Origin of the sequence: Amycolatopsis ultiminotia (assembly GCF_039536925.1) — a bacterium.
GTDB lineage: Bacteria > Actinomycetota > Actinomycetes > Mycobacteriales > Pseudonocardiaceae > Amycolatopsis > Amycolatopsis ultiminotia.
Genome location: NZ_BAAAZN010000022.1, coordinates 1 through 56,752, shown reverse-complemented (window position 1 = coordinate 56,752; position 56,752 = coordinate 1). Strand labels below are relative to the sequence as shown.

Genomic DNA, 56,752 nt, shown 5'->3' with positions numbered 1-56,752 from the left:
CCGCGCAGGTAGTACAGCACCGCAGGCACCGGGAAACCGGACTCCAGGTAGAAGTCGACCGACGCCTCGGGGTCCTTGCGCTTGGACAGCTTCCGTTTGCTGCCACTCTCCTGCTTCATCAGCGGTGCGACGTGCGCGTACTGGATCGGCTCGAACCCGAGCGCGTCGAACAGCTGCTGGTGCACCGGCACCGACGAGATCCACTCGTCGCCGCGGATGACCAGGTTCACGCGCATCAGGTGATCGTCGACCGCGTGCGCGAAGTGGTACGTGGGCAACCGTGGGCTCTGCTCGGAGCTCTTGAGGATCACCACGTCGTTGCGATTCGCTTCGGCCTCGATGGTGCCGCGGATTGCGTCGGTGAAGCGTACGCGCGCGCCGGTGTCGTCAGGCGCGCGGAAGCGGACCACCCACGGGTCGCCGGCGTCGAGCTTCGCCTGTACGTCGGCCGCGTCGGCGTCGCGCCAGATGGCCCACGAGCCGTAGTAGCCGGTGGGCAGCTTCGTGGCCTGCTGGCGCGCGGTGATCGACGCCAGCTCCTCCTTCGTGGCGAAGTCGATGTACGCACGGCCTTCGCGCAGCAGGTGCCGTACGTAGGTGAAGTAGATCTGCTCGCGCTCCGATTGCCGGTACGGCCCGTAGTCACCGCCACGCGCCGCGTCCTCGTCGGCGACAAGGCCGAAGTAGGCGAAGCCGCGTTCGAACTGGTCCAGTGCGCCCTCGACCTCACGGGACTGGTCGGTGTCCTCCACGCGCACCAGGTAGCTACCCCCGGAGCGGCGCGCGACGTCCTGGTCGATGGTGGCCGTGTAGATCCCGCCGATGTGCACGAAGCCGGTGGGCGACGGGCCGAACCGGGTCACCTTCGCACCGTCGGGCAGCTGCCGGGCCGGGTAGCGCTGCTCCCAGTGCTCCGGCTCGGGCAGATCCGCGGGGAACAGGGCGTCGATGACCGCACGGTCCAGCATCGGGGGTCGGGTCTCCCAGGTCGTCGGGGGTGTTTCCGGGTCGCTTCGAGTATCGCCGACCGCCGTTCCCGGTGGTCGTCCAGGTCCGGGGGTGGCGCAACGACCGTTTACGATATATCGTGAACGTGTCGCAACCGTTCGAGAAAGGATTCCGATCATGAGAAACCGACGACACCCCATCCCCGGCGGCCACGAGCACGGTGCGCACGGCAGGTCCGCGTTCGGCCCGTGGGGCCGCGATTTCGGGGAGTTCGCATTCGGTCCGGGTGGCCGCGGCCGGCGTGGCCACGGTCCGGGCGGACGCCGCGGACCCGGTCCGCGGCGTGGCAGGCGCGGCGACGTGCGCGCGGCGATCCTCACCCTGCTGGCGGAACAGCCGCGGCACGGCTACGAGATCATCCGCGAGATCGGCGAGCGCAGCGGCGGATTGTGGAAGCCGAGCCCCGGCTCGATCTACCCGACCCTGCAGATGCTGGCCGACGAAGGCCTGGTGGTGAGCCAGGACGAAAACGGCAAGAAGCTGTTCGAGCTCACCGAAGAAGGCCGCGCGGCCGCGGAGCAGCAGACCGGCACCCCGCCGTGGGAGCACTTCGCCGACGACGAGGACCCGGCCGAGGCCGAGCTGCGCAAGTCGGCGGCCACGCTCGCCGCGGCCGTGGTGCAGGTGATGCGGGCGGGCAGCACCGCTCAGCAGGCCCGTGCGGTGGACGTGCTCAACGAGACCCGCCGCTCGCTCTACTCGATCCTCGGCGAGGTCGAAGACGAGCCCGGTGAATCGGGCGAGGCCGCCGAGTGACCCGGCAGGACGAGGCCGGTGGGCTTGCCGCGGCTGTGCACGCGGTAGCCCACCGGCACCGTCACCTCGCCCGGTCCCGGGTTCAGCCGGCGCACGTCGGCGATCGCCTGCTGCGCCACCTTTGCGCTGAACTCGATCCGCAGCACTGATTCCGCGGCCGTGATGTCCGCGAACCGCCAGCGCGTGGTGACCCGGCGGCAGCCGAACCCGTGCGCGGCGAAAAACCGTTCCACCGCAGGTGGGTCGTAATGCGGCAGATCCGTGCGCATCCACCTGCCGTAAGGCTCGCTGGTCACGTCGAGGTCGACGATCAGGATCGACCCGCCGGGCCGCAGCACCCGTTCCGCCTCGCGCAATCCCGGTTCACAGCCGGGGCCGAAGAAGTAGGCCGTGCGCGCGTGCACCAGGTCGACGCTCGCGTCGTCCGCCGGCAGCCGCTGCGCCCGCCCCTTCCGGACCCGCACGTTCGCCAGATCCTGCACCCGCCGCTGCGCATCCCGCGCGAGCGGCGGGTGCGGTTCGACGCCGAGCACGGAGCGGGCGTCGCGGGCGAAGTACGGCAAGTGGTACCCGTCGCCGCAGCCGATGTCGAGGACGTCGGCCGCGGTCCAGTTATGCTCCGCGCGCAGCACCCGCCAGATCTCGCCGTCCACGTCCTGCGCGCGGTTCTCCACCTCGTAGGCCTGCTGGTGGTACCAGATGTTGGGGCTCGGCACCACCTCCGCGGCGGGCGGGATCCGGGAAAACCAGCGCACGTGTTCGACTCCCTGATCACGGGCCGGCTGCGGTTCGGCCGGATCCTCCCGCTCAGAGCGTAGAACCCGGCCGTACCGCATAGACTTTCCCCTCATCGGGGAGGAGGCCGGATGTCCATCGGTTCGCACACGATCCCGGCAGGTCTACCGTGCTGGGTGGAACTGGCCAGCCACGACGACGCCGCGGCCCAGCGTTTCTACTCCGGTCTTTTCGGCTGGCAGTACGAGATCCGCCGCGATCCGGCGACACCGACCGGGCGGTACGGCATCGCGTCCCTCGACGGCCTGCCCACCAGTGGTCTGTACCAGGCGGGGGCACGCAGCGTGCCCGGCTGGACACTGCACATCTCCGTGCCCTACACCGCAACCGCGGCGGAATGGGTCGAGCACCTCAACGGCGAGGTGACCCTCGGACCGGTCGCGATCCCGGACCGCGGCAGCATCCTGCACGCGACCGACGCGTGCGGGGCGCCGATCGTGTTCTGGGAGACCCCGCCCGACTGGCGGTTCGCCACCGGCATGCCGGGCGCGTTCAGCGGCGCCGACCTCAACACCCACGACGGCGTGGCCGCGGATCACTTCTACACCAAGCTGTTCAACTACTCGAGCCAGCAGGTCGGCGACGGGGACAGCGTCGACTACGCGGAATACCTCATCGACCACGAGCCGGTGCTCTACCGGTACGTGATGGGACCGGAATACGAACGCGACACTCCGCCGCACTGGCTGGTGTACTTCGAGGTCGCCCCTGCCCGTGGCGCGGACGCGACCGCCGGGCAGGCGCTGATGCTGGGCGGCTCCGTGGTGATCGAGCCTTACGACACCCCGTTCGGCCGCACCGCGCTCCTCGCCGATCCGGACGGCTCGGTGTTCGGGGTGATCGACCACTCTCGGGTGCTCCAGGGCGTCGGCCGCGCCGAGGTCGACGACCCGTACGACGACTGAGCTCCGCTCCGGCCGGCGCAGGCCGGGTTCAGGCCGGGACGAACGCGGACAGCAGCAGCCAGGACACCACGGCCGAGGGCAGCAGCGAATCGAGGCGGTCCATGATGCCGCCGTGCCCCGGCAGCAGCGTACCCATGTCCTTGATGCCGAGGTCGCGTTTGATCAGCGATTCGACGAGGTCGCCCAGCGTCGCGGTGAGCACGATGGCGGCACCGAAGAGCACGCCCTGCCACGCGTGGCCGTGCAGCATCAGGCTGAGGGTGAGCGCACCCGCGACGATGCCCGCGATCATCGATCCGGCGAAGCCCTCCCAGGACTTCTTGGGGCTGATCGTGGGGGCCATCGGGTGCTTGCCGCCGAGCGAGCCCGCGATGTAGCCGCCGGTGTCGGAGGCGACCACGGCGATGAGGAAGGTGAGCACCCGCCCGACGCCGTCCGCCGGCGGCACCAGCATCGCCGCGAACGCACCGAACAACGGCAGGTAGGCAGCGGCGAACACGGACGAGGAGATGTCGCGCAGGTACCCCTTCGCCCCGCCGGGCAGCCGCCACAGCAGGCAGGCCAGCACGGTGAGCACGAACGCGGTGAGCGCACCCTCCCGCCCGAACGGCCAGGCCAGCCAGATCATCGCCTGCCCGCCGACCAGCACCGGGATCATCGCAACCTTGCTGTGCGCAACCCGGCGCAGCACCCCGGCGAACTCGAAAGTACCGACCGCGATCGCGATCGCGATAATCCCGATGAAAAGGAACCGGACGGTGAGCAGGGAAACGATGATCGCCGCCCCCAGCACCAGCCCCACGCCGATCGCCGCAGGCAAATCCCGCCCGGCCCGCGAGGCCTTCTCCGGCTCGGACTGCGAAGCTTCCTCCCCCGAACCGGCCAACGACCCCGCCTCACCCGGCTCGGACCGCGAAGCGCCCTCCGCCGAACCGGCCAACGACCCCGCCTCACCCGGCTCGGACCGCGAAGCGCCCTCCGCCGAACCCGGCAGCGAAGCATCCTTCTCCGGCTCGGACCGAGAAGCCCTGTTCTTCGGCTCAGACCGCGAGGCGTCCGCCGCCGAGCCCGGCAGCGAAGACGCCGTTTCCGCTCCCGGCTGCGCGGCGGAGTCCGGTGCTTCCGAGGCGGAATGCCCCGGACCGGGCTCCGGCGCCGGTTCGGGGTCCGGTCCCGGCTCGGATGCCGGGCCCGGTGGCGGGGTGGCCTCCACCCGCTCCTCGCGTTCCTCGCTCACCTGGCTCATCAGACCTCGAGCAGCTCGGATTCCTTGTGCTTCACGAGCTCGTCGACCTGGTGCACGTAGGTGTCGGTGAGGTTCTGCAGTTCCTTCTCCGCGCGCGCGACCTCGTCCTCACCGGCCTCGCCGTCCTTGGCGATCCGGTCCAGCTCTTCCTTGGCCTTGCGGCGCACGCCGCGGATCGACACCCGGGCGTCCTCGCCCTTGCCCTTGGCGACCTTCACCATCTCCTTGCGCCGCTCCTCGGTGAGCTGCGGGATGACGATGCGGATCACGTTGCCGTCGTTGCTCGGGTTCACCCCGAGGTCGGATTCGCGGATCGCCTTCTCGATGGCGTTGAGCTGGCTCTGGTCGTAAGGCTTGATCAGCGCCATCCGCGCCTCCGGCACGTTGACGCTGGCCAGCTGGTTCAGCGGGGTCGGCGCGCCGTAGTACTCGACGACGATGCGCGAGAACATCGAGGGGTTCGCCCGCCCGGTGCGCACCGACGTGAGGTCCTCCTTGGCGACGGACACCGCTTTTTCCATCTTCTCCTCGGCGTCGAGGAGGGTCTCGTCGATCACGGCTACTCCCGGTGTTGTGATTGTCGAACCTGTGCAGATCCCAGCAGGCCTACGCCGGCCGCCCGTCGGCGGGGGTGCTGACCAGCGTGCCGATCCTCTCACCGCGCACCGCACGGGCAATGTTCCCCTCGGTGAGCAGATTGAACACGATGATCGGCATGTTGTTGTCCATGCAGAGGCTGAACGCGGTGGCGTCGGCGACCTTGAGGTCGCGCTCGAGCACCTCGCGGTGGCTGATCTCGTGGAACATCTTCGCGTCCGGTTCGGTCTTCGGGTCTGCGGTGTAGACGCCGTCCACGGCCTTGGCCATCAGCACGACCTCACAACCCAGTTCCAGTGCGCGCTGCGCGGCGGCGGTGTCGGTGGAGAAGTACGGCATGCCCACCCCGGCGCCGAAGATGACCACGCGGCCCTTCTCCAGGTGCCGCTCGGCGCGGCGCGGGATGTAGGGCTCGGCGACCTGGCCCATCGTGATGGCGGTCTGCACCCGGGTCGGCAGGCCCTCCTTCTCCAGGAAGTCCTGCAGGGCAAGGCAATTCATCACGGTGCCGAGCATCGCCATGTAGTCCGCGCGGTCGCGGTCCATCCCGCGCTGGGACAGCTCCGCGCCGCGGAAATAGTTGCCGCCGCCGATCACCACCGCCACCTGGACGCCGGTGCGCGCGACCGCCGCGATCTGCTGCGCCACCGAGTGCACGACGTCGGGATCGACCCCGATCGAACCGCCACCGAACATTTCGCCGCCCAGTTTCAGCAGCACCCGGCGATATCCGCCGTCGACCCGGTCACCCATCTGTGTCGCCTCCTGCCCCTCGGTAGACCCGACTGTGCCCCGTCCCCGGATCACGGAGACGGGGCACAGTGCCAGAATCTAGTCCCAGTGCCTCGCTCAGGCCTGGCCGACCTCGAACCGGGCGAACCGGGTGAGCGTCACGCCTGCCTCGTCGAGCAGGGCCTTGACGGTCTTCTTGTTGTCCTTGACCGAGGGCTGCTCGAGCAGCACGTTGTCCTTGTAGTACGCGTTGACCTTGCCCTCGATGATCTTGGTCAGCGCCTGCTCGGGCTTGCCTTCCTCGCGGGCGGTCTGCTCGGCGATGCGACGCTCGTTCTCGATCGTCTCGGCGGGCACCTCCTCGCGGGTCAGGTACTTCGCGCGCAGCGCGGCGACCTGCATGGCGGCACCGCGCGCGGCGTCGACGTCGTCCCCGGTGAACTCCACGAGCACACCCACGGCCGGCGGCAGGTCCGAACCGCGGCGGTGCAGGTAGGTGGCGGTCTGACCGTCGAACGACACCACGCGGCGCAGCTCGAGCTTCTCGCCGATGCGGGCGGACAGCTCCTGCACGGTCTCGTTGACCGGCTTGCCGTCCAGGTCCGCGGCCTTCAGCGCCTCGACGTCGTTGGTCTTGACCGTCTTGGCTACCCCGACGATCTTCGCCGCGAGCTGCTGGAAGTCGTCGTTCTTGGCGACGAAGTCGGTCTCCGAGTCGAGCTCGATCAGCACGCCGCCCTCGCCGGTGACGAGCCCTTCGGCGGTGGCCCGCTCGGCGCGCTTGCCGACGTCCTTGGCACCCTTGATGCGCAGGAACTCGACGGCCTTCTCGTAGTCGCCGTCGTTCTCCTCGAGGGCCTTCTTGCAGTCCATCATGCCGGCGCCGGTCATCTCGCGCAGGCGCTTCACGTCAGCGGCGGTGTAGTTCGCCATCGTGTTGAATCCGTCCGTTTCAGGTACGTGTGCTTCTTGAGCTGCGCCCGGGCGGCCCTGCGCGGACCACCCGGGCGCGGTGGATCAGGAGTTGGCCGGAGCCTGCTCGCCGGCCGCGTCCGCGGTGGCGGCCTCCGCCGGAGCCGCTTCGGCAGGAGCCGCGTCCGCGGTCGCCGCAGCCGGGGTGGTTGCGTCCGCGGTGGCGGCAGCCGCCTCGGTCGCGTCGGCGGACGCGGTGTCCGAGCCCGCGAGGAGCTCCTTCTCCCACTCGGCCAGCGGCTCGGCCGAGGCGCCGGTCTCCGGCTTGGCGTCCGCCGCGGCGCCGTTGCGGCTGGAGCGGGACATCAGGCCCGCCGCCGCGGCCTCGGCGACCACCTTGGTGAGCAGCGCGGCCGAGCGGATCGCGTCGTCGTTGCCCGGGATCGGGTAGTCGACCTCGTCCGGGTCGCAGTTGGTGTCGAGGATCGCCACGACCGGGATGTTGAGCTTGCGAGCCTCGCCGACGGCGATGTGCTCCTTCTTGGTGTCGACGATCCACACCGCGCTCGGCACCTTGGCCATGTCGCGGATACCGCCGAGGGTCTTCTCCAGCTTGTCCTTCTCACGGGTCAGCGTGAGGATCTCGCGCTTGGTGAGGCCGGCGAAACCGCCGGTCTGCTCCTGCGCCTCGAGCTCCTTCAGGCGGAGAAGACGCTTGTGCACGGTCTGGAAGTTGGTCAGCATGCCGCCGAGCCAGCGCTGGTTGACGTAGGGCATGCCCACGCGCGCGGCCTCGTTGGCGATCGCTTCCTGCGCCTGCTTCTTCGTGCCGACGAACATGATGGTGCCGCCGTGCGCAACGGTTTCCTTGATGAACTCGAACGCACGGTCGATGTAGGTCAGCGTCTGCTGCAGGTCGATGATGTAGATGCCATTGCGCTCGGTGAAGATGTAGCGCTTCATCTTCGGGTTCCACCGACGGGTCTGGTGTCCGAAGTGCACGCCGCTGTCGAGCAGCTGCTTCATGGTGACGACGGCCATTGCCGGAATCACACCTTCTCTGTTCTCACGCGCGCCCGCGGCGGTCGGCCACGGATGCGCTGTCCGGTTCGTCGCTCGCGGCCGGGTGACCGCTCGCCCTGGTGCCGTGCCGGAGCCCGGACCCGACGGGTTTCGGTGCGAAACCCCAGGGACCGCCGGACACCGCGCGCCCCTCCGTCCGGGTCCCGCCGCGAAGCGGACCGTCCGTGAGCGCACACACGTGCACGCGAAGTCAGCCCACAGAGTGGACTGCGGAATTGATTCTACCCCCTGCCACCAGCCCCACCCCCACCGGCGGCGGCTGACCCTCCCAGGGTTGTCCACAACCACGCCAGCCTGTGGACAACCCCACCCCAACCGCCCGTCCCGGACGGCCCGGTCCCCGAGCATGAACCTCGTGACCAGACCACACCCGATCCCGCTCCTCCCCCACCGCAACCCCGAAGCCATCCCCCAGCAGGCACGGACGCACACCCCCACCCACCCAACGCCACAACACAGCACAACAGCACCCGGAATCCGCGACACCGGGACCGCCGAACCCACCAAGGCCGAACCCACCAAGGCCGAGACCTCCGATGCCACGGTCACCGATGCCACGCCCACCGACGTCACGCCCGCCAGCACCAGGCCCGCCTACGCCACATCCGCCACCACATCCGCCGCCATGCCCGCCCACGCCGGCGCCATGCCCTCCAGCATTACGGCCACCGGCCCCGCCACATCCATTAACGCCAGTTGCACCAGCCCCGCGTCGACCAGCGCCGTAACCGCCGGCCCTATATCCATGAGCGCCACACCCACCAGTCCTGCGTTCACCAGCCCCACGTCCATCACCGCCCCCTGCACCGGCCCTGCGTCCACCAGCCGCACATCCGCCGACCCCACCTCCACCAGCCCGCCATCCACCATCGCCGCCGATGCTGCCGCCACCTCCGCCGATGCCAGGGATACTGCCGCCACCTCCGACGGCACCACCGCCGCCAAGACCGCCACCATTCCCTCTGCGTCCACCCGCGATACCGCCGTTAACGCCGCACCCAGGCCGCACCACCCCGACGACTCGGCACTGGTTCGCCGCAATCACCCGACACCGCACCAACCCGAGCGCCCGGCAGCGCACCACCCCGACAACCCGATGCCACACCACGCCGCCGACCTGACGCCCCTCCACGCCGCCGACCCGACGCCACACCACGCCGACAACCCGACGCCACACCACCCCGCCAACGTGACGCCCCTCCACCCCGACAACCCGACGCCACACCACGCCGACAACCCGACGCCACGCCACCCCACCGACCCGACGTCCCACCACGCCAAGGACCCAACGCACCTGCACGCCGATCGCCCGGCGCCGCGCCACACTGATCCCTCTGCAGCACACCACCCCGGCCACCCAGCACCGCACCAACCCGACCACGCGGGAGTGACCCGCCCCGGCAACGCGGCGCCAGTTCCGGCCGGTGGTTCAGGTTCCTTCCCTCCCGACGTCGCCGCCCGGTCCTCACCCCGGACCGAGGGCACCGAACGGCTCCGACCCTGCGCCGCAACGACGACGGACCACCATCCCGTCGTCCTGGCCACCACCGAGTTGATCAGCAGGCTGGCCGCCGAATCGCGAACTGCCCTCCTGGAAGTTCCCGGCGACGCTCGAGTCGGCACGGTTCTGCTCGCGAAGCCCGCCTGCCATCCGCTCGACGGCACCGGCCCCATTCGCCCTGACCAACGTGTTGGCCCCGCCGACCCCAATCACCCCATCGGCAGCGCCGACCGCATCGGCCCCATCAAGCCCGACGGACCTGCCAACCGGGTTGCCGCCACCAACTTCGTTGGCAACACCAACCGGGTTGCCGCCACCGACTCCGTTGGCAACACCAACCGGGTTGCCGCCACCGACTCCGTTGGCAACACCAACCGGGTTGGCACCACTGACCCCGGCAACCACACTGACCCCGACGACCATGCCGCCGGACCGCCTCGCGGCGGTCGCCATCGGCGGCAGCCGAGCCGACCGTCCCGGTTCGGCTTCGCACCGTCCGGCCGGTCACCCGGCAGCCCGGCGCTCGCTGCCCGCAGGAGAAGGATCAGCCGCTTCGCACACATGTTGTTCGCCTTCCTGTGCTTAGCCGTACGGACCGCTCGCCGCCTTACCTTCGCCATCGCTGCGACGAAGTGGTTTTCCCTTGCTGCCGAAAGGATCCGCCGGCGAAGCCGAGTGGCCGGACGGATCGCGATGCGGGCCTCGCGCTCCGGGGATTTCAGGTGGGACGAACCGCCGCGGCGGTTGGCAGGATCGGGCGGTGCCATGCCGTTGTTCGACCCACGTGGCCGCGTACGGCGCATCTGGCTGGTCGGAACGGCTGCGGTAGTCCTGATCGTCTGGTCGGCCATCGTGCTGAATACACGTGCCGACGCCAGTGAACCGCCGGGGACGCCGCCCGCCTCCTCAGCTCCCGTGGCACAAGCCGGGAGGTTCGCCTGGCCGTTGACCCCTCGTCCCAAGGTGACCCGGAACTTCGAGCCACCCGAGACGCCCTACGGGCCGGGCCACCGTGGCGTCGACCTCGAAGCCTCGCCGGGCCAGCAGGTACTCGCCGCGGACATGGGAGTGGTGGTGTTCGCCGGGCAGGTCGCCGGCCGCGGCGTGATCGCGTTGGACCACGACGGCGGTCTCCACACGACGTACCTTCCGGTCACCCCGACGGTTACCGTCGGCGACCAAGTCTACCGCAGCCAGCCGCTGGGGACGGTCGTACCCGGACATCCCGGCTGCCCGGTGCCGGCCTGCCTGCACTGGGGCGCCCGGCGCGGTGCGGAGTACGTCGATCCGCTGGCGTTGGTCGGCACCCCGAGCCGGGTGCGGCTCAAACCGTGGGCAGAAGGACCGTGAACATGCACGAGACCGACCACCACCTGCACCGCAGAAACACCCGAAAGGGGGAACCTCAACCAGCCCCGGACGAAAGCCCGGACGCAGAAGAGCGACGCCACAACCAGTGACCAGACTATTCAGCCAGCCGAAGCTGCCACGCTGCCCGCGCCACCCAACCGCCAGGCCGCCCGCACACTGACCGTCGGACCGCACACACCATCGCTCGAGGTACCGGCCGCACACGCCCCCGAGCACTGCCCGCACACGTCCCCGAGCATCGGACCGCACGCCCGATCGCCCCCGCCATCGGACAGCACGCATCGCCCCGGTCACCAAACTGCACACACCACCACCGCCGACCGCCGATCAGCACGCACCACCCACCACCCCGGACCGCCGATCGCCACGCACCACCATCCCCGGACCGCCGATCGCCACGCACGGCCGCCCCCTGGACCGCCGATCTGCACGCACCACGCTCCGCGTACAAGACCCACTGGCCAGGCGATCGAACGCCGCACGGCGACGCTGGCCATCAGCACGCACCCACCAGCACGCACCCACCAGCCATCGAACGCCACACAGCGGCAGCGCCCATCGGACCGCACGCTTCTTGTACGCGGAGCGTGCACCAGCGCGCCAACCGCCGGTCGGCACGCAATACCGTCCTGTCATCGAACGCCACGCCACGGCCCGGCACCGGTCATCGAGCCCGTGCTCCACAGCCCCAGTTGCCAGACCGCGCGCGAACGCCTCAGCTGTCGAACCGTGCGATCGCCCCAGCCGTCGGGCGGCGCGCACCGAGCGGTCATCGGACCGCGCACATCGCCCGAGTGCTCCGCACACGTGTCCCTGACATCGGGAGGCGCAGCGTCGGCCCGGTCGTCGGGCTGTTCCGGCCGTTCAGCTATTGGGCTGCTCCATCAGTTCAGCTGTTGGGCTGCTCCATCAGTTTGGCGCGCAGCCGCATCACCGCGCGGGTGTGCAGCTGGCTCACCCTCGACTCCGTGACGCCGAGGACCTTGCCGATCTCGGCGAGTGTGAGGCTTTCGAAGTAGTAGAGGCTCACCACGATCTTGTCGCGATCGGTCAGCTGGGCGATGGCCTCCGCGAGCTGCCGCCGGTTGTCCTGGTCGACGAGGACGGCGACCGGGTCGACAGCGCCGTCGTCGGGCAGCGTGTCCACCAGTGAACCGGCGTCCTTGCCCGCGGCGACGAGGTCCTCGAGCGCCACGACGCTGGTGAGGCGCAGCTGGCCGTAGAAGTCCCGCAGCTCGCCGAGGCCCACGCCCAGCTCGCCGGCGAGTTCGGCGTCGGTGGGCGTGCGATGCAGACGCGCGCCGAGCCGTTCCAGCGCCCGCGCGGTCTCCTTGGCCTTGCTTCGCACCGCGCGCGGAACCCAGTCCTGGGATCGCAGATCGTCGAGGATCGCGCCGCGGATGCGTTGCATCGCGTACGTCTCGAACCGCAGCCCGCGATCCGGGTCGAACTTCTCGATGGCGTCGACCAGCCCGAAGATGCCCGACTGCACCAGGTCGCCCACGTCGACGTGGGTGGGCAGGCCGGTGCCGACCCGTCCGGCGACGTACTTCACGAGCGGCGCGTAGTGCAGCACCAGCCGATCGCGCGACGCCTGGTCCGGCTGGTCGGCGAACTGCTGCCACAGCGCCTGGATCCCCGCATCGACGTCATGACCGGGACGCCCGTCCCCGTTGACGGCGTCCGGCGTGCCGGGGACTACCGCCCCGGTTTCCGTGACCTGCGGTGTAGCGGTCATTGCACGGTCGTTCTCGACATGCGGATCAGTGTGGTCTCCGTGCTCGTGCGGATGCGCGTGCGCCGTCAGCTCTGCCCTGGTTCCCCCGGCCGGGCCACCACCGGCCTCGTCAGGCCCGGGGATGTGCTCGGTCATGGATCGCCTTCAACCGATCGACGGTCACGTGAGTGTAGAGCTGAGTCGTGGCAAGCGTAGCGTGACCGAGCAGTTCCTGAACGCTCCTGAGATCGGCACCTCCTTCGAGCAGATGAGTTGCGGCGGAGTGCCGCAACCCGTGCGGTCCCATGTCGAGCGCACCGGGCACAGCCGCCACCGCTTCGTGCACCACCCGGCGTGCCGCACGAGGATCGAGCCGCTTGCCTCGAACGCCCAGGAAGAGCGCCGGACCGGACCGTTCCCCGGCCAGCGCGGGCCGCCCCTCCGCCAGCCACTCCGACAGCGCCGCAGCGGCCGGGACGCCGAACGGAACCGTTCGCTCCTTGTCCCCCTTGCCGACGACCGAAACCACCCGGCGTGGAAAATCCACCGAGCCGACATCCAGGCCGCACAGTTCCGACACTCGGATGCCCGTCGCGTACAGTAGCTCGATCAGCGCACGGTCACGCAGTGCAACCGGATCCCGTTCGACTGCTCCTTTCGCGGAGGCAGCCATCAGCGCACCAGCCTGGTCGGCACGCAGCACCCCCGGCAACGTCCGGTGCGCCCGGGGCGCGGCCAGCCGGCCTCCTGGATCCGCCTTCAGCTGCCCGGTGCGATGTGCCCAGGCGGTGAACGTGCGTGCTGCCGCGGCGCGACGGGCCAAGGTGGTCCGGCCCGCGCCCTCGGTGCGTTGCCCGGCAAGCCACGCACGCAGCTGCGTGATGTCGAGGTCGTCAAGGCTCCGCGGCGGAGCGTCGCCCTCCTCCGCGGTCAGGAACGCCAGCAAGGAAACGATGTCGCCGACGTAGGCGCGGACAGTGTGCGGCGACAGCCCTCGCTCCAGCGACAGATGCCGTTCGTAATCGGTCACGACGGCTTGCGCCGCCTTCGGCAACGCATCCCGGAGAGCCCGAAGATCGGGGCGTGGCGGGCGTTTTCGGTGCCCGCCGGGACGCGCCGGAGCTCCGGTGCGCGCGGTCGCAGACGACATGGCGATTACGCTGCGCGAACCACCGCCGTTGGTCAAGCATCGCCACGCCGGTCATCGGGCGGCCGTTCGGACGATCCGGCGCCATCCGGTGTCACCCCGGACTGCGAAGCCGTCGATTTCCAGCTCCGGCAGCAACGCGCGGACCCTCGTGACGGGCACCCCGGCATCCTCCGCGACCTCCTCCGGAGTGCGACCGGCACGTGGCACCAGCGCCTCGTAGACCCGCAGCGCCTCCGGCCCGAGATGGTCGGTGGGACGACGTGGCGTTTCCGATTCGGCTTCCGCGATACCGAAACGGCCGACCGTCTCCAGAACCTCGTCGGCAGTGGTCACGAGGGTGGCTTTGCAGTCCCGGATGAGTGCGTGGCAGCCGGCCGAGTTGCCGGAATGCGCTGGACCGGGCAACGCCATCACGGCTTTGCCGAGCGCGCCCGCGGTGGTGGCTGTGTTGCGTGCTCCGCTGCGTACGCCTGCCTCCACCACCACCGTGCCGTCGGTGAGACCCGCGATGAGGCGGTTGCGCACGAGGAACCTGTGCCGGGCCGGTGGAGTGCCCGGCGCGTACTCGCTGACCACCGCGCCGCCGCTGTCGACGATCCGCTTGAGCAGGTCAGCGTGGCCGGAAGGGTAGGCGAGGTCGACCGCACAACCGAGCAACGCGACGGTGGCCCCGTCACCACTCAGCGCACCACGATGTGCGGCGGCGTCGATCCCCATCGCGGCGCCGGAGAACACCGGCACCTGGCGGACCGCGAGCGCATGGGCGAACTCGAGTGCGTTGTGCAGCCCGTAGTCCGTGGCCAGCCTGGCTCCGACAATGGCGACGGCCCGGTCGGCCGTCTCCGCGAGATTCGCGGGGCCGCGAACCCACAGCGCGAGTGGTGCGGCGACGTTCTGCACTCCGCGGCCAGTCGCGACTGCCAACGACAACAGCGGCCAGGCGGGCCATTCGTGGTCCTCCGGGGTGACGAGCCGCGCGCCGGATTTGTCTGCTTGCTCGAGATCCCGCTCCGCGGCCACCGTTTCCCGTCTGGCCGCGGTCTCCCGGCGGACGCGCTCGGGACACTCGGCTGCCCGGACCCGCCGCGCGGCTTCGATCGGCCCGTGCTCCCCCACGAACGCCAGCAGGGCCGGGGCGGGCGGCTCGGCCACGCGGAGCAGGTACGCGCGGGCGAGACGTTCGGCATCCGTGGCCGCGGTCTGGTCCTGGACGGCGGCGGTCATGCCGCGTCTCTTCGCAGGCCGGATTCCACAGGCGGCAGGACCACCAGATGCCGGTGCGGGGCGAGGCGGTCCCGAACCCGAGCGGGATCGTGTTCGGGCCGGAGGTCGTGGTTCTCGACGGGGTGCAGGTGGCGCCCTGCGGCGGGCAATGCGGCCGTCGGTTTGCGGGGGCGGCGATGCGTTGACCGGGTTGCACCGGCGACGCCGGGTTGACGGGCTGGGTTGGTCATCGAGTACTCCGTTTCCTCAGTTCGCGTTCTGCGGGTTCGGTGGATGGCGGTGAGGCCGGTTCGGCGCCGGCTGATCCGTGCGGCAGGTCTCCCGAACGACCCGGTCACTGCGGCAGGCGGCGCGGTGGAGACCCGAGCGCGCTGGTGCGCGGCCGAGCTGGCCGGTCGGGTCGTGGAAGGACGGTTGCTCGGGCACATCGTGACCAGCGCAGTAGCCAGCTCGGCCAGGGGCGATCACGGCGGCACGCGACTGCGCGGACGGTCCGGCAGCGGCGTCGCGAGACGGTGCGGACCATCCAGCAGCGGTGCACGACAGCACGGACCATCCGGCAACGGCAGTGTGAGACAACCCGAACCACCCAGCAGCGGTGCACGACAGCACGGACCATCCGGCAACGGCAGTGTGAGACAACCCGAACCACCCAGCAGCGGTGCACGACAGCACGGACCATCCGGCAACGGCAGTGTGAGACAGCGCGAACTGTCCGGCAGCGCTGCGAAAGAGCGCGGCAGTGACGCCGTGAGGAGGTGCAAATTGCCCAGTGGTAACGGCACGACACAACGCAGGCCATCCGGGCGCGGCAGTGCGACAAAGCGCAGGCCATCTGGTGGTGGCGGGATGAGATCGTGCGGTGGTCGCGGTGTGACGGGCTCGGGATCGCGGTGCCGGGGCGAAGTGCTGGTGGTCATGCGGCGCTTCTTTCGCGGAAGTTGAGGGCGGCGGTCACCTGGTCGGTGTCCGGGATGGGGAGCCCGGCCAGGTCGCTCAGGGTCCAGGCGATCCGGAGGCATCTATCGGCGCCTCGGGCGGTGAGGAGGCCTCTGTCCAGCGCTCGGTCGAGAACCGCGGTCGTGGAGGCGGGCAGCGGGAAATCCCGCCGGAGTACCGGGCCGGGCACTTCCGAGTTCTTTCGCCAGCCGTGGTGTTGCCAGCGGTGCTGGGCACGCTCACGGGCGGCGAGGACCCGGGCTCGGACTGTCGCCGAAGTTTCCGGGGTTGTCGTACGGTGGGCGGAAATCGCCGTCAGCGGGCGGAGACGCACCCGGAGATCGACCCGGTCCAGAAGCGGGCCCGACAGCCGGGCGAGGTAGCGCCGACGGGCGGTGACCGAGCAAGTGCAGTCGGCTTCCCGGGCCGGGGCGCACGGACACGGGTTCGTCGCCATGATCAGCTGGAACCTGGCCGGGTAGCGGACAACGCCCTTCGCCCGGGAAATGCGTACCTCGCCTTCTTCCAGGACGGTGCGGAGGGAATCGAGTTTCTGGTTGCCGAATTCGGCCGCCTCGTCCAGGAACAGGACGCCGCGGTGGGCTCGGCTGATCGCACCGGGCGCGGCCAGACCGGTACCGCCGCCGATCAGGGCGGCCGCGGTGATCGAGTGGTGTGGGGCGACGAACGGCGGAACCGCCACCAGCGGTGACGACGCGGACAGCGATCCGTCGACCGAGTGGATCGCGGTGACCTGCAAGGATTCTTCCGCCGACAGCTCCGGCAGAATTCCGGGAAGTCGTTGCGCAAGAAGAGTTTTGCCTACCCCCGGCGGACCGGTGAGCAGCAGGTGGTGACCACCCGCCGCGGCGACTTCCAGCGCCCAGCGCGCTTCCGGCTGCCCTACGACGTCGGCCAGATCGGGCTCCGCCGCCGGTTCGGTGACCGTCGGCGGCGGTGCCGGGGTAAGCTCGCCTTCGTCGTGCAGCCAGGCGACGAGGTCGGCAAGGCGGGCGGCGCCGGCTACCTCCAGTCCGTCGACAAGGGCGGCTTCGAACAGCGATTCCGCGGGGACGACCGCACGTTCGTGACCGGCGGCGCGGGCGGCGAGCAGGCCGGGCAGTACCCCGCGGACCGGGCGGATGCGGCCGTCGAGCGCGAGTTCGCCGAGCAGGATGGTGCGGAACAGCTTGGTGGCCGGCACCGCGCCGGTCGCGGCCAGTACCGCGGCGGCGATGCCGAGGTCGTAGCCCGACCCCATTTTCGGCAGGTTGGCCGGGGACAACGCGAGGGTGATCTTGCCGTCCGGCCAGGGCTGACCGGAGTTGCGCACGGCCGAGCGGACCCGGTCCTTCGCCTCGCGCAGCCCGGCGTCCGGCAGACCGACGAGGGTGACCCGGCTCAGGCCACCGCCGAGGTCGGCCTCGATCTCGACCACGCGGCCGTCGATGCCCACCAGCGCGACGGACCAGGCTTTGGCGTGTGGCATCAGAATGCCCCGGCGAAGTGCTGGATGACCGGCTGCCGGCCGACCCGCGCGAAGACGGTGACCACGTCGTAGCGGGTGCGGCACCAACCGACGCGGTACTCGCGCAGCCAGCGCATTGCCGCGCGGTGGACGCGGTCGATCTTTTCGGCGGTGACCGATTCGGCCGGCGTTCCGTAGGCGTCTCCGGAACGGGTCTTCACCTCGCAGAACACGACGCGCTCGCGATCGGACAGGACGAGGTCGAGTTCGCCTTCACGGCAGTGCCAGTTGCGGCTCAACAGCACCATTCCGGCCGCCTGCAGGTGCCGGACAGCCAGGTCCTCGCCCCAGCGCCCGAACGTCCGGCGCCAGAGCGCGCCGGGGTGCGGCTCGTCCTTCATGTGTCCCCCCTCGATCGGTGACGCACCGGCCATCACGGTGCGTCATGGCTCCACAATCTCAGCGTGACCAAGGCAAAGCCAGGACCTTCCGGCGCAGCTGTGGACAACTGGGGGGTTGTGGATTGACGCAGCTCGCGAGGGTGAACGGAGGACGAGGACGTCGACGTGGGGTGGTATCGAGGTTCGGTGTGCGCAGCGGGAACGGTGCGGGCCAACCGATGGCTCCGCGGGAACGGTGGGACTCCGCGCGACCACCGGGAACAGTGCGACTCGGGCGAGGGCAACGGGCAAAACTGTCCGTGGGCTGCGAGATCGGCGAGACTCGGCTCGCGGACTTCGAGACTGACGGGGCCCACCGACGGCCGTAGGTCTGGGGCACAGCCTGCGGGGTTGGTGGAGCTGGCGAGGCTCAGCCCGCGGCCGGCGGGGCTTGGTGGGACCGGTGAGACTCAGCCCGAGGCCAGCGGACCCGGTGGTGGGACTGGGGGAACAACCTGCGGGTCTGGTGGGACCGGAGAGACCCAGCCCGAGGCCAGCGGACCCGGTAGGGGAACTAGGGGAACAACCTGCGGGTCTGGTGGGACCGGAGAGACCCAGCCCGAGGCCAGCGGACCCGGTAGGGGAACTAGGGGAACAACCTGCGGGTCTGGTGGGACCGGAGAGACCCAGCCCGAGGCCAGCGGACCCGGTAGGGGCTGGGGGCAGCCGGCGGGTCTGGTGAGTCTGGGAGACACAGCCTGCGGGGCCGGTGGAGCTGGCGAGACTCAGCCCGACGCCAGCAGCCCGACGCCAGCAGCCCGCGACCCGTGGCCTGCGACCGCGGCCTGCAACCCGCGACCCGCGACCCGTGGCCTGCGGGCCTGGTGGCCTGGTGGCCGTGGCAGGCCTGGTGGGACCAAAGTCGACAGCCTGAGCGACGGCGGGCCCGGCGAGACTCAGCCCAGGGCCAGCGGGACTCGGCCCGCGGCCTACGGCGTGGCGGGACCGAGTCCACGGCCTGCGGGACCAGGCAGAACACCCGGCGGCTTGCGGGCTCGGCAGGATCGCGCACGGCCTCCGGGGGCGGTGGGCTCAGCCGGAGAACGGGCCGTCTTCGGGGAGGCGGAGGTCTGGTTTGTCCAGTTCTTCCACGTTGACGTCCTTGAAGGTGATGACCCGGACGTGCTTGACGAAGCGGGCCGGGCGGTACATGTCCCAGACCCAGGCGTCCGACATGCGGACTTCGAAGTACACCTCGCCGCCGCCGTCCCGCACCTGGACGTCCACTGCGTTGGCCAGGTAGAACCGCCGCTCGGTCTCCACCACGTACGAGAACTGGCCGACTATGTCGCGGTACTCGCGGTACAGCGAGAGCTCCATCTCGGTCTCGTACTTCTCGAGATCCTCTGCGCTCATGAAATCCGCGCCCCTCCTCGCGTTCGTCCTGCTCCGGCGGCGGAGCGTTCATTCTTACCCACTGAGCGGCCCGGGGCACGGACCGGCCCGCCCGTCTTTTCCAGAGAGTTCTCCAATGCAGCGTAGGTGAGTACGACCGGATGCGGTGGGGTGAGCCCGTGGGCGACCGCCGCGGTGGCCACATTCGTGTAGGACCAGCGGTGCACCCGGCTCGGGCCGTGCTCGCTCAGCGCGGCGAGGTGGTCGGAGGTGCTGTAGCCCTTGTGCACGGCGAAACCGTAGTGCGGCAGCTCCTCGTGCAGGCCGGTCATGATGCGGTCCCTGGTCACCTTGGCCAGCACCGATGCCGCCGCGATGGCCGCGACGCTGCGGTCGCCCTTGATCACCGCGGCGTTCGGGGCGGGGATGCCGGGGACCGGGAAGCCGTCGGTGAGCACGTATCCGGGATGGGTGCGCAACGCGGCCACCGCGCGGCGCATGCCCTCCAGGTTCATCACCCGGATGCCGAGCAGATCGACCTGTTCGGTGGGGATCACGACGATCGCGTGGTCGAGCGCACGCTGCAGGACGCGGTCGTAGACCCGGTCGCGTGCCTTCGCGGTGAGCATCTTCGAATCGGTGAGCTCGGGCAGCCGCGCACCGTCACCGGGACGCAGCACGCAGGACGCCACCACCAGCGGGCCGGCGCACGCCCCTGCGCCGGCCTCGTCCACACCGGCGACCGGCCCCAGCCCGCGCCGGTCCAGCGCGCCCTGCAGACCCCAGAACAGCTCGCCACGCACCACGGCCCGCGCCGGGCGCAGCGGCTCGGCGGGAATACGGGGAACGGGAACAGTCACAGCGGCACCACCCGGCTGTCGTCTGAAGTGCAGTGCACTTACCGTCTCCGGCCGGCCGCCCTGCGGAGACCGGCCTTCAGGCGCCGTCCGGAGTAAAGCGCAGGCACTGCCGCCGCGACGCCGGCGCCCAGCGGCAGACCTTGCTGCCACGCGGGCGCACCGAGCGCCACCGGTTGGGCGTTCTCCTGCGGATCGGGAGCCGAGATGACTCCCCATCGGCTCGGCGGCAGCACGATCAGGCGGGCCTTGCCGATGACGTCGTCGACCGGCACCGCGCCGTTGGGGCCGCCGCCACCCTGGTACCGCGAGTCGCTGGAGTTGTTGCGGTTGTCGCCCATCACCCAGAGCGCACCCTGCGGAACCTTGACCGGCGCGAACGTTTCCTGCACCGGGTGGCTCGCGTCCTCCCAGTGGATGTACGGCTCGTCGAGCGCCTTGCCGTCCACGATCACGCGGTTTCGCGCATCACAGCACTGCACCGTCTGGCCGCCGACCGCGATGACCCGCTTGACGAAGTCCCGCTCGTCCGGCGGGGCGAATCCGACCAGCGAGCCGAGGCCACGCAGCGCGCGCACCACGACGTTGCTCGATTCCTGCGGGGCGACCTCGTTCTCGGTCCACGCGGGTGGGCCCTTGAACACGATCACGTCGCCCGGCGACGGGTCCGTGAAATCGTAGGTGACCCGGTCGACCAGAATCCGGTCGCCGGTGCAGCCCGGACAGCCGTGCAGCGTGGACTCCATGGATCCCGAGGGGATCATGTAGACCTTCGCGAGGAACGCCTGGATCAGGATCGTGAGCACCAGTGCGATCACGATCAGAATCGGCAGTTCCTTCCAGAACGACCGCTTCTTCTGGGATTTTCCCTGCCGGTGCGACCCCTTGCGCCCGGCGGACCGTTCCCGGTCTTCCTCCGAGCGATCGGGGTCGTCCTCAGCGGCGTTCTGGGACACGGGTTCGACCACGTCGCCAGGCTACCGGTAACCGCGCCGTCACTCAGGAGGCAGAGGTGGTCTCGCGGCTGTCGCGGCGCTCCTTGATCTTCGCCTTCTTGCCGCGCAGCTCGCGCAGGTAGTACAGCTTCGCGCGCCGCACGTCACCGCGCTTGAAGACCTCGACCTTGGCGAGGTTCGGCGAGTGCACCGGGAAGGTGCGCTCCACGCCGACGCCGAAGGAGACCTTGCGGACGGTGAAGGTCTCCCGGATGCCGCCGCCCTGACGGCGGATCACGACGCCCTGGAAGATCTGGTTGCGCTCGCGGTTGCCCTCGATGACGCGGACGTGGACCTTGAGCGTGTCGCCCGGACGAAAGTCCGGGATGTCGGAACGCAGTGACTGCGCGTCCAGCGCGTCCAGGGTGTTCATCGGTGGTCCGTCCTCGTCGGTTCGTGTTCTCGGGTACATCCGCCCAGGCGCGCAACGACACCGCTGCGACCACACCGGGGGCTGATGGCGGGCTCGTGAACGAGGCGGTCCACTCACGCCAACCGGTCAAGTATGGCAGAGGCGCGGGTGCCTGCTTCGCACGGGGTCTATCCGGGATGCTCGCCGAGCCTGCCGAGCACCTCGTGATCCCGGCTGTCGAGGTTACCCTCCGGCAACCGGGCCAGTAGATCGGGGCGGCGCGCGGCGGTGCGGGCCAGCGCCTGGTCCCGGCGCCAGCGGTCGATCACCGCGTGGTTCCCCGAGCGCAGCACGTCCGGCACCGCCAGGTCGCGCCACACTTCCGGACGGGTGTAGCTGGGTCCTTCGAGCAGGCCGTCGGAGAACGAGTCCTCGGCCGCGGACCGCGCGTTGCCGAGCACTCCGGGCAGCAGCCGGACCACGGCCTCGACGATGACCAGCACCGCGGCCTCACCGCCGACCAGCACGTAGTCGCCGATGGACACCTCGTCGACCGGCATCCGCCGCGCCGCGTCGTCCACCACCCGCTGGTCGATGCCCTCGTAGCGGCCGCAGGCGAACACCAGGTGCGGCTCGGCCGCGTATTCGTGCGCCAGCTCCTGGGTGAACGGCCGTCCGGCCGGTGTCGGCACCACGAGGCGGGTCTCCGGACGGCACACCTCGTCGAGTGCCGGACCCCAGATCTGCGGCTTCATCACCATGCCGGGACCGCCGCCGTACGGGGCGTCGTCGACCGCGCGGTGCACGTCGTGCGTCCAGTCGCGCAGGTCGTGCACGCCGATCTCGATGAGCCCGCGGTCGATCGCCCGGCCCAGCAACGCGGCACGCAACGGGTCGAGGTATTCGGGGAAGATCGTGACGACGTCGATGCGCACTGCTACCAGTTCCAGTACTCGGTGGCCTCCGCGTGCCACGGCGCGGGCACCTGCTGGTCGATCGAGAACGCCATGCCGAGACCCTGTGCGATCCGGATGTCCCGGCGCAGCGTCTCGCGCACCGGCGAACCGGCAGGCAGGTCCTTGTCGTCCGACCACGATTCGCTCTGCGTGATGCACGTCCGCTCGCCGAAGGCGGCCACGCTGCACGGCGCCGGCGCACCCCAGGTCTGCGCATGCCGGAACCGGAAGGTCTTGCCGCTGCTCTGCTCGGTGACGGTGCCCTCGGCGACGAGCCGGTAGTCCTGCGCCGGCACGGTCCACTGCACGTAGTGCTGGCGGCCGCCGTCCGACGGGATCGGCGTGCACTCCTCGCCGTGACACAGCGATTCGCTGGTCACGCGCTGGGTGTAGTACGTGCCGTTGCCGTCCCATCCGTCCAGCAGCACCCAGTCGCCCGCGTGCACGAAGTGCTCGGCGTCGCCGGGCGGCCACGCCCGGGGGTCGCCCCAGGAGATCTGCGATTCGGTGGCCGACTGCGGCGACCAGGCCCACTGGAAGGCCTGCTCCCCCGGCGGCGCGTACTGCCCTGCGCTGCGGCTGAACATCATCGAGAAGTCGCCGTAGACCGGCGCGGCCGCGGCCGCGGGAGAGGTCAGACCGGCGGTGGCGAGTACCGCGGAAAGCAGCACCGCGGCCGAGATGCGCACCGAACGTGCCTTCATTCCAGCAGCCCTTCCGGAGGGTCGAGCACGACCCGGCCACCCGCGACGTCCACGGTCGGCACGATGGCCCGCACGAACGGGATCAGCACTTCGCGGCCGTCCGCGTCGAGCTGGAGCAGCTCACCGGCCGGGGAATGCACGACGTCCGCAACGGTGCCCACGACCGAACCGTCGGCCAGCTCGGCGCGAAGACCGGCCAGCTCGTGGTCGTAGAACTCCTCCGGATCACCGGTCGGCGGCAGCGAACCGGTGTCCACGAGCAGGAGCGCACCACGCAGCGTCTCCGCCACTTCGCGCGTGAGCACCTGCTCGAAACGCACCAGCAGCCGCCCGCTGTGTTCGCGGGCGGCTGCCACGGTGAGGTCCCTCTCGCTGCCGTCTCGCAGCTTCGTCGTGACGACCGCGCCGATCGCGAACCGCTCCTGCGGAGCGTCGGTGCGCACGTCCACCGCGAGCTCGCCGCGGATGCCGTGCGCTTTCGCGATCCGGCCGACTACGACGTCCATCCTGACCGTCCGAATCCGAGGTAACCGGGTCAGCGATCGGTGTCGACGACGTCCACCCGGACGCCTCGGCCACCGATGCCGCCCATCACGGTGCGCAGGGCGGTCGCAGTGCGCCCGCCCCGGCCGATCACCTTGCCGAGATCGTCGGGGTGCACATGCACCTCGAGCGTGCGGCCACGGCGTGTGGTCAGCAGCTCGACCCGGACCTCGTCCGGGTTGTCGACGATCCCGCGCACCAGGTGCTCGAGGGAATCGGCGAGGAAGCTCACTCGGACTTCTCGCCCTCGGCCGACTCGCCGGCCTCGGCCTTGTCGGCCTTCTTCGGGGCCGACTTCTTCTTCGGCGTGGTGGCCTCGGCGACCGGCTCCTCACCGGCCGCGGCCAGCGCCGCGTTGAACAGGTCCTGCTTGGACGGCTTCGGCTCGGCGACCTTCAGGGTGCCCTCGGCGCCCGGCAGGCCCTTGAACTTCTGCCAGTCACCGGTGATCTCGAGGAGACGCTGCACCGGCTCGGTCGGCTGCGCGCCGACACCCAGCCAGTACTGCGCGCGCTCGGTGTTGACCTCGATCAGGCTCGGCTCCTGCTTGGGGTGGTACTTGCCGATCGTCTCGATGGCCTTGCCGTCCCGGCGGGTGCGCGCGTCGGCGACGATGATGCGGTAGTACGGCGCACGGATCTTGCCGAGGCGCTGCAGCTTGATCTTGACGGCCACGGGTGTGGGTACTCCTCGTTGCTCTCTGGTGCGGTGCGGGCGCACGCCGAACCCCGTGGGGACAAGGCCGCGGGCACCCGGAGGTCAGGAGCTTCCACACGGTGAGAGGGTCCGGCGGAAGCGGGCAAGCAAACATTCTGCCAGACGGCGCCGGACCGCCTGCGCAGACCCCGGGCGGCGCTCAGATCGAGGTCACCCCGAGCGCGCCGAGCAGGATCGCCACCGCGGGCAGGAAGTTGTTCACCGAGTGTGCCACGACGCTGCCCGCGAGCCGTCCGGTGGCCAGCCGGGCCAGCCCGATCGGGATCGCGATGACCAGCAACAGCGTGGTGCGCAACGGTTCGAGGTGGCTCGCCGCGAACACCGCGGTGGACAGCAGGAACGCGGCGAACCGGCCCCACCGTTCGCCCCGCCAGTTCAGCCGCTCGACCGCGCCCCAGAGCAGCCCGCGGTAGATGATCTCCTCGCAGATCGGCCCGACCAGCCACAGGTAGGCGAACATCACCACGGCCGCGGACACCGACATCTTGCGGTCGTCCACCAGCGCGCTGATCGCCGACGTCGCATCCGCCGAGCCGACCAGCCGGGTCCACACGTAGGCGCCGAGCGAGGCCACCACGAGCCCGAGCGCGCCGAACTTGAGACCCACCTTGACGTCCGGCCAGCGCCAGTGCAGCCGCAGGTCGAGCACGGGGCCGTTGCCGCGCACGACGGTGGCCAGCAGCGCGACGCCGGCGGCGATCATGGTGGGCAGGATCGTGCCGAGCAGGACCGAGCGGATCGGCAGCGGCTGCCCCGGCGCCGGCTCGCCGACGAGCACGCTCACGAACGCGGCCGAGGCCAGCAGCACCGCCTCGACGAGCAGGAACGCCCCGAATCCCCAGCGGTGCGCCGGAAACTCGGGGGAAGCGGGCACCGAGTCCTCCGGCGCGATCGGCGTGGCACCGGGAAGGGGTTCCCGGTGCTCGGAAGTCGTCACGCCGGGCCTCCGGTGGTCGCGCGGATCAACCCCTCGAGCCTAACCGGCAGAGCGGCTTCACACAGTACTCGAACGATCACGGGAACGATCAGTGCCCGGTGAACAGCAATACCGCAGGCGGCAGGTTGTTCGCGGCGTGCGCGACCACACTCGCCGCGGTGCGGCCGGACAGGTACCGCGCCAGTCCGAGCACCAGGCCCTGGCCGAACAACGCGATCGTGCGCGAGGCCTCGCCGTGCAGCTGCGCGAAAACGAGCGCGGTGAGCAGCAGCACCACCCACGGCGGTACCCGGTGGTGCACGAGGGCGTTCCACAACGTCCCGCGCATCAGCAGCTCCTCGGTGACCGGCACGGCGATGATCGTGATCGCAGCCGCCGCGGCCAGCCACCCGTAGCCGCCCCCGGACACTTCGGGGAGGTCGGTCAGCGGGCTGTCGGACACGTCGTCGCCGCCGTAGACCGCGATCACGCCGAGGTTGAGCACGTAGCCGACGACGAGCGCGAGCGCACCGCAGGCGAGACCGATGCGGACGTCGCGCCAGCTCGGACGCAGCCCGAAATCGCGTTCGAGCCCGGCGCCGAAGCGCAGCGAACCGACCACCGGTCCGAGGCCGAGCACCAGGTTCGGCAGGAAAGCCAGCAGCAGGGCCGCACCGTCGACCAGGTCGAGTGGATCGGTGTCGCCGGACTGCCGGTTGACCGCGGCCGCGGTGATGAGCGTGACCAGGTGGTAGCCGGCCACCCCGGCGAAGAACGCCACGAACGCCCAGTGGGCACCGAACACCCGCCTGACCCCGCCGTCCTGGTTCACGGGCTCACGCTAAGTGCCCGCATGCGGCCCGGGTGCGGCGGGGGTCAGTCGAAGACGGTGCCGCCCAGCAGGATGTGCTTCGGATGCCGCAGCACCGCCAGGTCGTCCCGCGGGTCGGCCGGGTAGACGATCAGGTCGGCGGGTGCACCGTGCTCGATGCCGGGGTGTCCCAGCCACTCACGCGCGGCCCACGAGGCGCTGGCGAGCGCCTGCGTGCGCGACATGCCGGCGCCGTGCAGCGCCTCGATCTCGTCCGCGATGAGACCGTGTTCGACCATGCCGCCGGCATCCGTGCCCGCGAAGACGCGTACGCCTGCTTCGACGGCCGCGGACACCATGTCGCCGACACCGGCGTGCAAGGCCCGCATGTGCGCCGCGTACGTCGGGTACTTCGCGGCCTTGTCCGCGATGCCGGGGAAGTTCTCGATGTTGATCAGCGTGGGTACGAGCGCCACGTCGCGGCGGGCCAGTTCGGCAAGCTGGTCCGAGGACAGCGCGGTGCCGTGTTCGAGACAGTCGATGCCCGCTTCGATCAGGCCCGGCAGCGCGGCCTCGCCGAACACGTGCGCGGTCACCCGCGCGCCGAGTTCGTGCGCAACGCGGATGGCCTCGGCGAGCACGTCGTCCGGCCACAGCGGCGCGAGGTCGCCCTCGGCCCGGTCGATCCAGTCGCCGACGAGCTTGACCCAGCCGTCGCCGTCGCGGGCCTGCTCGGCGACCGCATCGGGCAGCAGCGCCGGATCGTCCAGCTCGATCGCGTAGCCGGGGAGGTACCGCTTCGGCAGCGCGAGGTGCCTGCCGCAGCGGATGATCGTGGGCAGATCCGCGCGCGACTGCAGCGGCCGCACGTCGATCGGCAGACCGCAGTCGCGGATCAGCAACGTGCCTGCCGCACGGTCGGTCAGGGCCTGTTCGACCGCTGCCGACTGCGGCACCGCGCCCTTCGGGCCGATCCCGGGGTGGCAGTGCGCGTCGACCAGCCCCGGTACCAGGAATCCCCCTGCGGACAGCGTTTCCGCACCGGGAACCGGCTCGGACGAAATCCGGCCGCGATCGATCCACAGCTCCCGCGGCTCACCATCGGGCAGGACGGTGCCGGACAGGTGCAGTGCGCTCACTTGCTCTTCGGGTTCTTCGGCAGCTTGAACTTCGACGGGTCGAAGCCGGGCACGTCGTTCATGCCGCCGAGCTGGGACAGGTCCGGCATGCCGGCACCGCCACCGGCACCGCCGGGAGGCAGCATCGGCATGCCACCGGGCAGCCCGCCGCGCACCTTGGGCTGCGTCGGGCCGCGGCCCTTGCCCTTCTTCCCCTTTTTGCCCTTGCGCGATTTGCTGCCGCCACCACCGCCGAAGCCGAACTTGCCGGCCATCTGCGCCATCATCTTGCGCGCCTCGAAGAAGCGGTTGACCAGGTCGTTCACATCGCGCACGGCCACTCCCGAACCGTTCGCGATGCGCAGCCGGCGGGAGCCGTTGATCATCTTCGGATCGGCCCGCTCGGCCGGGGTCATCCCGCGGATGATCGCCTGCAGCTTGTCCAGGTGCGTGTCGTCCACCTGGGAGAGCTGGTCCTTCATCTGGCCTGCGCCGGGCAGCATGCCGAGCAGGTTGCCGATCGGGCCCATCTTGCGGACCGCGAGCATCTGGTCGAGGAAGTCCTCCAGGGTCAGCTGACCGCTGGTGAGCTTCTGCGCGGCCTGTTCGGCCTGGTCCTGGTCGAAGTGCTGTTCGGCCTGCTCGATGAGGGTCAGCACGTCACCCATACCGAGGATGCGCGAAGCCATCCGGTCCGGGTGGAAGGTGTCGAAGTCCTCGAGCTTCTCCCCGTTGGACGCGAAGAGGATCGGCTGCCCGGTGACCTCGCGGACGGACAGCGCGGCACCGCCGCGGGCGTCGCCGTCGAGCTTGGTCAGCACGACACCGGTGAAGCCGACCCCGTCGCGGAACGCTTCGGCGGTGGTCACCGCGTCCTGGCCGATCATCGCGTCGACCACGAACAGGACCTCGTCCGGCCGGACCGCCGCCCGGATGTCGCTGGCCTGCTTCATCAGCTCTTCGTCGACGCCCAGCCGGCCCGCGGTGTCGACCACCACGATGTCGTGCTGCGCGTGCTTGGCCTCGTCGATGGCACGGCGGGCGACATCCACCGGGTCGCCGACGCCGTTACCCGGCTCCGGCGCGAAGGTGGGTACGCCCGCCCGCTCGCCGACCACCTGCAGCTGGGTGACCGCGTTCGGCCGCTGGAGGTCACAGGCGACCAGCAGCGGTGCGTGGCCCTGCTTCTTCAGCCACAGCGCGAGCTTGCCCGCCAGCGTGGTCTTGCCTGCGCCCTGCAGGCCCGCGAGCATGATCACCGACGGCGGGTTCTTCGCCAGGCTCAGCCTGCGCGTCTCACCGCCGAGGATCGCCACGAGCTCCTCGTTGACGATCTTGATGACCTGCTGCGCCGGGTTGAGCGCCTGGGAGACCTCGGCGCCCTTCGCCCGTTCTTTGATCTTCGCGATGAAGGCTTTGACCACCGGCAGCGCGACGTCCGCCTCCAGCAGCGCGATGCGGATCTCGCGCGCGGTGGCGTCGATGTCGGCGTCGGACAGCCTGCCCTTGCGCGACAGCGTCTGCAGGGCCGAAGTGAGCCGATCGGAGAGAGTGTCGAACACGGGGGTGCACGCTCCAGCTGGGTCGAAAGTTCGCGTGCCGGGCAGCACACGGCCACCCCGGCATCCCCCGAGGGTAGCCGCCCCGGCCGCCCGGCCTCACGGGTGCGCAGGCATTCCTACTCCTACGTTGATGATAGCGTCCGGAACACTTCGGCCTGCGCAAAAGAAATCTGCTGGATCCACGGTCGGAAATAAGTAAACATACGCGTATGACTTCTCCCGGTATCCGGCGTCCGGAGCTGACCGAACCCACCGGGGACGGCGACGAGCACGTGCCGTTGCGCCGGATCGCCGCCCTGTTCCACCCGCACCGGCGGGCGCTGGCCACACTCGGGGTGCTGCTGGTGGTGCAGGCCGGACTGGGCGTGGCCTCGCCGTTCCTGCTCCGGGAGATCCTCGACGACGCACTGCCGCACCGCGACGCGCTGCTGGTGAGCCTGCTGGCGATCGGGATGATCGCCGCGTCGCTCGGCTCCGGCGGGCTCGGCGTGCTCACCACCGGCCTGTCCAACACGGTCGGCCAGCAGGTGATGAACGAGCTGCGGGTGTCCGTCTACTGCCGCTTCCAGCGCATGTCGCTGGGCTTCTTCACGCGCACCAAGACCGGTGAGGTGCTGTCGCGGGTGTTCAACGACATCGGCGGCGTCGACAACGTGGTCACCACCACCGCGGCGTCGATCGTGCAGAACGGCACCACGGTGCTGGCCATCACCGTCGCCATCCTGATCATGGACTGGCAGCTCGCCCTGCTCTCACTGCTGGTCGTGCCGCTGTTCCTGCTGTTCACGCTGCGGCTCGGCGGCAAACAGCGCAAGCTCGCCCGCGGCCGCACGCGCCGGATGGCCCGGCTGACCACCATCGTCGAGGAGTCCCTGTCGGTCACCGGGGTGCTGCTGGCCAAGACCATGGGCAACCAGTCGATGATGCGGGACCGGTTCGCCGCAGAGTCGCGCGAGGTGGCCATGCTCGAACGGAGTGCCGCACTGGCCGGGCGCTGGCAGCGGGCGGCGCGGACGATGAGCCTGACGATCATCCCGGCACTCGTCTACTGGGTGGCCGGCCTCGAACTGGCCGGCGGCGCGGCACCGGTTTCGCTCGGCACCGTGGTCGCGTTCACCAGCATGCTCAACCGGCTGCTCGCGCCTGCCACCGCGATGCAGACGGTCAGCCAGAGCGTCGCCTCGGCGAAGGCGTTGTTCGGGCGCATCTTCGAGGTGCTCGACCTGCCGGCGGAGATCGAAGACCGACCCGGCGCCGGTGAGCTGGCGGTGCGCGGCGGCGCGGTGTCCATGCGCGGGGTGGGCTTCCGCTACGACGAGGACGGCCCGTGGACCCTGCGCGACATCGACCTCGACGTGCCTGCCGGGACGACCACCGCGCTCGTCGGTTCCACCGGCTCCGGCAAGACGACCCTCGCCTACCTCGTCGCCCGGCTGTACGAGGTGGCGGAGGGGCAGGTGTGCGTGGACGGCACCGACGTCCGCGACGTCACCCTCGCCTCGCTCGCCGCCGGGGTCGGGCTGGTGTCGCAGGAGACCTACCTCTTCCACGCGTCGGTGCGGGAGAACCTGCGGTTCGCGAAACCGGACGCCACGGACGAGGAACTGGAATCCGCCGCGAAGGCCGCGCACATCCACGAAACCCTCGCCGCGCTGCCGGAGGGCTACGACACCGTCGTCGGCCAGCGCGGGTACCGCTTCTCCGGCGGGGAAAAACAGCGGATGGCGATCGCCCGGATCCTGCTGCGCAACCCGCCGGTGCTGATCCTGGACGAGGCGACGAGCGCGCTGGACAACCGCACCGAACGGGCCGTACAGACGGAGCTCGACCGGCTCGCCGCGGGGCGGACCACGCTGACCATCGCGCACCGGCTGTCCACCGTGGCGGACGCGGACCAGATCGTGGTGCTCGACGCCGGGCGGATCGCCGAACGCGGTACGCACGCCGACCTGCTCGCCCTCGACGGCAGGTATGCCCGGTTGGTGCGCGGGGAAGCCGCCTAATCTGGCGGTATGCAGACCGAATCCGACGAGCTGACCGCGCTCGCCCGTGAGGTGCGCGAGGGCGTCGGACGGCTCAACTGGCGGATGCGTGCCGAGGCGGACGCGCCCGCGCCCGGTGCCGCGGTACTCGCCGTGCTGTCCCGGCTCTACCGGGCAGGCACGCACACACCGGGCGAGCTGGCCGAAACCGAGCGGATGCATCCCCAGTCGCTCACCCGGATTCTGGCGACGCTCACCGAGCGCGGGCTCGTGACGCGCACCGCCGACCCGTCCGACGGACGGCGTTCGCTGATCGACATCACCGCCGGGGGCCGGGCTGTGCTGCGGGAGTACTCGGTGTCGCGGGAGCAGTGGCTCGCCGCGGCGCTGGACCGCACGCTCAGCCCGACCGAGCAGCAATTGCTCCGGATGGCCGCGCAGCTGCTGAAGCGGCTCGCGGATTCCTGACCCCGGTGGTTCCGGGACGCGGCCGCTCCCCACGACCGGCCCCGGAACCGTGGCGGAGCGGCACACCTCCCCGGGTGCCTTCCGCCGCGGGCACGCAAGCGGATCCCCCTCGTCCACCGCGTTGGCAGGGAGTCTGCCCGGACCGGCCCGGCGCACGGCAGCGTGAAGTCCCCCAATCGGCACTGGGGGAAACTACTCAGACGCGGGTGTCCGGCCCCGCCGATTCGCGCACGCAGTCGAAGGACGGCTGCGCGTCGGCCAGCGCTTCGGCCGAGCAGCCCACCGCGCACGCCGCGGCCTGCAGCACCTCGGTGACCACCTCGACGTCGACCGTGGCCGCCGCGGCCAGTGCGCCGTTGCGGACGTCCACCCGTCCGGCCAGTCCGGCCAGCGCGTGCGCGAGCGCGTGCTGCCCGGCGACCAGCTGGGTGACGACCTCGGCCAGCTCGTCGAGCGTCGCCGCCCGTTCGTGTCCGCGCAGCGCTCCGGCCAGCTCCTCGGCGCAGGACCGCAGATGGCCGGCGACCACCGTCGGCGGCAGCGAAAGCTCAGGGAGGTTCTGTTCCTGACCTCGCATCGTGCTCACCCCCGCTCGCACCCTCCTCGGACCCGCGCCATCCTGCCACCGGAACGGGCCTCCGCGACCCCGACACCCCGCACGGGTGAGCCCGGACGGCCGAACGACCACGAGGGGACGGCCCCGCTCAGGACACCGCGGCCAGCACCGCCGCCACCACCTTCGCCCGCCATTGCGGGGAAACCGGCTCGGCCCGCGGGGACAGCGCGAACGAGTCCACCACCGCACCGCCGAGGGTCGCGGCCTTCGCCCAGCGCACGTGGGTCTCACCGCGCAGCGCGCCGGCCACCCGGAACAGCAGGCCGATGCGATCCGCGGCGCGGAGTTCGAGCACGACGGTGTCCGGGCCGCTCGTCTCGTCGTCGAACCACCGCACGTGCGGTGCGACGACCGCGGACGACGAGGTCGAGTAGTCGCGTTCCTTCGCCACCAGGCGCTGGGTCAGCGGGAGCGTGCCTGCCACCGCACGGGCGAACTGTTCCCGCAGCAGTGCCGGATCCGGCAGCGAACCGAATTTCGGGGAAGCGGTGAACACCCCCGCGCGACCGGCGTCGTGGTCCCGCAGCACAGCTCCGTGCACCTCCAGCGAATTGAGCGCAAGCACCCCGGCGGCAGGGGCGAGCAGCTCGGCGTTCGCGGGCACCGCAAGCAGCGCCGTGACGACCTTGCCGTGTGCGGAGATCCGGATCTGGCCGAGGCCGGTGCGGGCGGCTTCGGCGACGAGCTCCCGCTGCTGTTCGTCCAACGGCTCCGGCGGGGTGAACACCTTGCCGTGCATGACTTCCTCGCAGCTCGCGACGAGCTCGGAGAGCAGCCGGTCCTTCCAGTCGGTCCACACGCCGGGTCCGGTGGCCAGTGAATCGGCACGGGTGAGCGCGTGCAGCAGCTCGAGCAACACGACGTCGCTGTCCAGCGTCTTCGCCACCCGCGACACGGTGGCCGGATCACCGATGTCGCGCCGGGTCGCGGTGTGGGGCAGCAGCAGGTGGTGGCGGACCGTGGCCGACACCGTCGCGACGTCCGCAGGCGGGAGCCCGAGCCGCTGCGCCACCTGGGCGGAGATCTTCGCGCCCAGTTCCGAATGGTCCGTGTCCCGGCCCTTGCCGATGTCGTGCAGCAACGCGCCGATCAACAGCAGATCCGGCCGGGACACCGTGGTGGTCAGCTTCGCCGCCTCGACGCACGCCTGCACCAGGTGCCGGTCCACCGTCCACTGGTGCACCGGCGAGCGCGGCGGCAGATCGCGGATCGCACCCCATTCCGGGAAAAGCCGAGACCACAGGCCGGTCCGGTCCAGCGCCTCGACGGCGTCGACCAGTCCCTCCCCTGCGCCCAGCAACTCCACGAGGGCGTGCCGCGCGTCGTCCGGCCACGGAGCACGCAGCTCCGGAGCGGACTCCGCCAACGTACGGAGCGTGCCGTGCGAGATCGGCTTGCCGGTCCGCGCCGAAGCGGCGGCGACCCGCAGCAGCAACGCGGGATCCTTCGCCGGCAGGACATCCCTTGCCAACGCGACCTCCGCGCCGTGCAACACCACGCCTTCGTCCAACGGCGTCCGTGCGGGCCGCCGTCCGAAGCGGGACCGGGCAGGCTCCACAGTGGATCGAAGGGCGACGTCGACCGCGTACGCCACCGTCCGGCCGGCACCGGAAAGTTTGCGCGCCAGGGTGAACCGGTCACTGAAGCCCAGTTCGACGGCCACCGGATCGGCTTCCGGGGCGCTCAGGACGTCACGCTCCCGCCGGATCTCACGTCGCAGTTCGGTCCGCACGTCGAGCAGAAGTTCCTTCGCGGCAAGCAGTTCCTCGCCAGGACGGTCGGTCAGCTGTGCCGCGGCCAGCGCCTCCAGCACAGCGAAGTCACGGAGGCCGCCCCGTCCGTGCTTCAGATCGGGTTCCGCGGACTGCGCGATCTCGCCGCTGCGCCGCCAGCGCGTGCGCACGGAGTCGGCCAGCTCACCGAGCCGTTTGCGGGCCGTGCGACGCCACTGGTCCCTGGCTGCGGAGGCAAGCCGCGCGGTCAGCTCGGCGTCGCCGGCGAGATGCCGGGCGTCGAGCAGGCCGAGCGCGGTCCGCAGGTCCTCCGACGCGACCTTCACCGCCTCACCGGGAGTGCGGACCGCGTGGTCCAGCCCGATCTTCGCGTCCCACAGCGGATACCACAGCGCGTCCGCCATCTCCCCGACGCCGGTGTTCCCGTTGTGCACCAGCACCAGGTCGAGGTCGGAGAACGGCACCAGCTCCCGCCGCCCGAGACCGCCGACGGCGACCAGCGAGACACCCGGTTCCGCGGTGTCCACGCCGGCCGCCGAGGCCCCCTTCCCGAGCCAGAACTCGTACAGGTCGACCAGCGCCGCCCGCAGTGCGGACGCGCCGAGCCGGCCGTGCCTGCCCTCGAGCAACCGTGCGGTCGCCCGGACCAGCTCACCCCCGTCTGTCATCCCCGGTGCCTATAGCGCGTCCGTGCCGCGTTCACCGGTCCGCACCCGGATCACCGTCTCCACCGGGGTGACCCACACCTTGCCGTCCCCGATCTTGCCGGTGTGCGCGGCGGTGGTGATCGCGTCGAGCACCTTCTCCACCACGATGTCGTCGGCGACCACTTCGATCTTCAGCTTGGCCACGAAATCCACCGAGTACTCGGCACCGCGGTAGACCTCGGTGTGCCCCTTCTGCCTGCCGTAGCCCTGCACCTCGCCGACCGTCATGCCGAGCACCCCCAGCTGCTCCAGCGCGGACCGGACGTCGTCGAGCGTGAACGGCTTGACAATCGCGGTGATCAGCTTCATGCCTTGGTCTCCTCGAGTTTCGTGGCGGTGGCCGGCTTTGCCGCGAAGGTGCTGTGCTGGCCGAGGCCGCCCATCCCGGTGAAGTCGTAGGCACTCTCCGCGTGCTGCGCCTCGTCGATCCCGCTCACCTCGTGCTCCGCGCTCACCCGGAAGCCACCCGCCTTCTTGATCGCGAAGCCGATGATCAGCGACAGCACGAACGAATAGCCGAGTACCGCGAGCGCAGCGACCACCTGGATGCCCAGCTGTTTGAAGCCCCCACCGTAGAACAGGCCGTCGGCACCGTCGGAGTTCACGCTCGTGGTGGCGAACAAGCCGATCAGGATGGTGCCGACGAGCCCGCCGACCAGGTGGACACCCACCACGTCGAGCGAGTCGTCGAACCCGAAGCGGAACTTGAGCGACACCGCCAGCGCGCACAGCACCCCGGCGAGCACGCCGATCGCGATCGAACCGAGCGGGCTGACGAACCCGCACGCCGGGGTGATCGCGACCAGTCCGGCCACCGCACCCGAGGCCGCGCCCAGCGTGGTCGGCTTGCCGAACTTGAGCTGCTCCACGATCAGCCAGCCGAGCACCGCGGCCCCGGTGGCCACGGTGGTGTTGGTGAACGCCACCGCGGCGAGGTCGTTCGCGCCGAGCGAGGAACCGGCGTTGAAGCCGTACCAGCCGAACCACAGCAGCGACGCACCGAGCAGCACGAACGGCACGTTGTGCGGGCGCCCGGTGTCCTTCGGCCAGCCCTTGCGCCTGCCCAGCACGATGGCCAGCGCCAGACCCGCGGCACCCGCGTTGATGTGCACCGCGGTGCCGCCGGCGAAGTCGAGTGCCTTGAGCTGGTTGGCGATCCAGCCGCCTGCCGCATCCGGACCGGTGAAGCCGTCGAACGAGAAAACCCAGTGTGCGACCGGGAAGTAGACGATGACGACCCAGACCACCACGAACAGCGTCCAGCCCCAGAACTTCGCCCGGTCCGCGATCGCACCGGAGATCAGCGCCGGGGTGATGATCGCGAACATCAGCTGGAACATGCAGAACGCCAGCAGTGGCAACGCATCCGGGCCCGGCCACGGCACCTGTGGCGGACCGTCGGCGGCGTAACCGACGAACTTGCCGAAGGTGTCCGACAGCCCCGCGAAATCGAAGTTGCCGACCAGTCCGCCGAACGCGTCGTTGCCGAACGACATCGAGAAGCCGAAGAGCACCCACAGCACCCCGACCACGGCCAGTGCGACGAAGTTCATCATCAGCATGTTCAAGACGCTCTTCGCGCGGACCATGCCGCCGTAGAAGAACGCGAGTCCTGGGGTCATGAGCATGACCAGCGCAGCGCTGGCCAATACCCAAGCGGTGTCTCCGGCGTTCAGCACAATCTTCCTCCCGTGCCCTGGGTTCACTGCGGGGAAAGTCTTCGGCGCCGGTGTTTCACCGGGCGGCGTACCAGGTTTCACCGGCGTGAACTCCGGCACTCGGGTTGTTACGGGAAGGTTTCCGGTTACCCGGGGTGGCGTGTCCGGTTGCGAAACGTCGTGGTCGAATAGCGACATGACCTCGGCCGGACCCGGAAATGACGCACAGCCACCCCGGGTCGTGGACGCGTTGCGCTGTTCGGTGTGCGGCTCCCCGGTCGAGCGAGCCGGACGCACCCTGCGTTGCCGGCAACGCCACTCGTTCGACGTAGCCCGCCAGGGGTACGTCAACCTGTTGCACGCCCGCATCCCGGCCGGAACGGCGGACACCACGCCGATGGTCGAGGCCCGTTCGGCGTTTCTCGCCTCCGGTGCCTACACGCCCCTCGCGGACGCCGTCGCCGCGGCGGCCGGAACGCCGACCGGGCTGATCGTGGACGCCGGGGCCGGACCGGGCTACTACCTTTCCCGGGTGCTGGATGCGGCACCGTCGGCGGTCGGGCTGGCGCTGGACGTCTCGGCGGTCGCGCTCCGCCGCGCCGCGCGGGCACATCCCCGGCTGGGCGCGGTGGTGTGGAACCTGTGGGAACCGTGGCCGGTGGCCGACGGTGTCGCGGATGTGGTGCTGGACGTCTTTTCCCCACGCAACGCCGGCGAGTTCCACCGGGTCCTGGCCCCCGGCGGGACGCTCGTCGTGGCCGCACCGCTGCCCGGTCACCTCGCGGAACTGGGTGAGCTGGTGCTCACCGTCGACGAGCGGAAGGAACACCGCCTCGAAGCGACGCTCGGTGCGCACTTCACCCGGGAATCGGTCACCGAAGTGGTGCACACCGCGCCGTTCACCGCCCGGCAGGTGCACGACGTGGTCGCGATGGGCCCGGCGGGCTTCCACCTCGACCGCGACGACCGCCGCGAACGGCTGCTCGCCGCACCGGCCCGGGAAGTCACCCTGGCGGCGACGGTGAGCGTGTGGCGGAGGAACGCCTGACCACGCGCTGTGCCGACAGGTCCGGGCAGCTCGGCGGGACGAGGCAGCCGGGCTCGGCGGTGCGTTCTCGTCGGCGAGGAGGTCGGTGACTACCGGCCGTCCGGCTTCAGCGGTCCTAACAGAATTATCCTGGTCTTGTGATGTGATCTTGCTGGTTGTTGATCAGCTGGCAGGAGGTTGGTGTGGCCCAGCGCAGGCCGTGGGAGGTCGAGGACGAGCCGTGGGCGCTGATCGAGCCTCTGTTACCCAAGGTCGAGCGGCGCTTCCGGCATCCCGGGCGTATGCGGCTGGACGACCGCAAGGCGTTGTGCGGCATCTTGTTCGTGCTGTACACGGGCGTTCCGTGGGAGTTCTTGCCGCAGGAGATGGGATTTGGCTCCGGTATGACCTGCTGGCGGCGGTTGCGGGACTGGACGGAGGCCGACGTGTGGCAGCGCCTGCACGAACTGCTGCTAGCCAAGCTGAATGCCGCTGGGGTGATCGACTGGTCGCGGGCGGCGGTGGACGGTTCGCATGTCCGCGCGTTAAAGGGGGCGTCACAACCGGGCCGAGCCCGGTCGATCGCGCCCGCACCGGCTCCAAACACCATGTGATCACCGACGGTGGTGGCGTCCCGCTTGCCATCACCCTGACCGGCGGCAACCGCAACGATGTCACCCAGCTGATGCCGTTGATCGAGGCCATCCCCGCGGTGCGCGGCAAACGCGGACGACCTCGATCCCGACCGGAGGCGGTCTACGCCGACCGCGCCTACGACCACGACAAGTACCGCAGGCTCGTGCGAGCCAAAGGCATCCAGCCTTTCATCGCCCGCCGCGGTACCGAGCACGGTTCCGGACTCGGTGTTCACCGATGGGTCGTCGAACACGCCTTTGCTCTGCTGCACTGGTTCCGGCGGCTGCGCATCCGCTGGGAAATCCGCGACGACATCCATGAAGCCTTCCGCAGCATCGCCTGCAGCATCATCTGTTGGCGGCGACTCAAGATCAACTCATTGTGTTAGGACCCCTTGGTGAGGGCTTGGGCGTCTGCAGCGGTCGGGCAAACCCAGCCGTCGTCCGTGGTGGCGGTCGCCCAGGCGAGGCCGGGACCGAACGGGCCGCTGTCGCATACGGCGTAGGCGGCGTCTCCTGGGCCACAGCACGGTACGTGTCCGACAGCAGGTGGCGCAGCGCCCTCGGCGCCGGAGACATCCCGCGGCGTTTTTCGGTCGAACGAGCGTCTTTCAGCGCTTTTTCGACCGGGCGCGCTCGCCGGCAGTTCGGTGGTCGATCTCCAGCGTGGCGTGGCATCCCTTGCACTGCCAGTACCACGGTCCGCGGCTGCGTTTCTTGCCTTGGTGCCGACACAGCGTGTAGGAGCGATCGCAGGGCTCGCAGTGCGGGACCCGGGCGAAATCCCGTGCTCGCAACGCTTTCAGAAAGTGCGTGGCGAACTGGCGTCCGCGCAGTTCGAGCATCACCTCACGGCCGGAGGTGTGCGAGAGCGGGTTCATACTGCCGACCAGCACCAGGTTGTCGTCCACCACGATGATCTTGCGGTGTTCCACCTCGGCCTGCACCACGGTGGCGCCGGTGGCCCGGAGCGCGGCCAGCCGTGCCTGCTTGTCCTCGGCCGAACGGATGGCGTCGTCGTCGCGGGCGAACACGGTCACCGGCACCTGCCGGGCCACGAGCCCGGCGATCTTCGGAAGAACATCCCGGCCTGCGACGCCGATCCACGGCGCCCACATCCACACCGATTCGCTCGCCGTGTCCAGCCGGTCGCGCAGCACCCGGTCGAAGTCGATCTCGTCGTGGATGTGCTCCACCCGCACCAGCCCCCGCAAGCGCTGCCTGATCTCGTCCTCCACCGGACTGGTGCGGAGCGGAGCACGCCGGTCGGTCACCTCGTCGCCGAGACCGAGGACCACCGGACCGCGAACCCGCCGGATCGTGCGTGCCTCCACCAGCTCGCGCACCACGGCCAACGGCCCGTCCTCGGCCTGCGTGGCCATCGTCCAGCTGCCGATCAGGTAGAGCGCCCGCTTCGCCCTGGTGATCGCGACGCCGAACAGCCGGAGGCCTTCGTACTCCCAGGCGCCGGCCCCTTCGCCGGCCCGGAACATCCACCCGCCCGCTGCCCCGTCGTCACGCATCGAGCGCTGCGGTTCGACCAGATCGAAGATCACCGTGTCGAATTCGCGTCCCTGAGTCGTGTGCACGGTTCCGACCGGAGCGGGGATGCGTGCCCCGCTGTCCCGCAGCACCGCCAGCGTCGTGTCGACCTGCGGCCGGTAGGGGGTCACGATCCCGACGCCGTTCTCGTCGCTGTCGCCGGAGGAGGCGTGGTATTCCGCCAGCGCGCGGGACAGCAGTGCCCCCGCCATCCACCACTTGCCGCCCTCGCTGCGCAACCGCTCCAGCTCGTCCAGCCCGTCGGTGTCGACCAGGATCAGCTCGGTGTCCTCCGGTGGCCGGGCCCCGGTCGTCCGATAGCCGGGCCGGAGATCGCGGTAGATCACCCGGTTCGCGAACTCGCACAGCCCCGGTCCGAATCGGAACTGGTCCAGCAGTGCGACGCAGCCTGCTTCCGCATGTGCGTCCCTGCCACGGCGGATTCCGCAGTGCGAGAAGACATCCGTGTTCACCCACCGGTCGACCGACGGCCGGTCGGCCCTGCCGACCAGCTTGGTGTCCTCGTTCTGCACCGGCCCCAGCTGCAGGAAGTCGCCGAGCAGCACAGCGGTGTCTTTCGCCCACGAAACGGCGAGAAGCACTTCGCCGAGCGAAGCCGCGCCCACCTCGTCGACGAGCACGACATCGAAGTCCTGCCGGGAAATACCCGGATAGGTACGGGACCGCGCCAGAGTGGCCGCGACGACCTGCGCTTCACCCAGAAGCTCGTTGCGTGCGTCGGTACGGAGACGGCGTGCCTCCTCGATCAGCTCCCGGTGCCGCTTCGTGCCTGCGGCGTGCTCGCGCTCGCGTTCTTCTTGCGTGGCCTGCAAACGCACCAGCCGGGTGTGCTTGTCCGGCAGCCCTCGGCCTTCGACGTCGTCGAGGAATCCCGGATCGTGTTCGCCGGGCAGCCCGCTGCGGCGGGTCGCGGCAACCTCGCGCCGACGCTGCGCCAGCCGGTCCGATACCTGCGCCAGCGCGGTCCGGGCACGCTCGTCTTCCTGCCGGGCATTCTCCAGCCGATCCCCGAGGTGCCGCACAGCGCTCCAGGTCAGCGACCCGATGACCGGACCGAGTGACGTCAGTTCCGCCGAGAGTGCGTCCCACCGCGTCCGGTGCCGGCGATCGAACTCTTCAGCTCGTCGACCTGCCTCGGCAGCCGCTTTGCGGGTGGACCGGCGTTCCCGGAAACCGGTGGCGTAGCCGGCAGCGTCCTTCGCCTCGGCGGCTTTCCGCTGCAGTTCCTCGAAGGTGTGCTGAAGCGTTTCCCGCTCGTCTTCGACCGCACTGGCCCGGCTCAGCGCCGCACGCGCGGGTTCGATGCGGCGCCACTGTTCCGCTGCGTTCGCCAGATCGACCGCGGTACGGCGGGCGTGCTCGGCAGGCTGGGCGATTTCCCGTTCGAGCGCGGTGATTTCCTCCTCGAGCGCGATGATCCGCCTGCTGTTGACCCGGCGTCGGAACGCTTCGTCGTACGCGACCGGGTCGAAATCGCGCAGTGCCGTTTCCAGCTCGATCGCTTCGGCGGCGGACGCGTCCAGGTCTGCGAGCCGACGCTCCACCGCTTCCCGTGCCTCGTCCACCTCGGCGGTTTTCGTCACGATCAGCCGGTCGAGAGTGACGTTCTCGTTCTGCGCGAGCTCGTCCAGATGCGGAGTCCCCGCCCGGACCACGAGGCCCGGCCCCGGCCGCAACGCACGCACCACCGCGAGAAGTGCGTTGTCGACGGCGATGTTGGCGGTCGAAACGAGCAGGATCCGCTTACCGGCCGCGACGAGGTCCTGGATGGCCCGCGCCAGCACCCTGGTCTTCCCCGTGCCCGGCGGCCCCCACACCATGCGGACGCCCGGGGTGAAGCACGCGCGGTACGCCTCCCACTGCGTGTCGAGGAAACCCGGTGGACGGTCCACCTGCGCCAACTGCGAATGGCTCAGCCGCCCGGCCGCGAGACCGTCAGCCAGCGTCTCCCCACGCAGATCGCGCAGACCGTCGCGGAGAGCGGTCAGGATGAACCGCGGCGGTGGACGGCGGTTCCACACCTGCCGCACCTCGTCGGGCAGGTTGTCCGGTTTCCGGATGTGCAGGATCTCGTCGGCGAAGCGGGAAACCGAAACCGGGTAACTGAGCATCACCTCCGGGGATTCGGCTCCGCCGAGGTGCAGTTCGGTCAGGCTGTCCGCGTTGACCTTCTGTCCGCGCAGATCCACCTTCAGCCAGCCGTGCTCGACGTCGTCGCCGGCGCTGCCGAGCAAGACCCACTTGTGCCCGGCCCGGTCCCGGCGCACGTCGAGCAGTGCGCTGAACGCTTGCGCCGCGTCGTCGTTCCACTCCGCCAACCCGCCTCCCCTGCCGGTGGCTCGTGATGCCCCACGAAAGTGCAGCTTCGGCGGCATCGCCCCCACGCAGAGTAACGGATCAGTCGCGATAAGCCCACTGTCCGTCGGGCGGTAACCCCACATCCCGGGAGGCATGGCCACGGTGCCCGGCCGTGGGTAGCGTGACCCGCGATGAGTGAACGCACCTGGGGCTTCCGCACGCGTGCCCTGCACGCCGGGGGCACGCCCGACCCCAGCACCGGCGCGCGGGCCGTGCCGATCTACCAGACCACCAGCTTCGTGTTCGAGGACGCGACAGACGCGGCAAACCTGTTCGCGCTGCAGAAGTACGGCAACATCTACAGCCGGATCGGCAACCCGACGGTGGCCGCGTTCGAGGAACGCATCGCCAGTCTCGAAGGGGGCATCGGCGGCGTCGCGACGGCAAGCGGACAGGCGGCGGAATTCCTCACCTTCTCCGCGCTCGTCGAAGCAGGCGACCACATCGTGTCGGCCAGCGGGCTGTACGGCGGCACGGTCACCCAGCTCACCGGCACTCTCGCCCGTTTCGGCGTCGAGACGACGTTCGTCAACGGCGACGTGCAGGACTACGCGAAAGCGGTCACCGACCGGACGAAGCTGATCTACACCGAGGTCATCGGCAATCCGAGCGGGGACATCGCGGATCTGGCCGGACTGGCCGATCTGGCGCGTTCGCACGGCATTCCGCTGGTGGTCGACGCGACCCTGGCCACGCCGTACCTGTGCCGGCCGATCGAGCACGGCGCGGACATCGTCCTGCACTCGGCGACGAAGTTCCTCGGCGGGCACGGCACCACGCTCGGCGGCGTGGTCGTGGAATCGGGCACCTTCGACTGGGGCAACGGCAACTTCCCGCGGATGACCGAGACCGTCGACAGCTACGGCGGCCTCAAGTACTGGGAGAACTTCGGCGAATACGCGTTCTGCACCCGGCTGCGCGCCGAGCAGCTGCGCGACATCGGCGCGGTCCTCTCACCGCATTCGGCGTTCCTGTTGCTGCAGGGCGTGGAGACGCTGCCGCAACGCATGGACGCACACGTGGCCAACGCACGCACGGTCGCCGAGTACCTCGACGCCGACCCACGCGTCGCCTGGGTCTCCTACGCGGGGCTGCCCGGCCATCCGCACCGGGACCTGGCCGCGCGGTACCTGCCCGGCGGCCCGGGTGCGGTGTTCTCGTTCGGCGTCAAGGGCGGCCGCGCGGCGGGTGAGAAGTTCGTGGAATCGGTGGAGCTGCTGTCCCACCTGGCGAACGTCGGGGACGCACGGACGCTGGTGATCCACCCGGCGTCGACCACGCACGCGCAGCTGTCCGAAGACCAGCTGGCCGCGGCGGGCGTCGGCCCGGACCTGATCCGGCTGTCGGTGGGCCTGGAGGATGCCGAGGACCTGTTGTGGGATCTGGACCAGGCACTGGACAAGGCGGTGACCGCGTGAGCTACGACGTCGGCGCCGTCGACCGGCGGCGCATCCTGGGCCGGACGAAGTCGGTGACCGTGGTGGGTGCCTCCGCGAACCCGGCGCGCCCGAGCTTCTTCGTGGCGACCTACCTGCTGTCCTCGACCCGGTACGAGGTGAACTTCGTCAACCCGCGCCTGGACACCCTGCTCGGCAAACCGGTGTACCCGACGCTCAAGGACGTACCCGGTCAGCTCGATCTGGTCAGCGTGTTCCGCAAGCACGACGACCTCCCGGAGGTGGCCGAAGAGGTCGTCGAAGCCGGCGCCCGCACCCTGTGGCTGCAGCTCGGCCTGTGGCACGAGCCGGTTGCCGACCGGGCCCGCGCCGCGGGACTGGACGCGGTGATGAACCGCTGTGTGAAGATCGAGCACGCCCGGTTCGCCGGCGGACTGCACCTGGCCGGGTTCAACACCGGCGTGATCAGCTCACGGCGGCAGAGCGCACCCTGACCGGCACGCCCGTTCCGCTACCCGGCCGTCGCGACGAGGAATTCCTCCCCGTTCGACGTGCCCAACCCGTCCGGGCGGCCGGCGAAGTAACGCCGGTTCAGCTCGTCCGCGCTCACGTGCCGGACGTCGGAGAATCCGCACTCTCGCGCGAGAGCCAGCATTTCCTCCGGTGCGAAAAAGCTGATGAACGGGGTGCCGCCCGCCTTCGCACCTTCGACCGCGGCCGTGCGCGCCGCGCGGTCTTCCCCGGTCAGCGAGTCCAGCGGGGTCTGGAAGGTCATGGCCACCACGGTGCCGGGGGCGAACGTGGACAAGGCGCGCAGCGTCGCCGCGTTCGCTTCGCGGGTGAGGTACATGCTCACCCCGGTGGACGCGACCACCGCCGGGCGCTCGGGATCGAATCCGGCCGCCACCAACCGTTCCGGCCACTGTTGGCCGGCTTCGAAGTCCACCGGCACGAACCGGTACGGCAACGGCAGGCCGAGTTGCGCCAGCCGCGCCCGTTTCCACTCCTGGGTGCCCGGCCGGTCGATCTCGAAGACCCGCACCGCCGTGTCCTCCTCCCGCTGCGCGAACGTGTCCAGTCCGGCACCCAGCAGCACGTACTGCGTGCCCCCGGCCGCAGCCACCAGGTCCTCCACGAAACGGGTGCGCACGACGATGCTCGCCCGGACCCGCGCGGTGGCCGCCACATCCATGTCCGGCCGGGCGCGCCAGTCTTCGCCGGGGTCGGCCATCCGCAGGCCGATCTCGTCGCTGAGCACGTGCGGCGGCGCGTCGACGAGCAGGTGCAGCGCCCGCCAGAGCGCCACCCGCACCGCGGTGTGATCCGGCTCGGTCACGACGCCGCCCGCAGCACCCAGGCGCGCCCATCCGGATCGCGGACGGTCATCTCCCGTGTGCCGTAATGGGTGTCCTCGAACGGCGTGACCACGTCGAGTTCGGGATCGACGCCGGCTTCGTCCGGCACCGCGACCACCAGCGAGACCTTCGGCTCCTGGTCCCCGGGCACCTCGGCGACGAACACCGGCGGACCCGCCGGAGGGCTCAGCTGCCCGGAATTGTGGTCGGTCTCGAAATCCAGCGCGAAGCCCAGCCGCTGCAGGAACTTCGCCGACTTGCCCCAGTTGTGCGTCTCCATGAACACGGCCGTGATGCCTTCGCCCACGTCATTCGTCCTTTCCTGCCTCGGCGGCGTCCGCGAGATAAGCGCGCAACGCCGCGGTCACCAGCGCGGACAACGACTGCTCCGTTTCCACCGCCCGGTACTTGACCTGCTTGATCAACGCGACCGGCAGGTACACGTTGAACTGTTTGACCTCTTCCCCGGCCATCCTAGGATGCTAGCAACCTAGCGAGGAGCGGACAAGCCCCGGCAGGTCACCCGGGCGGGCCGTGAGAAGCTGGCCGTATGGCGAAACCCTCCGCACTCCAGATCCGGAACATCGTGGCCGCGGTGCTCATGGCCGCCGCGTTCGTGTGGAACCTGGTCATCGGAGGACCCTGGTGGGTCAGCGCGATCGTCGGGGTCGCGTGCCTGCTCTCGTCGTTCTCGGCCTATCTGAACCGGCCGAGCGCGCGAAACTAGCGCGGGCGCGAACATCAAGCCGGCGAAGAACACCAGCACGTACGACACGTCGCGGGCGAAATCCGCGGTCCGGACCGATCAGCCTGTGGTCTCCGCGAACCGCGCCGTCACGGTTTCGCGGCCGGGTCCGGTCAGTTCGCCGTGCAGGCGCAGGCGGGCCATGCCGCCGTCCGGGTAGATGTCCAGGCGGGCTTCGGTGATCTCCGGGCCTGCCGCCAGCGCGAATCGGTGGCGGGTGTCGGGCTGGAGCCGGGTGCGGGGCAGCAGCGGCACCCACTCGCCCTCGCCGGACCGGCCGCTCACCGCAGCCCAGCCCGGTGCGTTGCCCTTGAGGTTGCTCGTGTCCAGTTCGGCGAAGCGCACGATGCCCGCACCCGCGAGCCGGACGGTGACCCAGTCGTTGCCGTCGTCGCGGCGGCGGGACGTTTCCCAGCCCTCTGCCTGGTGCGCGGCCAGTCCCGGGGAGAACAGGTTGTTCGGCGACGAGTAGAACATGTTGCTGCACCCGGTCACGTACGCGCCGTTCTCCAGTGCCGCGAGGTCGAGCGCCCGCAGGTCCAGCAGCGCCGGATCGGGCACCGGCGAACCGTGCACGCGCAGCCGGGCCACGCCGCCGTCGGGATGCTGGGTGAGCCGGACGTGCGTGTAGCGCCGCGAAGACGTGACCCGATAGAAGTTCTCCGTGTCACCGGCTGCCGGTTCGTGGTCCACCAGCACTTCCCACTCGGCTTCCCGCAGCTCGTCCGCGCCCGGGTAGCCGGCCACGGCGGTGGCCGCCACGGACACGAACGGCGGGTAGTTGCCCTTGAAGAACGCCGTGTCCACCACCACGCCGGAGACCACGCCGCCGAGGCCGAGGCGCAGGATCGCGTGGTCGTCGCCGGGTTCGCGGTGCCGCCGGGTCTCCCAGCCGTCGTAGACCTGCCCCTTCGGGCCGAAGGTCTCCGCCTGGTGCACCGGCCGCCACGGGTTGACCAGGTTCTCCTTCTCCGCGAACAGTTCGTCGGTCGCCCACAGGACGGTGCCGCCGAAGCGCCGTGAGGCGAGGTCGGGCTGGACTGTCCACTCCGGACGGTCGGACACGGATTCCTCCATTGCTAGCAGTTCCCTCTCTTCAGCAGCCGCCCGGATGGCTGGTCGCCGGTCACCGGTGCCCCGCGCAGCCAGGTGCCGCGCACGACCCCGGCCAGCGGGCGCTGGTCGTAGGCACTCACCGGATTGCGGTGCGCCAGCTTCGCGACGTCCACCACGAACGCCTCGTCCGGCGCGAACACGCAGAAGTCCGCGTCGCAGCCCACCGCGAGACGTCCCTTGCGGGTCATGCCGACCTGCTCCGCCGGCCGCTGCGCCATCCAGCGCACGACGTCGGCGAGTGCGAATCCGCGAGCCCGCGCCTGGGTCCAGATCGCCGGGAGCCCGAGCTGCAGGCTGGAAATACCGCCCCAGGCCAGGCCGAAATCCCCGGTGTCGAACCGTTTCAGCTCCGGCGTGCACGGGGAATGGTCGCTCACGATCGTGTCGATCACACCGTCGGCGAGGCCCTGCCACAGCAGTTCCCGGTTGCCCGCCTCCCTGATCGGCGGACAGCACTTGAACTGTGTGGCCCCGTCGCGGATTTCCTCGGCCACGAAGCTCAGGTAATGCGGACAGGTCTCCACCGAGAGCGCCACGCCCTCGCGGCGCGCGCTCGCGATCAGCGGCAATGCGTCCGAAGAGGACAGATGCAGGACGTGCGCACGGGCACCGGTGCGCCGCGCCGCCTCGATCACCTGCGTGATGGCCAGGTTCTCGGCACCGCGCGGACGGGAGGAGAGGAAATCGGCGTACCGCTCGCCGTGCGGATCCGGCGCGGTGTCGATCGCGTCGGAATCCTCCGCGTGCACGATCATCTGCGCACCGAACGAGGCCAGCTCCCGCATCGCGGATTCCAGGCCGGCCGCATCCAGCGGCGGGAATTCGTCGACGCCGGAGTGCAGCAGGAAGCTTTTGAACCCGAACACGCCCGCGTCGTGCAGTGCGCGCAGGTCGGTCTCGTTACCGGGGATCGCACCGCCCCAGAACCCCACGTCCACGTGCACCCGGCCAGCCGCCGCCCGGCGTTTGACCTCCAGCGCGGCCACTTCGACGGTCGGCGGCAGGCTGTTGAGCGGCATGTCCACCATCGTGGTGACGCCACCGGCGGCGGCCGCACGGGTCGCCGTCTCGAAGCCCTCCCATTCGGCGCGGCCCGGATCGTTCACGTGCACATGGGTGTCGACGAGTCCCGGCAGCAGCACCTCGTCCTCGCCGAGTTCGAGCACGCGATCGCCGGGCAGATCCACGATTCCCGGTTCCACCACGGCGATCCGGCCGTCCTCGACGCCGAGCGTCACCGGCCCTTCGCCGGTCGTGCCTGCCGTATTGCCGTTGATGACCACCGCACGCGCGGCGCGCACCACGAGATCCATCTGGGCGCACACTCCTCACCCGGGCACCGGCGGCGCCCGGTTATTTCACGTTACGGAAGGACAGTTTCGCCAAACGAGATTAACCACGCCGTTCGCGGCTCGTCAACGCCGCGCCCTCCACGTTACGGTCAGCGGGTGGAGTTGGAAGCCGAGTTCACCAGCGAACCGTTCCGCGGCGAAGGTGCCCCGCCGGAGCACGCGGTCCGCGCCCGTGACGCGGCGGTCGAAGCCGGGCTCGACACCGACTTCGGCCCGCTCGGCACGCTCGCCAGGGGCAGCGCGGACGAGCTGATGCAGTCGCTGCCCGCCATCGCGCGGGCCGCGCTCGAAGGCGGCGCCACCCGGGTCACCTTGCAGCTGCGCCGCACCGACGAACCCGAGCCCGCCCCGCCGGCCGAGCTGAACGGCGCACTGTCGCGGCTGATCGCCGACGTGGAACGCGAACTGGGCGCGAAACTGGGTGAACTGGACCGCCCCGGCAAACAGCGTGCGGTACGGCTGTTGCGTGAGCGTGGCGCCTTCAACCTGCGGAAATCGGTGTCCGCGGTGGCCGAGACGCTCGGCGTCACGCGCTTCACCGTCTACAACTACCTCAACCGTGAAGCAGACTGACCAGGGCATTCAACAAAATGTTGACGGCCGGGCAGCGCCGCCGTACGGTCAGCGGAACACCCAGCTCCCCCGCCGCGAGGAGATCCCGTGCCACTCGCACTCGCCGAGTTCAACTCCGCCGAAGCCGCCGAAATCCGGCCGGCGCTCGCGGCCTGTCTTGCCGTGCCCCGCTGGGTCGACGCCGTGCTCAGCGGCCGCCCGTACCCCGATTTCGCCGCTCTCCGCGCGGCCGCCGAGAACGCCACGCCACTGCGCCGGGACGAAATCCAGGCAGCCATCGCCGCACACCCCAGGATCGGGGAACGGCCGGGGAACGCGGGCACCGCGGCGGAGTGGTCGCGGTCCGAACAGTCCGGTGTGGACAACGCAGACGAGTTCGCCGCTGCCAATGCCGAGTACGAAGCCCGTTTCGGCCACGTTTTCCTGGTGTGCGCCGATGGCCGCAGCGGTGCCGAACTGCTGGCGAACCTGCGTGCGCGGCTGGCCAACGATCCGCAGTCCGAACTGGACGTGGCAGGCGCCGAACTGGCGAAGATCGCGCAGCTGCGCCTGACGAAAGCGGTGACCGTATGAGCCTGGTGACCACCCACGTCCTCGACACCGCCGCCGGGAAGCCCGCCGCCGGCATCCCGGTGCGGCTCGAACACGAAGCCACCCTGCTCGCCCAAGGCGTGACCGACGCCGACGGCCGCATCCGCGACCTCGGCCCGGACACCCTCGAACCCGGCCGCTACCGGCTCGTCTTCGACACTGCCGCACACCTGGGCCCGGAGGCGTTCTTCCCCGAGGTGACGATCGCCTTCCGGATTTCCGACGGCACCGCGCACCACCATGTGCCGGTCCTGCTGAGCCCGTTCGCCTACTCGACCTACCGTGGCAGCTGAAAGGGAACTGACGTGGGAATTTCCTTGGGTCCCAACCAATACGGCAAGGCCGAGGTCCGGCTCGTCACGGTGCGCCGCGAAGGCGCGGTGCACCACCTGCGCGACCTCACCGTGTCCAGTGCACTACGCGGCGACCTGACCGAAACCCACCTCACCGGCGACAACTCCGCGGTGCTGGCCACCGACACGCAGAAGAACACCGTGTACGCCTTCGCCAAACGACAAGACGTGGGCGAGATCGAAGACTTCGCACTACGTCTTGGCCGGCATTTCGTGCGCACGCAGGAAAAGATCACCAGCGCGCGGATCACGATCGCCGAGCACGGCTGGGACCGCATCCCGGTGGACGGCGTCCCGCACGACCACGCGTTCAGCCGCTCCGGCGACGAACGCCGCACCACCACCGTGACCGTACAGGCGGACCGCGCGTGGGTGGTGTCCGGTGTGGACGGCCTGGTGGTGCTGAAGTCCGCGGGTTCGGAGTTCCACGGCTTCCCCCGCGACGAGTACACCACCCTCGCCGAAACCGACGACCGCATTCTCGCCACCGCCGTCACCGCGCGGTGGCGTTATCAGGGCGACAGCGGGATCGACTGGGCGAAGAGCCACCGCGAGATCAAGGCGACGATGCTGGAGACGTTCGCCACCAAGCACAGCCTTTCGTTGCAGCAGACCCTGTATGCGATGGGCGAAGCCGTGCTGCGGGCACGGCCGGAGGTCGCCGAGGTTCGGCTGTCCCTGCCGAACAAACACCACTTCCTCGTCGATCTGAGCCCGTTCGGCCTCGAAAACCACAATGAGGTGTTCTACGCCGCGGACCGCCCGTACGGCCTCATCGAAGGCTCTGCGGTCCGTGACGAAGCCGAAGAGCCCGGCCCGGCCTGGACCGACGCCGTGCTCTAGCCCCGAGTCCCCACCGGGAGAGCGCATGTCAGCAAAGCAACGACCCGCTCCGCATCCCGTCGACGCAGCTCCCCCGCTGCCGCAGCTCGTGCTCGGCGGAATACAGCATGTCGCGGCCATGTACGCGGGCGTGGTCGCCCCGCCACTGGTGATCGGCGCCGCGGTCGGGCTCGCCCCGGGACAGCTGGCGCTGCTGATCAGCGCCGCACTGTTCACCGCGGGACTGGCCACCCTGCTGCAGACCCTCGGGTTCTGGCGGTTCGGCGCCCGGCTGCCGCTGGTCAACGGCGTCACGTTCGCGGCTGTCGCGCCGATCCTGTCCATCGCGGCCCAGCACCACTCCGGCAACGCGCTGGGCGTGGTCTACGGTGCGACGCTGGCCGGCGGCGTGTTCGTGGTGCTGGCCGCGCCGTTCTTTTCCAGACTCACCCGATTCTTCCCGCCGGTGGTGACCGGGACCGTCATCACGCTCATCGGGATCTCGCTGCTTCCGGTGGCCGTGCAGTGGATTTCCGCGCAGCGGCAGGCGGCCCGGCCGTCCGGTCTGCTGCTCGCCGGCGTCACGCTCGTCGCAGTGCTGGTGTTCACCCGGTTCCTGCGCGGGTTCTGGAGCCGGATCGCGCTGCTGCTCGGGCTGATCACCGGCACGCTCGTGGCGTGGCCGATGGGCCAGGTCGACTCGTCGACCCTGCGGCAGGCCCCGGTGTTCGGCATTGCGTCGCCGTTCCACTTCGGCACCCCGCAGTTCGACCTGGCCGCAATCGTCTCGATGTTCATCGTGATGCTCGTGATCATGGCCGAAAGCACCGCCGACCTGCTGGCCCTCGGTGAGATCGTCGGCCGCCCGACCACCAGCCGCACGCTGGCCGACGGACTGCGCGCAGACGGTCTGGCCACCGCGGTCGGCACTGTCTTCGGCGGCTTCGCCTGTACGGCGTTCGCCCAGAACATCGGGCTGGTCGGGCTCACCCGGATGTACAGCCGCTACGTGGTGGCGGCGAGCGGGGTGGTGCTCGTGCTGCTGGGCGCGTTCCCGATCACCGGCGGGATCATCGCGCTGGTACCGCAGCCGGTGCTCGGCGGCGCCGGGCTGGTGCTGTTCGGCAGCGTCGCGGTGAGCGGCGTGCGGACCTTGGCGAAGGCGTCGTTCGAGCATCCGGCGAACGTCGCGACGGTCGCCGCGGCACTCGGCGTCGGGCTGATCCCGATCGCGATGCCCGGCTTCTACTCGGAGTTCCCGGCGGCACTGCAGGTCGTACTCAACTCGGGGATCAGCGCGGGCTGTGTCACCGCGGTGGTGCTGAATCTGGTGTTCGGACCTCGTTTGATAGAACGCTCTACCACGAAAGAGCTATCCTCGGTGTCGTGACAGGAACCAAGGACCGCATCCTCGCTGCCGGCTCCGAACTGTTCCGCCACGGCGGCTACAGCGGCACGGGCGTGAAGCAGATCGTGGAAAAGGCCGGCGCCCCGTTCGGCTCGCTGTACCACTTCTTCCCCGGCGGCAAGGAACAGCTGGGCGAGCAGGTCTTGCGCACCTCGGGTATGGAGTACCTCCAGCTCGTCGACCTGTTCCTCACCCCGGCCCCGGACCTGATCAGCGGGATCGAGGCGTATTTCGCGGCAGGCGTGAACGTGCTGCTGGAGACCGACTACGTCGAGGGCTGCCCGATCGCGACCGTCGCGCTCGAAGTGGCGACCACGAACGAGGTGCTGCGCAAGGCGACCGCCGACGTGTTCACCGCCTGGATCGACGCGGGCACCGAGAAACTCGCGATCTTCGGCCTTCCCCCGGAGGCCGCGCGCACCCTCACCATCTCGCTGATCAACAGCCTGGAGGGCGCGTTCGTCCTGTCCCGTTCGATGCGCTCGACAGAACCGATGGCCGTCGCGGGCGCCTCCGTGGTGGACGTCGCCCGCCGGCTGCTGGCAGAACTCGGCCAGGACGGGAAGAAGCAGGCTGCTTAGACCGACTCCCATTCGGGGTTGCTGTGGGTCAGTACATCCAGTTTGCTCGCGTGGCGGTGGACAGGTGCCGGCCCGTCGTCGGACCGTGTTGCGGCAGGTCTGGTAGTCGTAGCCCGTTGTCGGGGTGCAGCCAGCCTGGCCGCCCCGCCGCCGTTACGCCCGGACGGTCTGTACCGCTTCGGCGACGCCGCGGAGGGTGTCGATCGGATCGTCTCCCAGCGGGTAGATGCCGACGTGGTCCGCGCCGGCGTCCAGGTGCGCGACGATGCCCGCCGCCACCGTGGTGGGGGCACCGTGCAGTACGAGCGCGTCGATGAGGCGGTCGCTGCCGGAATCGGCGAGGTCGTGGTCGGTGAAGCCGAGCCGGCGCAGGTTGCTCGCGTAGTTGGCGACCTGCAGACCGGTTCCGACGGGTGCGGACCGGGCGATCTCGCGGGCCCGCGCCGCGTCCGGTTCCGGTATCGCGAAGTGGCCGGGCAGCAGCAGTTTGCCCGCGCCGAGAATCGCTCTGGCCCGCCGGGTGTGCTCGGGCGTGACCATGCACGGGACGGACCCGGCAGTGCGGTCTCTCGCCAGCCGCAGCATCCTCGGGCCGAGCGCGGCCAGTACCACCCGGTCGGACGGCACACCGGCCGCGGTCAGCTCGTCCACGTAGGCGGCGAGCGTCTGGTAGGGCGAGGCGTATTCGGTGTGCACCTCGCGATGCCCGATCCCCACGCCGAGGAGGAACCGATCGGGATACCTGGCCACGATCCGGTGGTAGGAGGCGGCGACGGCGTTCGCTTCGGCAGTCCACACGTTCACCACGCTCGTTGCCACGACCAGCTCGGTGGTGGCGTCGAGCAGTTGCTCCGCGAGGGCGAGATCGGCCGGTGGTGAAGCGTCCAGCCACAGCGTGCCGTAGCCGGCTTTCTCCACCTGCACAGCCTTTTCGGGACTCACTTCGTGCTCACGCAGGTGTGCGCCGAGCAAACCCGGTTCGATGCTCATGCGACGAGTCCAGCACGGCACGCCGCGGGGCACCAGGGGCAAAGACCACGCGCAACGATCAGCCATCGTGATCGTTGCCGCTCTCAGGTTCCGGTGAGGTGCTCCGGACGCACCGGCACCCGGGACAACGCCAGCCCGGTCGCCGCGCGGATCGCGGCCACGATCGCCGGGGTCGAGGAGATCGTGGGTGGCTCGCCGACGCCGCGCAGACCGTACGGGGCATGCGGATCGGGGCGTTCCAGCACGTCGATCGACATCGGGGGCATGTCCAGCACGGTCGGGATCAGGTAGTCGGTGAACGACGGATTGCGTACTTTCCCGTCCACCACCTGGATTTCCTCCATCACCGCCAGGCCGAGGCCCTGCGCCGAACCACCCTGGATCTGACCGAGCACCGCCTGCGGGTTCATCGCCTTGCCCACGTCCTGCGCACAGTCCAGCTGCACCACCTTCACCAAGCCCAGCTCCACGTCCACGTCGACCACCGCGCGGTGCGCAGCGAAGCCGTACTGCACGTGGGCGTCGCCCTGACCGGTCTCCGGGTCCAGCGTGGCGGTCGGCCGGTGCCGCCATTCCGCCGTCTCGTCGAACTGCTTCTCCCCCAGCACCGAAAGCAGGTCCGCGACGACCTCGCCACCGGTGGACAGCAGTTTCCCGCCGGTCAGCCGGGTCTGGGGCGCCAGCGCGGCATGGTCCAGCAACCGCGCCCGGACCAAGGCGCACGCTGCGCGCACCGCTCCCCCGGTGACGTAGGTCTGCCGGGACGCCGAGGTGGATCCGCCGTTGCCGATCGAGGTGTCCATCGGCAGCACCGTCACCTGCTCCACGCCCAGCTCGGTGCGCACGATCTGCTGCAGCACCGTGACCAGGCCCTGGCCGACCTCGCAGGCAGCAGTCTGCACCGTGGCGGCCGCCTCACCACCGACCGCCTGCAGCCGCACGCGGGCCGTCGAGTAGTCGTCGAAACCTTCGGAGAAGCAGATGTTCTTGATTCCCACCGCATAACCGACCCCGCGCAGCACGCCCTCGCCATGCGTGGTGTTGGAGATGCCACCCGGCAGATCCCGCAGATCAGTGCCCCGTTCCGCGGGCAACGGCTTGTCCCGCACGCGCTCCAGCAGCTCGACGACCGGCGCCGCGGAATCCACGAGCTGACCGGTCGGCATGACCGAGCCCTCGCGCATCGCGTTGCGTATCCGGATCTCCACCGGATCGAGACCGCACGCCTCGGCCAGTTTGTCCATTTGCGACTCGTAACCGAAAGCCGCCTGTACCGCACCGAAACCGCGCATCGCCCCGCACGGCGGATTGTTCGTGTAGGTGCCCCAGCAATCCACCGACACGTTGTCCACTGTGTACGGACCGACACCGAGCGTGGCGGCGTTCGCCACCACGGCACCGGTGGACGAGGCATAGGCGCCGCCGTCGAGGAAGATTCGCGCACGGACGTACACCAGCCGGCCGGCACGGGTGGCGCCGTGTTCGTAGTACATCTTCGCGGGATGCCGGTGCACGTGGCCGTAGAAGGATTCCTCGCGGTGATAGACCATCTTCACCGGCTTGCCGGTGTGCAACGCCAGCAGGCAGGCGTGCACCTGCATCGACAAGTCTTCCCGGCCGCCGAACGCACCGCCGACCCCGCCCAGGGTGAGCCGCACCTTCTCCACCGGAAGCCCCAGTGCAGCCACGATCTGCTGCTGGTCGACGTGCAGCCACTGCGTCGCCACGTACAGATCGACGCCGCCCACCGTGTCCGGCACCGCGAGCCCGGATTCCGGACCGAGGAAGGCCTGGTCCTGCATACCGACCTCGTACACCCCGGACACCACGACGTCCGCCGCCACCTCGGCCGAGCCACGCCGGATCGGCACGTGGCGCACCACATTGCCTCCGGAGTGCAGCTCGGCACCTTCGCCGGCGACGGCCGCTTCGGAATCGGTGACCGGTGTCAGTTCCTCGTAGTTCACCTTGATCCGTTTCACCGCACGCCTCGCGGTCTCCGGATGGTCAGCGGCCACGAGCGCGACCGGTTCACCTTGGTAGCGCACGACTTCGTCGGCAAGGACCGGCTGGTCGGCATGCTCCAGGCCGTAGCGGTTCAAGCCCGGCACGTCCTCGTGGGTCAGCACCGCGTGCACACCCGGCACCTTCAGCGCTTCGGTGAGGTCGATGCCGGCGATGCGCGCGTACGGGTGCGGGCTGCGCAGCGTGAGGCCCCACAGCATGCCCTCGTGCCACAGGTCCGAGGCGTACGCGAATTCGCCGCGCACCTTCACCGTGCCGTCCGGCCGGGCCGCGTTCGCGCCGATGCCGTTCGCGGTGCCCGTCGCCCGTTCCGTCGTCGTCATCGGTCCTCCCGAAGCCGCGCGCTCGCGTCCGCCAGCTCGCGGGCGATCGCAGACTCGTCCGCCTCTTTCAGCCGGCCCCGCTCCACCACCGTCTTCCCGCCGACGAAGAGCCGGAACAACGGCGGTGTCGCGGCCAGCACGAGCGCTGCCACCGGGTCGTCGATGCCCGCGTGGTTCAGCCCGGACAGGTCCCACACCGCCAGATCCGCGAGCTTGCCTGCCTCCAGCGACCCCAGGTCGCGCTCTCGGCCGAGGCAGCGTGCACCGCCCATCGTGCCGAGCCACAGCGCTTCCCTGGTGGTGAGTGCCGTGGGCCCGCCGCGTTGCCGGGCCTGCAGCAACGCCTGGTGCAGCTCCTCGCCGAGCCCGCCGGACTCGCTGGACGCCGCGCCGTCGGCCCCCAGCCCCACCGGCGCACCCGCGTCGAGCAGGTCACGCACCGGCGCGATCCCGCTGCCCAACCGGCCGTTCGACGTCGGACAGTGCGCGGAACCGGTGCCGGTGGCGCCGAAGCGACGCACTGCGTCCGAGGCGAGGTGCACGGTGTGCGCCAGCCACACGTCCGCGCCGAGCCAGCCCAGCTTGTCTGCGTACTCGGCGGGCGTGCTGCCGGTCTCGGCCAGGCACTGGCGTTCCTCGTCCAGCGTCTCGGCGAGGTGCGTGTGCAGCCGGACCCCCTTGCGCCGGGCCAGTTCCGCGGCACCGGTCATCAGCCGCTCGGTGACCGTGAACGGCGAGCACGGGCCGGCCGCGATCTGCAGGTGCGCACCGGGATCGCCGTCGTGGAAGCGGTCGATCGCGGCTTCGGTGCCGAGCAGCGCGTCCTCGGTGCTCTCCACGAGCCGGTCCGGCGGAAGCCCGCCGTCGGACGCACCGCGGTCCATCGAACCGCGCACGAGGTGCAGCCGGACCCCGATCCGCTGCCGCGCGGCAACCAGCGCCGCCACCTGGTCCCCGCCGTCGGCCGGGAACACGTAGTGGTGATCGGCCACCGTCGTGCAACCGGTCAGCGCCAGCCGCGCCATCCCCGCGGCGCCCGCGGCGTGCGTGCTCTCCGCGTCCAGCCGTGCCCACACCGGGTACAGCGACACGAGCCACTCGAACAGGGTGTGATCGGCGGCGAGCCCGCGGGTGGCCCACTGGTAGAGGTGGTGGTGGGTGTTCACCAGGCCCGGCGTGACGAGGCAGCCTGCCGCGTCCACCCGTTCGTCGGCCTCCCCGGTGAACGCACCCTCGCCCACCGCGGCGATGCGGTCGTTCTCGATCAGCACGTGCCCGCTGCGGTATTCCGGACCGCTCACCGTGGCGATCGCGGCGTTCTGGAGAACCGTCCTCATGCGACGCCGCCGTTGGCGGCCATCCGCACGGCGTCCAGGATCTTCTCGTATCCCGTGCACCGGCAGAGGTTTCCGGCCAGCGCCTCGCGGATCTCCGCGTCGCTGGGCCGATCCACCCGGCTGAGCAGGTCGTGCGCGGCAACGACGAGACCGGGGGTGCAGAACCCGCACTGCACTGCCCCGGCGTCCACGAAGGACTGCTGTACCGGGTCGAGCCGGTCACCGTCGGCAAGACCTTCCACGGTACGTACCACACGACCCTCCGCCTGCCCCGCCGCAACCAGACACGAACACACCGGCACACCATCGAGATACACCGTGCACGAA

General features: G+C 70.2%; 57 protein-coding genes (1 of these 57 cut by a window edge). 16 read left to right on the top strand and 41 right to left on the bottom strand.

Translation table 11 applies throughout. From position 1 onward, the window contains the following. A protein-coding gene (locus ABD793_RS35840; RefSeq protein WP_344867838.1) for a glutamate--tRNA ligase crosses the window boundary here: on the bottom strand, positions 1-968 show its 5' portion. Its footprint begins 685 nt before the window's first position; 968 of the gene's 1,653 nt are visible here — the first part of the coding sequence; the start codon lies at positions 966-968; its stop codon lies off the left edge, out of view. 157 nt (positions 969-1,125) lie between these two features. Here ABD793_RS35840 and ABD793_RS35835 point away from each other — a divergent pair, with 157 nt between their 5' ends. Further along, positions 1,126-1,764 carry a PadR family transcriptional regulator gene (locus ABD793_RS35835; protein ID WP_344867837.1) on the top strand — a complete coding sequence of 213 codons (639 nt, stop codon included), beginning with the start codon at positions 1,126-1,128 and terminating at the stop codon, positions 1,762-1,764. Here the strand turns inward: ABD793_RS35835 and ABD793_RS35830 are convergent. Then, positions 1,704-2,519: a class I SAM-dependent methyltransferase gene (locus ABD793_RS35830; protein WP_344867836.1), complete on the bottom strand. Its 816-nt coding sequence runs from the start codon at positions 2,517-2,519 to the stop codon at positions 1,704-1,706. The two genes, ABD793_RS35835 and ABD793_RS35830, sit on opposite strands and share 61 nt — an antisense overlap. A 111-nt stretch (positions 2,520-2,630) precedes the next feature. Here ABD793_RS35830 and ABD793_RS35825 point away from each other — a divergent pair, with 111 nt between their 5' ends. Continuing rightward, on the top strand, positions 2,631-3,464 hold the full coding sequence (locus tag ABD793_RS35825; RefSeq protein ID WP_344867835.1) for a VOC family protein: 834 nt from the start codon (positions 2,631-2,633) through the stop codon (positions 3,462-3,464). 28 nt (positions 3,465-3,492) lie between these two features. Here ABD793_RS35825 and ABD793_RS35820 read toward each other — a convergent pair whose 3' ends face one another. The 7 genes from ABD793_RS35820 to ABD793_RS35790 form a co-directional block, all read right to left on the bottom strand. Next, entirely contained in the window at positions 3,493-4,350 is an 858-nt protein-coding gene (locus tag ABD793_RS35820) for a phosphatidate cytidylyltransferase (protein ID WP_344867931.1), read from the bottom strand. 359 nt (positions 4,351-4,709) lie between these two features. Then, positions 4,710-5,267 carry a ribosome recycling factor gene (gene frr, locus ABD793_RS35815; RefSeq protein ID WP_344867834.1) on the bottom strand — a complete coding sequence of 186 codons (558 nt, stop codon included), beginning with the start codon at positions 5,265-5,267 and terminating at the stop codon, positions 4,710-4,712. Between the two features lie 49 nt (positions 5,268-5,316). Continuing rightward, complete coding sequence (gene pyrH / locus ABD793_RS35810) at positions 5,317-6,060, bottom strand: UMP kinase (protein WP_344867833.1); 744 nt, start codon at positions 6,058-6,060, stop codon at positions 5,317-5,319. A gap of 96 nt (positions 6,061-6,156) precedes the next feature. Further along, positions 6,157-6,972: a translation elongation factor Ts gene (gene tsf / locus ABD793_RS35805; protein WP_344867832.1), complete on the bottom strand. Its 816-nt coding sequence runs from the start codon at positions 6,970-6,972 to the stop codon at positions 6,157-6,159. 84 nt (positions 6,973-7,056) lie between these two features. Continuing rightward, positions 7,057-7,992 carry a 30S ribosomal protein S2 gene (gene rpsB / locus ABD793_RS35800; RefSeq protein WP_344867831.1) on the bottom strand — a complete coding sequence of 312 codons (936 nt, stop codon included), beginning with the start codon at positions 7,990-7,992 and terminating at the stop codon, positions 7,057-7,059. Between the two features lie 636 nt (positions 7,993-8,628). After that, complete coding sequence (locus ABD793_RS35795; protein ID WP_344867830.1) at positions 8,629-9,006, bottom strand: hypothetical protein; 378 nt, start codon at positions 9,004-9,006, stop codon at positions 8,629-8,631. A 493-nt stretch (positions 9,007-9,499) separates the two neighbouring features. Beyond that, positions 9,500-9,988, bottom strand: a complete 489-nt coding sequence (locus tag ABD793_RS35790; protein WP_344867829.1) for a hypothetical protein — start codon at positions 9,986-9,988, stop codon at positions 9,500-9,502. Positions 9,989-10,300: 312 nt separating this feature from the next. Between ABD793_RS35790 and ABD793_RS35785 the strand changes: the two genes are divergently transcribed. Further along, positions 10,301-10,885 (top strand): murein hydrolase activator EnvC family protein, encoded by a 585-nt coding sequence (locus tag ABD793_RS35785; RefSeq protein ID WP_344867828.1) that lies wholly within the window; start codon positions 10,301-10,303, stop codon positions 10,883-10,885. A 910-nt stretch (positions 10,886-11,795) separates the two neighbouring features. On the opposite strand, the gene ABD793_RS35780 is transcribed toward ABD793_RS35785, so the two are convergent. The 18 genes from ABD793_RS35780 to ffh all read right to left on the bottom strand — a co-directional run bounded on the left by ABD793_RS35780 (position 11,796) and on the right by ffh (position 28,710). Continuing rightward, positions 11,796-12,644: a FliA/WhiG family RNA polymerase sigma factor gene (locus ABD793_RS35780; protein WP_425548829.1), complete on the bottom strand. Its 849-nt coding sequence runs from the start codon at positions 12,642-12,644 to the stop codon at positions 11,796-11,798. A gap of 109 nt (positions 12,645-12,753) precedes the next feature. Continuing rightward, complete coding sequence (locus tag ABD793_RS35775) at positions 12,754-13,773, bottom strand: tyrosine recombinase XerC (protein WP_344867825.1); 1,020 nt, start codon at positions 13,771-13,773, stop codon at positions 12,754-12,756. A 51-nt stretch (positions 13,774-13,824) separates the two neighbouring features. Further along, positions 13,825-14,997, bottom strand: coding sequence for a DNA-processing protein DprA (gene dprA / locus ABD793_RS35770; RefSeq protein WP_344867824.1), 1,173 nt, complete (start codon positions 14,995-14,997; stop codon positions 13,825-13,827). A 916-nt stretch (positions 14,998-15,913) separates the two neighbouring features. Continuing rightward, the gene (locus tag ABD793_RS35765) at positions 15,914-17,425 is read right to left on the bottom strand and encodes a YifB family Mg chelatase-like AAA ATPase (protein WP_344867823.1); all 1,512 of its coding nucleotides are present in this window, start codon (positions 17,423-17,425) and stop codon (positions 15,914-15,916) included. Beyond that, the gene (locus tag ABD793_RS35760) at positions 17,425-17,805 is read right to left on the bottom strand and encodes a YraN family protein (RefSeq protein WP_344867822.1); all 381 of its coding nucleotides are present in this window, start codon (positions 17,803-17,805) and stop codon (positions 17,425-17,427) included. The genes ABD793_RS35765 and ABD793_RS35760 overlap by 1 nt, the downstream gene beginning before the upstream one ends. A 1,071-nt stretch (positions 17,806-18,876) precedes the next feature. After that, positions 18,877-19,200 carry a DUF2469 domain-containing protein gene (locus tag ABD793_RS35755; protein WP_003096226.1) on the bottom strand — a complete coding sequence of 108 codons (324 nt, stop codon included), beginning with the start codon at positions 19,198-19,200 and terminating at the stop codon, positions 18,877-18,879. Beyond that, entirely contained in the window at positions 19,197-19,985 is a 789-nt protein-coding gene (locus ABD793_RS35750; protein WP_344867930.1) for a ribonuclease HII, read from the bottom strand. Before ABD793_RS35750 ends, ABD793_RS35755 begins: the two co-directional genes overlap by 4 nt. A 92-nt stretch (positions 19,986-20,077) precedes the next feature. Beyond that, entirely contained in the window at positions 20,078-21,004 is a 927-nt protein-coding gene (gene lepB, locus ABD793_RS35745) for a signal peptidase I (RefSeq protein WP_344867821.1), read from the bottom strand. Positions 21,005-21,035: 31 nt separating this feature from the next. Then, positions 21,036-21,404, bottom strand: a complete 369-nt coding sequence (rplS, locus tag ABD793_RS35740; RefSeq protein ID WP_344867820.1) for a 50S ribosomal protein L19 — start codon at positions 21,402-21,404, stop codon at positions 21,036-21,038. A gap of 167 nt (positions 21,405-21,571) precedes the next feature. Continuing rightward, on the bottom strand, positions 21,572-22,318 hold the full coding sequence (gene trmD / locus ABD793_RS35735; protein ID WP_344867929.1) for a tRNA (guanosine(37)-N1)-methyltransferase TrmD: 747 nt from the start codon (positions 22,316-22,318) through the stop codon (positions 21,572-21,574). A gap of 2 nt (positions 22,319-22,320) precedes the next feature. Continuing rightward, positions 22,321-23,043 (bottom strand): hypothetical protein, encoded by a 723-nt coding sequence (locus tag ABD793_RS35730; RefSeq protein WP_344867819.1) that lies wholly within the window; start codon positions 23,041-23,043, stop codon positions 22,321-22,323. Continuing rightward, on the bottom strand, positions 23,040-23,549 hold the full coding sequence (gene rimM, locus ABD793_RS35725; RefSeq protein ID WP_344867818.1) for a ribosome maturation factor RimM: 510 nt from the start codon (positions 23,547-23,549) through the stop codon (positions 23,040-23,042). Before rimM ends, ABD793_RS35730 begins: the two co-directional genes overlap by 4 nt. Positions 23,550-23,578: 29 nt before the next feature. Then, the gene (locus ABD793_RS35720) at positions 23,579-23,818 is read right to left on the bottom strand and encodes an RNA-binding protein (RefSeq protein ID WP_003103110.1); all 240 of its coding nucleotides are present in this window, start codon (positions 23,816-23,818) and stop codon (positions 23,579-23,581) included. Next, positions 23,815-24,261 (bottom strand): 30S ribosomal protein S16, encoded by a 447-nt coding sequence (gene rpsP, locus ABD793_RS35715; protein WP_344867817.1) that lies wholly within the window; start codon positions 24,259-24,261, stop codon positions 23,815-23,817. The genes ABD793_RS35720 and rpsP overlap by 4 nt, the downstream gene beginning before the upstream one ends. A gap of 181 nt (positions 24,262-24,442) precedes the next feature. Further along, on the bottom strand, positions 24,443-25,240 hold the full coding sequence (locus ABD793_RS35710; protein ID WP_344867816.1) for a CPBP family intramembrane glutamic endopeptidase: 798 nt from the start codon (positions 25,238-25,240) through the stop codon (positions 24,443-24,445). A gap of 88 nt (positions 25,241-25,328) precedes the next feature. Next, a complete protein-coding gene (locus ABD793_RS35705; RefSeq protein ID WP_344867814.1) occupies positions 25,329-26,051 on the bottom strand; it encodes a CPBP family intramembrane glutamic endopeptidase in 723 nt (240 codons plus the stop codon). 44 nt (positions 26,052-26,095) lie between these two features. Then, the gene (locus ABD793_RS35700; RefSeq protein WP_344867812.1) at positions 26,096-27,169 is read right to left on the bottom strand and encodes an amidohydrolase family protein; all 1,074 of its coding nucleotides are present in this window, start codon (positions 27,167-27,169) and stop codon (positions 26,096-26,098) included. Continuing rightward, entirely contained in the window at positions 27,166-28,710 is a 1,545-nt protein-coding gene (ffh, locus tag ABD793_RS35695; protein WP_344867811.1) for a signal recognition particle protein, read from the bottom strand. The genes ABD793_RS35700 and ffh overlap by 4 nt, the downstream gene beginning before the upstream one ends. A 209-nt stretch (positions 28,711-28,919) precedes the next feature. On the opposite strand from ffh, the gene ABD793_RS35690 reads away from it, so the two are divergent. Together ABD793_RS35690 and ABD793_RS35685 are read left to right on the top strand one after the other, a co-directional pair. Beyond that, positions 28,920-30,713, top strand: coding sequence for an ABC transporter ATP-binding protein (locus tag ABD793_RS35690; RefSeq protein ID WP_344867810.1), 1,794 nt, complete (start codon positions 28,920-28,922; stop codon positions 30,711-30,713). A 9-nt stretch (positions 30,714-30,722) separates the two neighbouring features. Further along, the gene (locus tag ABD793_RS35685; RefSeq protein WP_344867809.1) at positions 30,723-31,160 is read left to right on the top strand and encodes a MarR family winged helix-turn-helix transcriptional regulator; all 438 of its coding nucleotides are present in this window, start codon (positions 30,723-30,725) and stop codon (positions 31,158-31,160) included. Between the two features lie 196 nt (positions 31,161-31,356). On the opposite strand, the gene ABD793_RS35680 is transcribed toward ABD793_RS35685, so the two are convergent. From ABD793_RS35680 to ABD793_RS35665, 4 genes are all read right to left on the bottom strand, one after another. Continuing rightward, positions 31,357-31,737, bottom strand: a complete 381-nt coding sequence (locus ABD793_RS35680) for a hypothetical protein (protein WP_344867808.1) — start codon at positions 31,735-31,737, stop codon at positions 31,357-31,359. 127 nt (positions 31,738-31,864) lie between these two features. Continuing rightward, positions 31,865-34,177: a [protein-PII] uridylyltransferase gene (locus ABD793_RS35675; protein WP_344867807.1), complete on the bottom strand. Its 2,313-nt coding sequence runs from the start codon at positions 34,175-34,177 to the stop codon at positions 31,865-31,867. Between the two features lie 9 nt (positions 34,178-34,186). Then, a complete protein-coding gene (locus ABD793_RS35670; RefSeq protein ID WP_344867806.1) occupies positions 34,187-34,525 on the bottom strand; it encodes a P-II family nitrogen regulator in 339 nt (112 codons plus the stop codon). Further along, complete coding sequence (locus tag ABD793_RS35665; protein ID WP_344867805.1) at positions 34,522-35,895, bottom strand: ammonium transporter; 1,374 nt, start codon at positions 35,893-35,895, stop codon at positions 34,522-34,524. The genes ABD793_RS35670 and ABD793_RS35665 overlap by 4 nt, the downstream gene beginning before the upstream one ends. Positions 35,896-36,070: 175 nt before the next feature. Here ABD793_RS35665 and ABD793_RS35660 point away from each other — a divergent pair, with 175 nt between their 5' ends. Both ABD793_RS35660 and ABD793_RS35655 read left to right on the top strand, forming a co-directional pair. Further along, positions 36,071-36,922, top strand: coding sequence for a putative RNA methyltransferase (locus ABD793_RS35660; RefSeq protein WP_344867804.1), 852 nt, complete (start codon positions 36,071-36,073; stop codon positions 36,920-36,922). 182 nt (positions 36,923-37,104) lie between these two features. Continuing rightward, a protein-coding gene (locus ABD793_RS35655; RefSeq protein WP_425548828.1) for an IS5 family transposase occupies positions 37,105-37,925 on the top strand; the annotation gives its coding sequence in 2 pieces (ribosomal slippage) (positions 37,105-37,465 and positions 37,465-37,925; 822 coding nt in all). A 222-nt stretch (positions 37,926-38,147) separates the two neighbouring features. On the opposite strand, the gene ABD793_RS35650 is transcribed toward ABD793_RS35655, so the two are convergent. Next, complete coding sequence (locus tag ABD793_RS35650; protein ID WP_344867802.1) at positions 38,148-41,417, bottom strand: AAA domain-containing protein; 3,270 nt, start codon at positions 41,415-41,417, stop codon at positions 38,148-38,150. 171 nt (positions 41,418-41,588) lie between these two features. Between ABD793_RS35650 and ABD793_RS35645 the strand changes: the two genes are divergently transcribed. After that, positions 41,589-42,875, top strand: coding sequence for an O-acetylhomoserine aminocarboxypropyltransferase/cysteine synthase family protein (locus ABD793_RS35645; RefSeq protein WP_344867801.1), 1,287 nt, complete (start codon positions 41,589-41,591; stop codon positions 42,873-42,875). After that, complete coding sequence (locus ABD793_RS35640) at positions 42,872-43,348, top strand: CoA-binding protein (protein WP_344867800.1); 477 nt, start codon at positions 42,872-42,874, stop codon at positions 43,346-43,348. The genes ABD793_RS35645 and ABD793_RS35640 overlap by 4 nt, the downstream gene beginning before the upstream one ends. Before the next feature lie 17 nt (positions 43,349-43,365). Here ABD793_RS35640 and ABD793_RS35635 read toward each other — a convergent pair whose 3' ends face one another. The 3 genes from ABD793_RS35635 to ABD793_RS35625 are packed head-to-tail and all read right to left on the bottom strand — an operon-like array spanning position 43,366 to position 44,682. Further along, a complete protein-coding gene (locus ABD793_RS35635; protein WP_344867799.1) occupies positions 43,366-44,190 on the bottom strand; it encodes a class I SAM-dependent methyltransferase in 825 nt (274 codons plus the stop codon). Next, entirely contained in the window at positions 44,187-44,516 is a 330-nt protein-coding gene (locus ABD793_RS35630; protein WP_344867797.1) for a VOC family protein, read from the bottom strand. The genes ABD793_RS35635 and ABD793_RS35630 overlap by 4 nt, the downstream gene beginning before the upstream one ends. Before the next feature lies 1 nt (position 44,517). After that, positions 44,518-44,682: a CopG family transcriptional regulator gene (locus ABD793_RS35625; protein WP_344867795.1), complete on the bottom strand. Its 165-nt coding sequence runs from the start codon at positions 44,680-44,682 to the stop codon at positions 44,518-44,520. A gap of 77 nt (positions 44,683-44,759) precedes the next feature. Here ABD793_RS35625 and ABD793_RS35620 point away from each other — a divergent pair, with 77 nt between their 5' ends. Next, on the top strand, positions 44,760-44,936 hold the full coding sequence (locus tag ABD793_RS35620; protein WP_344867794.1) for a hypothetical protein: 177 nt from the start codon (positions 44,760-44,762) through the stop codon (positions 44,934-44,936). Between the two features lie 78 nt (positions 44,937-45,014). Here ABD793_RS35620 and alc read toward each other — a convergent pair whose 3' ends face one another. Further along, positions 45,015-46,031: an allantoicase gene (alc, locus tag ABD793_RS35615; RefSeq protein WP_344867793.1), complete on the bottom strand. Its 1,017-nt coding sequence runs from the start codon at positions 46,029-46,031 to the stop codon at positions 45,015-45,017. Between the two features lie 2 nt (positions 46,032-46,033). Further along, positions 46,034-47,383: an allantoinase AllB gene (gene allB, locus ABD793_RS35610; RefSeq protein ID WP_344867792.1), complete on the bottom strand. Its 1,350-nt coding sequence runs from the start codon at positions 47,381-47,383 to the stop codon at positions 46,034-46,036. A gap of 135 nt (positions 47,384-47,518) precedes the next feature. Here allB and ABD793_RS35605 point away from each other — a divergent pair, with 135 nt between their 5' ends. From ABD793_RS35605 to ABD793_RS35580, 6 genes are all read left to right on the top strand, one after another. Then, complete coding sequence (locus ABD793_RS35605; protein WP_344867790.1) at positions 47,519-47,995, top strand: helix-turn-helix domain-containing protein; 477 nt, start codon at positions 47,519-47,521, stop codon at positions 47,993-47,995. 87 nt (positions 47,996-48,082) lie between these two features. Continuing rightward, on the top strand, positions 48,083-48,568 hold the full coding sequence (gene uraD, locus ABD793_RS35600; protein ID WP_344867788.1) for a 2-oxo-4-hydroxy-4-carboxy-5-ureidoimidazoline decarboxylase: 486 nt from the start codon (positions 48,083-48,085) through the stop codon (positions 48,566-48,568). Next, positions 48,565-48,879 (top strand): hydroxyisourate hydrolase, encoded by a 315-nt coding sequence (gene uraH, locus ABD793_RS35595; protein WP_344867786.1) that lies wholly within the window; start codon positions 48,565-48,567, stop codon positions 48,877-48,879. The genes uraD and uraH overlap by 4 nt, the downstream gene beginning before the upstream one ends. A gap of 12 nt (positions 48,880-48,891) precedes the next feature. Beyond that, on the top strand, positions 48,892-49,782 hold the full coding sequence (gene pucL, locus ABD793_RS35590) for a factor-independent urate hydroxylase (protein ID WP_344867784.1): 891 nt from the start codon (positions 48,892-48,894) through the stop codon (positions 49,780-49,782). Between the two features lie 25 nt (positions 49,783-49,807). Then, entirely contained in the window at positions 49,808-51,151 is a 1,344-nt protein-coding gene (locus tag ABD793_RS35585; protein WP_344867783.1) for a nucleobase:cation symporter-2 family protein, read from the top strand. Next, positions 51,148-51,750, top strand: a complete 603-nt coding sequence (locus tag ABD793_RS35580) for a TetR/AcrR family transcriptional regulator (protein WP_344867782.1) — start codon at positions 51,148-51,150, stop codon at positions 51,748-51,750. The genes ABD793_RS35585 and ABD793_RS35580 overlap by 4 nt, the downstream gene beginning before the upstream one ends. Before the next feature lie 153 nt (positions 51,751-51,903). Here ABD793_RS35580 and ABD793_RS35575 read toward each other — a convergent pair whose 3' ends face one another. The 4 genes from ABD793_RS35575 to ABD793_RS35560 form a co-directional block, all read right to left on the bottom strand. Further along, positions 51,904-52,740 (bottom strand): TIGR03620 family F420-dependent LLM class oxidoreductase, encoded by an 837-nt coding sequence (locus tag ABD793_RS35575; protein ID WP_344867781.1) that lies wholly within the window; start codon positions 52,738-52,740, stop codon positions 51,904-51,906. 83 nt (positions 52,741-52,823) lie between these two features. Next, a complete protein-coding gene (gene pucD, locus ABD793_RS35570; protein WP_344867780.1) occupies positions 52,824-55,088 on the bottom strand; it encodes a xanthine dehydrogenase subunit D in 2,265 nt (754 codons plus the stop codon). Next, positions 55,085-56,425 carry an 8-oxoguanine deaminase gene (locus ABD793_RS35565; protein ID WP_344867778.1) on the bottom strand — a complete coding sequence of 447 codons (1,341 nt, stop codon included), beginning with the start codon at positions 56,423-56,425 and terminating at the stop codon, positions 55,085-55,087. Before ABD793_RS35565 ends, pucD begins: the two co-directional genes overlap by 4 nt. After that, a partial coding sequence (locus ABD793_RS35560) for a (2Fe-2S)-binding protein (protein ID WP_344867777.1) occupies positions 56,422-56,752 on the bottom strand: 331 nt, incomplete at its 5' end. The genes ABD793_RS35565 and ABD793_RS35560, both read right to left, overlap by 4 nt.

What these genes read in the sequence shown, in the direction of transcription:
- ABD793_RS35690 (WP_344867810.1), top strand. Translation starts at nt 28,920, where the DNA reads ATGACTTCTCCCGGTATCCGGCGTCCGGAGCTGACCGAACCCACCGGG.
- allB (WP_344867792.1), bottom strand. Translation starts at nt 47,383, where the DNA reads ATGGATCTCGTGGTGCGCGCCGCGCGTGCGGTGGTCATCAACGGCAAT.
- ABD793_RS35760 (WP_344867822.1), bottom strand. Translation starts at nt 17,805, where the DNA reads ATGAAGGACGAGCCGCACCCCGGCGCGCTCTGGCGCCGGACGTTCGGG.
- ABD793_RS35775 (WP_344867825.1), bottom strand. Translation starts at nt 13,773, where the DNA reads ATGTCGTCTGCGACCGCGCGCACCGGAGCTCCGGCGCGTCCCGGCGGG.
- pyrH (WP_344867833.1), bottom strand. Translation starts at nt 6,060, where the DNA reads ATGGGTGACCGGGTCGACGGCGGATATCGCCGGGTGCTGCTGAAACTG.
- ABD793_RS35565 (WP_344867778.1), bottom strand. Translation starts at nt 56,425, where the DNA reads ATGAGGACGGTTCTCCAGAACGCCGCGATCGCCACGGTGAGCGGTCCG.
- ABD793_RS35575 (WP_344867781.1), bottom strand. Translation starts at nt 52,740, where the DNA reads ATGAGCATCGAACCGGGTTTGCTCGGCGCACACCTGCGTGAGCACGAA.
- rplS (WP_344867820.1), bottom strand. Translation starts at nt 21,404, where the DNA reads ATGAACACCCTGGACGCGCTGGACGCGCAGTCACTGCGTTCCGACATC.
- tsf (WP_344867832.1), bottom strand. Translation starts at nt 6,972, where the DNA reads ATGGCGAACTACACCGCCGCTGACGTGAAGCGCCTGCGCGAGATGACC.
- ABD793_RS35825 (WP_344867835.1), top strand. Translation starts at nt 2,631, where the DNA reads ATGTCCATCGGTTCGCACACGATCCCGGCAGGTCTACCGTGCTGGGTG.
- pucD (WP_344867780.1), bottom strand. Translation starts at nt 55,088, where the DNA reads ATGACGACGACGGAACGGGCGACGGGCACCGCGAACGGCATCGGCGCG.
- ABD793_RS35585 (WP_344867783.1), top strand. Translation starts at nt 49,808, where the DNA reads ATGTCAGCAAAGCAACGACCCGCTCCGCATCCCGTCGACGCAGCTCCC.
- ABD793_RS35645 (WP_344867801.1), top strand. Translation starts at nt 41,589, where the DNA reads ATGAGTGAACGCACCTGGGGCTTCCGCACGCGTGCCCTGCACGCCGGG.
- ABD793_RS35785 (WP_344867828.1), top strand. Translation starts at nt 10,301, where the DNA reads ATGCCGTTGTTCGACCCACGTGGCCGCGTACGGCGCATCTGGCTGGTC.
- ABD793_RS35620 (WP_344867794.1), top strand. Translation starts at nt 44,760, where the DNA reads ATGGCGAAACCCTCCGCACTCCAGATCCGGAACATCGTGGCCGCGGTG.
- ABD793_RS35790 (WP_344867829.1), bottom strand. Translation starts at nt 9,988, where the DNA reads ATGGCGACCGCCGCGAGGCGGTCCGGCGGCATGGTCGTCGGGGTCAGT.
- ABD793_RS35680 (WP_344867808.1), bottom strand. Translation starts at nt 31,737, where the DNA reads ATGCGAGGTCAGGAACAGAACCTCCCTGAGCTTTCGCTGCCGCCGACG.
- ABD793_RS35675 (WP_344867807.1), bottom strand. Translation starts at nt 34,177, where the DNA reads ATGACAGACGGGGGTGAGCTGGTCCGGGCGACCGCACGGTTGCTCGAG.
- dprA (WP_344867824.1), bottom strand. Translation starts at nt 14,997, where the DNA reads ATGACCGCCGCCGTCCAGGACCAGACCGCGGCCACGGATGCCGAACGT.
- uraH (WP_344867786.1), top strand. Translation starts at nt 48,565, where the DNA reads ATGAGCCTGGTGACCACCCACGTCCTCGACACCGCCGCCGGGAAGCCC.
- ABD793_RS35660 (WP_344867804.1), top strand. Translation starts at nt 36,071, where the DNA reads ATGACCTCGGCCGGACCCGGAAATGACGCACAGCCACCCCGGGTCGTG.
- ABD793_RS35835 (WP_344867837.1), top strand. Translation starts at nt 1,126, where the DNA reads ATGAGAAACCGACGACACCCCATCCCCGGCGGCCACGAGCACGGTGCG.
- ABD793_RS35670 (WP_344867806.1), bottom strand. Translation starts at nt 34,525, where the DNA reads ATGAAGCTGATCACCGCGATTGTCAAGCCGTTCACGCTCGACGACGTC.
- ABD793_RS35685 (WP_344867809.1), top strand. Translation starts at nt 30,723, where the DNA reads ATGCAGACCGAATCCGACGAGCTGACCGCGCTCGCCCGTGAGGTGCGC.
- ABD793_RS35730 (WP_344867819.1), bottom strand. Translation starts at nt 23,043, where the DNA reads ATGAAGGCACGTTCGGTGCGCATCTCGGCCGCGGTGCTGCTTTCCGCG.
- ABD793_RS35755 (WP_003096226.1), bottom strand. Translation starts at nt 19,200, where the DNA reads ATGAGCGCAGAGGATCTCGAGAAGTACGAGACCGAGATGGAGCTCTCG.
- ABD793_RS35765 (WP_344867823.1), bottom strand. Translation starts at nt 17,425, where the DNA reads ATGCCACACGCCAAAGCCTGGTCCGTCGCGCTGGTGGGCATCGACGGC.
- ABD793_RS35780 (WP_425548829.1), bottom strand. Translation starts at nt 12,644, where the DNA reads ATGACCGCTACACCGCAGGTCACGGAAACCGGGGCGGTAGTCCCCGGC.
- alc (WP_344867793.1), bottom strand. Translation starts at nt 46,031, where the DNA reads ATGGAGGAATCCGTGTCCGACCGTCCGGAGTGGACAGTCCAGCCCGAC.
- rpsB (WP_344867831.1), bottom strand. Translation starts at nt 7,992, where the DNA reads ATGGCCGTCGTCACCATGAAGCAGCTGCTCGACAGCGGCGTGCACTTC.
- ABD793_RS35625 (WP_344867795.1), bottom strand. Translation starts at nt 44,682, where the DNA reads ATGGCCGGGGAAGAGGTCAAACAGTTCAACGTGTACCTGCCGGTCGCG.
- rimM (WP_344867818.1), bottom strand. Translation starts at nt 23,549, where the DNA reads ATGGACGTCGTAGTCGGCCGGATCGCGAAAGCGCACGGCATCCGCGGC.